The sequence below is a fragment of the Bacteroides reticulotermitis JCM 10512 genome, from assembly GCF_000517545.1.
Classification (GTDB): Bacteria; Bacteroidota; Bacteroidia; order Bacteroidales; family Bacteroidaceae; genus Bacteroides; species Bacteroides reticulotermitis.
Map to the genome: position 1 here is coordinate 57,672 of NZ_BAIV01000021.1, position 48,647 is coordinate 106,318.

Here is a 48,647-nt window from a genome sequence, read left to right on the forward strand (position 1 = left end):
TTTTTATTTCCTTTGGTGCGTCGACCTTCGAAATTACATTTCCATCAAAACTCTTTGTATGTTTCACTTTGACAATTCCATAAGGTGTTGGAAATGTACCTTCAACCCAATTCAAATCACCTAAATGTGGTTCTATGCGAATGACTTTACATCCTGGCTCTATAACTTTTATACCCAGTACATGTTCCGACATCCATGCCGTAGGTCCTGAAGCCCAACCATGACAAAGACTATGCCGAAACCCTAAATAACAATGTGCTCCAAAATCGCCATGTATATCCTTCATGCCGGGTGGAGTTATTTCATCCAAACGAGCAGCATTATCCATCCAATCTAAATTAAAATCTTCCCAAAAGGTAGTAGCACCCATATCAAGCATGCCACCCCAATACTGGCGAATGATATCCATTGCTTGTTGATATTGACCCGCTAAAGCCTGTGTTTGCAGCATATAATACCCATAAAAAGTGGAAAAACCTTTTGCACCATCAACAGAAACAACTTCATTACACGCCTTTAAAGGATCGAGTATCCCTGCAATAGACATCAGTGAGGCTGCCTGCTTCAGTTTATTGGGTTCCTTAATGTTCTGATTCAGTCGTTTAATACACAGTGCTGCTTTTTGTGCAGAGATTGGTTCATGCAATATATTACATATTTCTTCTGCATCTTTCATTGCCCATACAATAAGTGCCCGAAAACCTGCTTCAACTCCCTCTTTATTCCATGAAGAAGGCCAATCTAAGAAACGTTCTTTTGCAAGATTTTCATTCCCATTTTCATCTATCTTATTTACAATAAGATCAATTAGTCCTAAGATATATGTTTTATGCTTATTTAAAAAATCAATATCACCGCCATGAATATACCAATCATGATGAATGATTAAATACCATAAAGAATAGGCACTCATATTGTTCATCCAGCTTGGCAAAGGAAATTGCTCACATGCAAGATCAAGCGTCTTAGGAACAACTTCATTATCACCAAACACTCCCATTATTGTTGCAACTTCGGGATGCATATCACCCAACCAAATAAGCCGATCCCGTTTTATACCATCCCATAGATATTCTTGCATGTTTAAGTGAACAGTATAAGCTCCTGTTAACCAGATTTGATTCAAACGTTCGTCATTGCAGTTAAACGAGCCCAGATAAGGAATGTCTCTATAGCGTAATATAGCGCGCGCTTCTGCTAAATTTATGGTAGTTTTTTCTTGTAGAAGATCGATACGAACAAATCTAAATCCTGTATTACCTATTTCTATTGATCCATAATTGGGGATTTCCATTATAATATCACGCATGGCGTGATGATTCGTGGAATAACCAATTTTCCCACTACTATATGTCAGTTCGCTATTACATTCTCCAACCGACTCACCGAAACGAATACGTACCAAAGCTGGCTTTTGGCTTGTGCAATGTCCTAACACCAATTGTAAACCTCCATGAATTTCTCTACCAAAGTCAAGTAATACAGACGCTGTATCATTTTCCAAATTGGTCATAACACAGCATATTCTATTGGTTAAATCGGCTTGTCCATTCCCCGATTTCAATAATACATCTTCATTTTTAACCATTTTTCCGTTTCCGGAATTCACCCAAACAATGCGTTCTGCAGGAAAATACACCTTTGTTAATTCGTCTTTCTGCATCTTTTGCACAACCTTTGTACTAAACATAGGAGGGATTTCTGCTTTCAGTTGAGCATCCGCCAATAAAACCAGAGTTGTGCATATAAATATTTTTATTATTTCAATTCTATTCATATCATTTATTTTATGGATATTCCGAACACTCTAATTACAAGCTATTTGTAATTTCTTCAAGTATACTGTGATCCAATTTTACCTTAACCATTCCAATTGGATTAAAACGAGTTTTGATTCCCGATTTAGGCTTTTTCGGATCTTCCATCCAGGCTGTATAAACAATAGTATAAATGTCATCTTCTTCAGGGATCAGACAGAGAGGCGTACGCATTGTCATCCACCATTTATTTACTTTTGATTCAATATTAAGATAGCGTGCTTTTGTCCAGTTCAAGCCATCCTTAGATAATGTATATCCTATCTGATTAGGTAAGTTCAACGATTCCGGTCCACCATCAAAAACTGCGATATAAAGCCCGTTAGGTAATTGCGAGACAATCGGATTTTCTACAAAAGTTGGATGGATTGATACAATCGGATTGATATCTTCCCCCATCCGTGTCCATGGTCCTTCTATGGTATTTGATTGAGCAAGACCTACATACCATGCCTTCATCTTCTCACCCCCTTTTAAAGGATAGTCTTTTTTCGTTTCAAAAGGGAATGCGCCACCAATAAAAGCATACCAACCATTATCAACTTTAAAAGGATAGAATGAATCAACTCCTTGCCGTCCTTCCCATAGCTGAGAATCTAATCCTGGTTCAATTATAATGCCCAAGTCACGATAAGGGCCGCCTATTCCTTCCATTCCTTCAACTTCGGATTCACATCTCCATATCCGGCCAAATGAATGGTTAGGTGATATGTCTTTATCCGTAGTATAAGCTAGATAAAATCCATTCCATCTGTTGCTTTTTTCATTAAAAACAGCGTTAAAAGACCAAATAGCCGAACGACGATCATTCATCGGATTATCTTCATGAACTAAAGCATATACTCCGGTAGACTCTAAAATCGTTGACTGACGTGTCCATTTTTTGCATCGTTACTTGTCCAATGCCCAATTCTTGTTTTTACCCTGTCATGATGAACATGTGCACCAGGTTCTCCTACCCGCTCGGTTGGAAACATATGAAATATCCCATTTATTTTCACAACCGATCCTGCCTCAAATCCTCCCTGAATATTTTCCGCTCCTGGCGTTTTAGCTTCAACAACCGGATAATCGGGACCTCCTACAATAGTAAACAACGATTTATCAGAGGTAGAAACTTGTGCAAACACTTGCCATGGCAGAGTTATTAATAGTAAAAATAGTATTCTCATCTTTTTATTTATTATTTCTGTTTTTCAAAATAAGGTAATCGATACAACGGCACATCTATTGTTATTGTTTTCCCACCACGATGTATCTTTCCCTGATCATCCTTCCAACGACCATTAGGTAATTTTACATACCGTTTATTCTCACTTGTAACCACGGGTGCTATCATATATTTGTCGCCCAACATATACTGATCTTTGCATATTTCAAATCCTTCGTTAGGAAATGAGTACTCCATGTGCCTGACAATAGGTTCTCCTGATTTAGCCGACATTCGGACACATTCCATTATGTATTCACTCATTTGTTCATGCAGATGCGCCATACATTTAACAATGTCTAGATTCTCGTCATCTAAAATCCGCCATGGAGCTACAGAAAATTGCATCATCGGCATCAGTGCGTGTATTTGGGTAGAACGAACAATAAGCGATTGATCAAACTCATTTGATTTTATATTCAGGAATGATTTATATTGGCCACCACCTATCATATCGGGGCAGGTAAAAGCATAGCCTAATAATCCGGCAGCAATCATTTCGGGGATTAGAGATTGCACTGCACTCCAAGAGTAATTCTTGTCACCCAACCGCTGTATTAAGGGTTTTCCACCCATCTGCCAGCAAGCCCGGTATTCATTAAAAGGAAATTCCAGGCCAATCTGCGCCCAAGCCTTTGTATGGTCAGTAGCAATTGCATCCGGTTTATAGCTTATCAAATCTTTATCGGCATAAATACCATTGTCTCCGGCATCTAATTTGAAACCATCTATACCATATTTCTTTTGCACATCTTTCAATGTTGAAACAAAATAATCCACTGCATCCGGATGGGTAAAGTCGTAACAAGCGCTATAACCGTTCCACCAATTCAATATCGCGGGCTTATTCCGATGATCTTTTATCAAAAATCCTTTTCTATCCAGTTCCCTAAACTCCGGACTATCAGCAGAAACAAACGGGCATATCCATAACATGACTTTAAACCCTAATCTATGTAATTCATCAACCATCGCTTTAGGGTTAGGGAATTTTTTCGATTTAAATTCAAAATTGCCATAATAATTTTGCCAGTTATCGTCTATCATTAATATTCCCGGCGGGAAACCATGGGCAATAATGTTATGGGCATATTCTAAGACATCTTTCTGATTCTGATTATACATCAATTCAATCCATGTATTATATTGAGGAACTGTAAAAAACAGATTTTCAGGCAGTTTCCCTTCAGGAGGAAAGTATTTTTGACAAGCCGTGAGGTACGCCTCTCTTAATGTTGATCCACCCGTTTTTATATCTACTTTTTCAAAGTCGGAGTTAATTCTGAGACCATCCTTAGAAGCGGTAAACTTAAACGGATAGTCACTCCATATAAACCGGCCTTTATTGGAAAGCAACAACGAAACTACCTGATTGTTATTGTTTTCAGTTAACAAGTTATATTCTCTGATAGGTTCTACATACGGCATCTTCTGACCATAAGCAGTAACACCACCCCACCAATATTCATCTTTCAGAGATTGTACTTCAGTAATGTATTGGGCTTGTAAACTTCCGCTAATAAAAAACGCAATCAGCAAATTGATTAAACCTTTCATATGTATCTTATTTTTTAATAATAATATTAGTAGTTAAAGGGCCTCTTTTATTTAGACACAATTTATGTAGTAAAGTCATCTTTACATTTTCAAATGTTATATTCCGCGCATCTATAAAAGTCATAATACTATCCTGCGAAATTATTGATGAGTTTCTTATAGAAAAACTATCAACATCAGTAAATTCAGGAAGTTTATTGCATGACACAATTGCATTTTCCACCGTTACGTTTACCAGAGGTGATTCAGGAATTCCCGATGCACATATAAACTTACCGGCATTTTCAACGACTATGTCTTTTATATGAATATTGCTATAGCTCGGAGTGAGCGGTGTTTTTCTACGAATAGGAGAGCGTTCGGCCAATTCGCCCATGACATATGTACTTCCAAGCATATCCCAGTTCAAGGCCTTGGTGGCATTTCGTATACGGATACGCTCATAAAATAAAGAATCACCTCCCTCTCCACGTTCTCTTCCCGTCTTAGAACGTAGTCCACGAGTTGTACCGCTGAACACACAATCATGTACATAAACGTTCTTTATACCTCCTGCAGTTGTCACTCCACCATCTCCAGTCAATGCAAGGCAATAACGTATAACGATGTTCTCAGAAGATTTATTTACCCGTGCACCATCTTCACCGCTTCCGACCTTTATGGTAAAACAGTCATCTCCACTGGCTAATGTACTAAATTCTATCAATACATTCTTCGTTGATTCTATATTAATGCCACCCCCTGCTGGAACGCCAACTAAATAAATATTTACACCACGGATAATTACATTCGCACAATAAATCGGAGCTGTATTCCAAGCTAAAGAACCTTCTATTCTAATTCCTTCAACAAATACGCCTTCACAATTTATCGGTAAAAATATATTCAGTAATAACATGGTGGCATCTAAACTTGAGCCATCATAAATACGTTCTTCAACAGGAACTCCGGCATCTTTTTTCCGAATTGCTTTGTTATTGAACTGTTCCCGGAAAGTATTGAACAACTTACCACTCAATTCTGGTCCAATCAGTTTTCCACATCCAGTCAGTGCTACATTTTTCTGATTATTAGCATATATAAAAGCACCGGAAGATAAACACTCTTCATCTTCATAACGGGTGAACACAACAGGTAGATAATCTTCTGGCCGGTTGCTGAAATAGATTTCTATTTTTTCGGGAAAGTGCAGGTTTATATTGCTTTTCAATTCTATCCTACCTGTTTGCCATTTCCCCTCTTCTAAAGATATTGTACCTCCGCCGGCTTCACTCAGTGCAATGATCTGACTATTAATATAAATAGTTTGCAGGGAATCTTGAATCGAGGCTATTGATAAACATACAATAGTATCCGGAAAAACAGGTTTTCGAAATTCAGGCATAGGGAAAGGAACTTCTACAGGTAATATTGTTTCGGATAAACAACTATCACCCACTTCTTCGCCAGATAAAACAGACAGTGCCGGATTTCTTAATTCGCAAGCTGTTAAACACAACGAAAAAAACGCTATAAGGAATATGGGGGTAGACTTTCGCATACATCCTGACAAGTTACAATCGGTAACTGTGTTACCACAATTACCCGATTAATCAAACAAACATTTTACCTCAAAGGAATATTCGGGTCGGATACATTATCAGGATTCTGTTCCAATGCCGGATTTGAATCCAAATCTCCTTGCGGAATTTTCCATAAAAAACTTTTCTGCGGAACGAACATTAAATCCTGAAAGAGATACATTCCATCGGCCACACCACGATCCATAAATGCTTTTAGCCTCTTACCCAAACGATTTGTGCGAAGTGCATCATAATAAAATTTAGCTTCACCAATGAATTCCCATGCTCTCTCCTGAAAGATTGCTTCATCCAGATCCTCCTGGTTCATACTGCTTAAAGCAGTTAATCCGGAACGTTCGTGAACTAAATTTAATTTTTTCAAGGCTTCGCCTGTATCACCTAACTTATTCTTTGCTTCTGCATAATTTAATAAGATCTCAGAATAACGCAACATGTACATATTAGCTGCCGGACATTTAAGTTCTGCGCTGGTTTGATAGTCATAAAACTTAGCATTACCCGGTGTTGCCGACACCCAGTTTTTCACCCCGGGATAATAACCATTATCCGATGCCTGAAATTCATAATCGGTTCCGTTATACGTGAATTTTGTAACAAATACATCTAAGCGTTCATCTTGTGCGTCATAACTTTCCCATGTGTATATAGATGGGCCAAAGCGATGATAGTACATATATCCATATCCCGGAATAGTGAAACTATTGGCAAAGCCAAACATCTGATGACACCAGTTGGCTGATTGGCTTCTGCTGAGAATTGTAATTCAAAAATAGACTCTTTATTGTTCTTGGCATTAGCATTAAATGCATACCAAAGATCGGTATACTCTTCTACTAAATCATAGATATCAGATTTGATTACTTTTTCACTATAATCAATGCACTTCTGATAATAGCTATTATTATCTTCCATTGAAGCCAATGTCAGGTAAACCTCACTAAACAATGCCTGAACAGCACCCTTTGAAACCCTCCACACTTCATAACTGGATGTGCCTCTTGTTGGAAGAATACTTTCACAATATTCCAGATCGGTAATTATATAGTCATAAACAGTTTCTACAGATTCTCGGGGAATTTCCAACCCATCAAGGCTACTTGTAAATGTTTCAGGAATAGGCACTCCACCATACAAACGTACAAGTATAAAGTAAGTATATGCACGTAGAAAACGTGCCTGAGCAAAAATCGCCGCTTTACTATCATCATTCATGGTCACATTCTCACCGCGTGCCAATACGGTATTAGTACTGTTTATTGTAACATACGCCGCTTTCCATACATTCGAGAATGTAGATGAACTGGCATTGTTTATATCATACCAGCAATTAATATAATGCCCGTTTTCTTTCGTTTGACAAGGCTGGCCTAACTCAGTACATTCTTCAATGCGCATTGTATAGGTATAATCACTCATCATGCTTCGAAAATTCTTATAAACATTCGTTAGCCCGGCATTTAATTGTTCTTCATTTTTATAAAAACTACCCGGATCAATGAAAGTATAGGGAGTTTCAGTTAAGTCTGTACAACTATTAAATATAAAAAGTATACACAGAGCTAATCCGCTTAAAATATATTTTAATTGTTTCATAATGGATTTTTTTTAAGTTAGAACTTAGCATTAATTCCTAAAATAACAGACTTCGCCCATGGATTACTCGTATCACCGTTTATAGGATTATATCCACGGTGGTCGGCAAATGTCACAAAGTTCTGGAAGTTCAAGTTAACCTTCAATGACTTCACTGTTTTGATTTTCAATAATGGACCCAGGTCATAACTTAGCTGAATATTTTTCAGTATAAAATATTTCCAATTCGCATTTGTTCTATCGGATAGATAAACACCATGTGCTCCTGCAGCAGGGAAACTACCATTCGGGTTGCTCTCGCTCCACATGCGGTCATAAGCATATTGGGTAGGAGTATATACATTATTCACCAACTGGTTTTCTCCATAGAGTAAATAGCTTGTCAGGTTCGCATATCCCATAGACCAGGCCGAATTATTTGTATAGTAATCCTCGGCGCCTGAAATCGACGCATATTTGTGTCCTCCCTGTCCATAAATAGCAAGACCTATGCCTTTATATTCCATATTAATATTTAATCCATAAAAGTATTTAGGTTGAACCGAACCAATACACACATAATCTTCCGTACTGATTGAACCGTCACCATCCATATCCTCATACATTTCATCACCTAGCTTAGCCGTAGTTGCTGTGTTGGGCACCGCTTTTTTATAAGCTTCAAGTTGTCCCTGTGTCTTGATAATTCCTAATGAACGACGAGCATAAACACCATCTACGGGATTGCCGACTTTCAGAATACGAGCTAATCCACCAGAATCATACCGTACCGCTACCTGATCAACATCTCCATATAATTCTTTGATTTCGTTTTTATTATATGTAACATTTGCTGATGCATTTAATTTGAAGTCCTTGCTGTCAATGACAGTGCCACCAAGTGTTAGTTCCCAACCATGGTTGGATACCTTACCAATGTTACTTAGAATACTGGAATAACCTGATGTAGAAGGAATAGGAACATTATACAATAGATCATTGGTATTACGTGTATAATAGTCAAAAGTAACATCCAAGCGGTTCCACAAACTAAGATCAAAACCTACATCTACCTGAGTAGTCCTTTCCCACTTCAAATCATCATTACCTATAGACTCTTTAAAACCTTTGATAACTGAACTTCCATCCGTATAATTCGAAGCGGTCAACTGAGCCAATGAATTATAATTACCAATTTCCTGATTACCGGTAATGCCGAAGCTACTCCTAAGTTTCAGGTTCGTAATGGTTTTATTATCCTTCAGGAATGACTCCTGAGACACACGCCAACCAATACCTGCTGATGGAAAGTATCCCCATTTATTATTTGTTCCAAAACGTGATGAACCATCCCAACGACTGGTTACTGTTAACAGATATCTATCGTCATAGACATACGATGCTCTACCTGTAAATGAAATCAGGGTGTTACTATATTTATTCGTTGACCAGCTCACAGAACTTTTTTCGGCTAATCCCATAGACCATGCACCTGTTTGGTCATTTTCAAAGCCTGCTCCTGATAGGTTTATATCCTCATAAGTAAAGTCCTGCCATGAATACACAGCTGTTGCTGTTAAACGATGTTTTTTCCATGTATGATTATAAGTCAGGATATTCTCCATTACCTTACTCAAACCTTTTGTCCAATAATTATATCCATTTCCTTTGGATCCGGACGCAAAATTCTCTGCTGATTGAGAACTGGCGTATTTATATTTACGAGTATTTCTCAGGTCTACACCTAAACTTAACCGGTATTTCAGATCTTTGAATAATTGCATTTCAGTGAATAAAGTTCCTAGAAAGCGATTAGTGGTATTTTTAGTTGAGACCTCGTCCATATCCAATATCGGGTTCCAAGGGAAAACGATATGTGTATTATGCATGGATGCAATATTATAAGATCCATCATCATTTTTTACCGGCTCTGTAGGCCATCCGTATCTATAGACATCTAATAATGCACCATCAAAAATGTCTTGAATACTATGAGTGAATTGAGTATTTGCACCTACGGTTAACCATTTATTAAATTCATGTTGCAGGTTACCGTGATAGGTATATTTTTGATAGTTCTGAGCTTTTAGTAAACCTTCCTGATCATAGAAACCTACAGATAACATATAGGCTGTTTTATTATTGCTCCCGTCAAATGTAACACTATAATCTTGAAGTATGGATGCACTTTCAAGAATTTCTTTTTCCCAATTTGTATTTGCCGAATAAGAAGATGCCAGATTGGGAAAAGGCTTATTACTTCCTTGATTAACGTACCCGGCATTCATAAAGTTTATAAAATCTTCACCAGAAATCATGTTCGATAAACGTCCAGGTAACTGAACTCCTACCGAGGTATTTACCGAGAGATTTTTTGCTCCAGTTTTTCCTGTCTTAGTTGTAATCATCACCACACCATTTGCTCCACGAGAACCATAAATAGCAGTAGATGAAGCATCTTTAAGAATTTCCATTGACTCTATGTCACTCGGATTAATGTCATTAATGTTGCTATCCATCAGTGGAAACCCGTCAACAACATATAGAGGTTCATTGCTTGCACTAATGGAACCGCTACCACGCACACGAATATTAGGTGAAGCACCCGGTTTATTATCGTTGAAAACGGCTACCCCTGCTGCTTTTCCTTGCAAAGACTCTAATGCATTACCCACAACAGTGGCAGTCAGATGTTCCGCTTTAATTTGTGCAGTGGAACCCGTCAAATCCGATTTTCTGGCTGTACCATAACCGATAACGACCACTTCATCCAGCACTTCTTGATCTTCCTGAAGAACTACTCTTAATCGGTTTTTACCACTAACGGAAACACTCACTCCTTTATATCCTATATAAGAAACGGAAATCGTCCCATTCTCAGGTACGTTTTGAAGTTTAAAATTGCCATCGATGTCGGTAATCGAACCATTAGAAGTGCCTTTAACCAACACACTTGCACCAATAACCCCCTCTCCGTTCGGGTCGACAACTGTACCCGACACAGTTTTGTTCTGCGCTCTTGCAGCAAAAACTACTCCAATAAGTAAAAGGATTGAAAGGAATATTCTATTCCTAATTTTTTTTTGGTTTTTCATAAGTTACAATAATTAAATAATTAAGGTTGATACTTATTAATTGCTTTACGAGGAGCAAATGTAGAAGAAAACAATATCCGCAAATAGAAAAATCATCCAATTACTTAGCTATGAGCAACTTGGATGATTTTATATGTAACTGGATAATATTACAAGCGACGAGGCGTTAATAGCTAGGGCTTATTTCGTTCCATCGCCTCGTTGGTGAAATTGCGTAGGTGGTATACCATAATACGCTTTAAAACTTTTACTGAAATAAGACGGTTCTGTAAATCCGACTAGGAAGCAGACTTCGGAAACGCTAACTCTATCATCACCAAGCAATAGCTCTCCGGCTTTCTTTAAACGTGCATTACGCAAATATTCATTAGGTGTAATACCTGTTATATCTTTTACTTTTTGATAAAACATGGTACGTTTATATCCCATACTAGTTGCAAAAGTATCCATATCAAACGATGCATCTCCCATATTATGTTCAATGATAGAATTCATACGGTCTACAAATCTCTTATCCTTATTATTTGATAAAAGGAACTCTTTGGTCGGTCCCATGGTTTCTTTGGCAAACAGCTCTTTGAGTTCCATGCGTTGCTGAATTATATTCATAATACGAGTTAACAACATCTTTATACCAAATGGTTTAGTAATAAAATCATCTGCTCCAGATTCAAAACCCTTCATTTTATCTTCATCCTCCGTAAGCGATGTAAGCAGTATTACAGGAATATGACTGGTTGTTTTATCCTTCTTCAATTGCTTCACCACTTCATATCCAGTCATATTCGGCATGAGAACATCACACAGAATAATGTCCGGTTCAAATTCTTGTACCAAAGAGATACCCGACTTTCCATCAGTAGCCGTCTTCGTTATAAAGTAATTGCTCATTATATTCCGGATATATTCCCGAAAGTCTTCATCATCATCTATTATCAATAGCTTAATGCTGTTCAACGGAATACCGGGCATAACTTTTTTATAATCAAGTTTCATTCCCGATTCTTCTTTAATGATTGTGGTTGATGTGTCCGCAAAATCATCAGCCTGGTAGACATTTTTATCTATGGGCAGGATAACAGTGAATATAGAACCTTGTTCCTGATTGGGTTCGTACTTTATGTCTCCATGATGCGTCATAACAAGTTCATGAGTAAGGTGTAATCCTATACCAAAACTATTACCTGCAGAATTAATATGAGCAAAACGATGGAAGAGTTCTTTTCTTTTTTCTTCAGGGATACCTATTCCCGTATCGGCAACCTGAATAGCAAGCTGCTTTTTCTCTTCGTCCAATGATATCAAGAGTGTTATGCTGCCATCCAATGGAGTATATTTAAGCGCATTAGACAATAAATTATATAATATTTTATCTAAAAAACTTTTATCTAAAAACATTAAATAAGACTTTGCAAAAGGAATAAAGCGACATAGAATGCTCTTCGATTGAGCAACGTCATAAAACATCTGAAAGGTTTTTTCTGCAAAACTTATCACGTCAATTTCGGCAACCGCAAGTCTTAACTTATTGTGTTGCATCATACGAAACATCAAAAGTTGATCAATAAGGCGCAATAACCTTTTGGTACTATTGTAGATCGTATTCATTGACTGCATTACAGTCTCAGGCAAATCATTATTTTGTGATATTTTTTCAACGCCCCCCCGGATCAGTGTCAAAGGATTTCTGAACTCATGAGCAATATTTGTGAAAAAGACAAGTTTATATTCGGTCAATTGTTTTTCGAGCCGGATGCGATTACGCAACGTGCCGAAATTATTAATAAGTTTAAATGTCACATATAATACTAAACATGAAAACAGTATGTATAAAACAATAGCCCAAGATGTTTTCCAGAATGGTGGTGATATTATTATATCCAATACGCCTTCATTATCCGCCCACTCTCCCGATGTATTACAGGCTCTAACATGCAGTCGATAATGACCAGGAGGTATTTTTTTATAAGCCGCAAAGTTTAAAGTAGAAAGCATGCTCCAATCTTTATCAAAATTTTCCAACTTATAAGTGTACCTTGTTTTATTTACAAAAGAGAAGTCAAAAGTAGAAAACTCTATGATCAAAGAATTTTGGTTGTGTTTCAATTCAATGGCATCTGTATAACTCAGTGCTTTACTTAGTGGGGAGTTCTGATCGTTTGCGTCCATGGATACTCCGTCAATCTTCAATCCTGTGAAAACAATCTTAGAAATAGTATGCTGAGGCATAACCTTTTGTGGATTAATAACCACGAAACCATGATCTGTACCAAATAATAAATAGCCATCAGATGTTATAGCGGCACAATTCTCCGAGTAATAATTGCCTAGCGCGTTAGCCGAAAAGAAAAAGTTTTCAAAAACCTTTGTTTGTGTATTGAAACGGGAAATACCATATTCCGTACTAAACCACATTTTACCGTCCTTATCTTCTATAATTGCCTGAACTATATTATTAATTAAACCGTCACTTGTATCATAGTGCTTAAATGATAAGTCTTCATAATTCCCTGTAGGATGACAAACATAGACGCCCATACCAGCCGCTCCAATCCATATATTGCCTTTACAGTCACAGTACACTGAGTGAATTTCATTGCTACGTAGTTTTTTATTATTGGAATTATATAAATAATAATTGTCACTGTTTTGAATCAGGGAATCAGGATGAAAAACATAGACACCATTGTTTGTAGCCATCCATATCCAACCATTTCTATCATCTACCAATTTCCGAACCCGGCTTTCACCATAGTTCCTCTGAAAGAAGTGTTTAAAACTATATTTTTTCCCTTGAGGAGTAGCTAACGCTAACCCAGCGCCGAAAGTTCCTACCCATACACGTCCTTTTATGTCATTGAAAATATCAAAGATATTATTATTGCCTATAGGATTTGTACCAGATTCTTTCGTGTATAAGTCGTTGTTGACATACAGCCCTCCACCGCGGCTTCCAATCCAAATATTTTTATTCATATCTTCCATAGCCGCAAATATACTATAGGGGAAAAACTCTCTTTTTCTAATTAAGTTCAACACGTTGTCATATTGATACAAAGCACCATTGCGGTTGGTAATCCATATTTCACCATTTTTCATGCGAGTAATCATTCGAATTACATTTGAACGATCTACAAGTGTTTCAGATTCAGGGAATACTCGAGAAACACCTTCATTGAGAATAGACAGAACAGAAACACCTCCATGTTCCGCTGCAACCCAGATATTACCTAGCTGGTCTTCCATTACATGAGAAAGATAGTTTGAACTAATCTTATTAGTCCCTTTAGTTTGATAGGTAAAATGGGTAAGTTTCTCCGTTATAGGATCATAAGCATAGAGACCATTCCCATAAGTAGATATCCAAATAACTCCCCGTATGTCATGTATGATATGGTAGTATTCATAAGCAATTGATTTTACTAATTTCTGGGGTACCAATCGCAGTTCTTTAGCCTTACGAGTAACCGGATTAATATAATATATATTCCCCGAACCATTATACAACCAGCAGTTTCCCCGATTATCAAATTGGCATTGCCCATTCTTTATATCTATTATGGTATTTGCTTTCAATTGTGCCTGTTCTAAATCGAAAGTAAAGCTTCCCTGAGATGACAGAATAACCCAATCATTATCCTGTTTAAAGCTACCAGTAAAAGCAAAATCATTCTGATTTACTGGTAATTTTCTTATTAAACTGAATGTATTAAAATCAGAATTATAACTATAAACATCTCCTTGGTTTGTTAGAAAAAAGCATTGATTTTTATGAGATATAGCTGTTACAAAAGATAAACCTTTCATTATAACCTCTGATTTTTGTTTTGTGACTTTCACGATACCGGCTTGTGTACAAATCCAGATGATGCCCAAATTATCTTCAATAACAGACGTAACTTTATTAGAAGGAAGATTTCCTTTTTCAACCTTAAATATCATAGATGTGAATTGGGCACCATCGAATCTTATTCTTCTACACCCGTTCTGATGATGTGAGAGCCAGATATCTCCATTGGAAGCAGTCATTTTTTTACGATAGGTATCATGATATTCTCCACAACCTGTGTAATCAACAAAACAACCTTTTTTTAAATCATAACAACAGAAGACTTCAAGACTAGTGTATATCCAAAGGAAGCCATTCTTATCCTCCGAAATTTCTTCAATCCGATTATCTGCTAATGAGATTTTATCACCTGTTTCCGGCATAAAGGTTTTAAAAGAATATCCGTCATACAGGTTTAATCCATTCAGAGTGCCCAACCAGATAAACCCTTTACTATCCTGAAACAAGTATCTAACAGTGTTATTGCAAAGTCCATTATTCATTGTGATAAATGTAGCTGAAACATCTATAGAAGCAGCTGTCAAAGGTTTTTCTATAATACAAAATAGAAACAAGAAAATAAGATAGAAGATACGTGCTGTCATGGCGTTAAAAATTACGATTTATACAAATATAGCAAGAATCATCAGTAAATGATCTATAGAATTATCTAAATTATGCGAATCAGTAGTTGAAACCATTCGCTGATTAATTTAGTTACAATATTAATTATCAATAAAATAAGAGTGCCGAATATTTGCTCAATCAATTGAGAATCATTAAATCAAAGAAATATTACTACATGCTCCCTTAACAATGATTCAGGGAGCGATTAAACAAATAAGAATTTATATGTATATCTGTGATTTATACAATTCAGGGCTAAAATATTACTGTCAACGGTACAGTAACAACGATGCTCCATCTTCCTAGTCTCCTTCATTGCCTCGTATCAAACATTTAACTTAAGGTTAAACTGCTTGAATGAATGTTTTCAGGTAATATCCTAGAGATTGATAAATTGTTCATTCATACCAGATGATTGTGATTTTGACGCATCGCTGGTTGATTCTATGCCTGCGATCACTTGTGCAGGACAAAACAGAGTAGCAAAGGTTGCTAAAGAAATCATCTCTAAAGAATATTGTTCAACTGAGAATCAATATTACTATGGTTTAAAGTTTCATGCTTTGGCATTCAGACGAAAAAGGAGAATTCCTTTTCCAGAATCCATAACCTGCACTCCTGCTGATGATTATAATTTGACTATATTTAAACAGAACTGGGGTAATACGATAGCTAACCGAAAGCGAACGCAGAATATTCAAATGCTTATTCCTGTTAAAGCAATCAAAGGACAGCCTGAACAAGAAAAACAAATGAACAAAGTATATAATGTTTTATTTTCTACTGCTGTTTTTAAAGTCAGACAACCCATAGAAAATTCTTCAATTGGTTAAATGAACGTACAAAGATTCAAAGAGCGCATAAAGTCAGATCAATATTCGGACTTATAGTACACAAGATGGATAAAATTGCTATCGCTTTGTTTATCTAATTTTTCAAATACTGATTCTAGTAAATTAATAAATACACCACGGGTAGAAATATTTTCTATTAAAAGAAGTGAATGTATATACTACATATTGTTATCTTTCTTAACTTTAATCTCTATATCAGGCTGGATATTTCTTACTTTAATATTTTTCACTTTTTCACCTTGAACATTTATGTATAATTTGTTTTTAGGAATAATAAACCCAATATTGTCTAACAATAAGTTTTGTCCATCAATAATATTAATCACGTTGTGATCTGTCTTTATAGAGAGATTGCGCATAGTAAAATTAATAAAATCATTCATTACAGGAATGAGTTCTTTGGTATTTATAGTCCCTGATTCGATGACAACATGATTAAACGGCAGTTCGGGAATGCCATTAGCCATAATCAGCCGTTTTGCAGATTCAATAACAAAATCTTTAATATGAATATCCTTAACCTCTGGAGTTAATTCTGTAATAGGTCGTAATGGAAGTCGATCGGCCAGTTCTCCCATAAATTGTTTACTCCCCAATAGATCCCATGTAAAGGCATCCCGAACATTTGTCATTTTAAAATTTTCATAATATAATTTTTCAGTGACCCCGCTACGTGGCCTGCGTGTTTTGAAACGGATACCAATTTGTGTCCCATCAAACATACATCCATTAGAGTATACATTACGGATTCCTCCAGCTGTCTCACTTCCGGTAGTAATTCCGCCATGTCCATCCATTGCTAAGCAATGTCTGATAATCACGTTCTCGGTTGGCCTACCGACACGCATTCCATCTCCATTTCTTCCGCCTTTTAATGCATAGCAGTCATCTCCGCAATTCATTGTGCAATACTCAACTAGAACATTCTTGCAGCAGGTAATATCGATCCCATCACCGCTTGGTATACCTTTCGAATTTACGGTAACGCCACGAATGATTACATTTTCACAATACGTAGGGTTAATATTCCAGAATAAACATCGCTCTATCGTAATCCCTTCAATTAAAACATTATTACAATTTATGGGTGAAATAACTTTGGGGGCAAAAAAATGCCTGCCCTCCATTCCATCAAAAATTCTTTCTCCAATCTTTTTCGGAAAACGATTTTCTATCAAAGCTACACTATTCGATATTTTCCGCATAGGTGTATCCATCGCAGGGCCATAAATATGTCCTTTTCCGGTTATCGCAATATTATTTTCACCACAGGCGTAAATAAATGCACCAGCTCCCATTATTTCGATTCCTTCATGTGTTGTAAATACGCTTGGAAGATAATCAGTTGGATTATCGGAGAATTCAATTTCTGAACCAGCTTCTAAGTATAGATTAACATTGCTTTTCAGTACAATACGACCAGAGACCCATTTACCCTTAGGTATAATTAATTTCCCTCCTCCTTTTTTACTAATCACCGATATTAACTGATTGACGAGTACAGTAATAGGCTTGTTTTCCATCGCGCCTTTATCCCTGATATTTACTGAATTCTCAGGAAACACAGGATAATATAACTGCGGCATGTTAAAAGGATTTTTTTCGTAAGGGGTGATACAGGAAGGCATTGCCTTAGATCCCACCGTATTGATGGAAGGAATTGTTTTCTCTTGCGCCTTCAACAGCATTGCAGACGAGGATAATAAGCATATAAATAACATAAAAAATAGTATTCTATACTTAAGCTTCTCTTTTGATAAAAGTTTTCCATTGCTTGTCATAATAATAATAATAAATAGATTAGGCGAAAATTTATTTTCTAAAAAAACAAATATAGAGCAAAATAATGCCTGCCAATAGCAATATTATCCAAATGCTACGAGAATAAGCATTTGGATAATATTACAAGCAATCGAACTATTTTACAATTCAAAATCATTAGGCAGTATATCAGATTAGGAGATGGTGGTGATTTTAATTAATCCATTTACTGAGAAAACTACTATAAATTTTATTTCAAGTTGACTTTAAGATAAATGCACTTGAATACTGCTAATATTCATTTGCTTAGTAATCACAAGACTTTTTTCTTTTAGTACTAGCTTCATAGTTACGTTAATTTACACCCTAATCATGCTGCAACACGATCTTGAATTTCATTCAAAAATACTATCATTCTATCACAATGACCACAACTTATTCTTTACAAATTTGCGAATATAACGTATTATATATGGAAGCGCTGTATTCCTTGTCTAAGTTTAAGACTTCAGCTATTATAAATCAAGCAACTATATTTAGGGTATTGTCGCAAATAATCACATTGATTAACAAACCGCCTAAGTCGTCATTTCTTTGCCAGCCTGATTACGCTCGAAGCAGGTGTATTCATCAAAACTGTATCAAAATGCTCGGTCACAGCGATATGAAACAACACAAATCTATGTCCTTATGACTCCAAAGAAACCTTTGAGGATATGGATAAGTATATTGAGACAACACAAGATTTAGTATTCACCCTATAAGACGAAGTACATTTAAAATATTATTCTACATCAACCGCAGTAAAATAAAATCCGATGGCACAACTCCTATTCTGTGCCGTATCACGGTTGATAATAAATATACTGTTCTTAAAACAGGTATCTATTGTAAACCGAACGCTTGGGACAGCAAGAAAGGAAAAGTATGAGACGGAGCATTCAATCATTAATTGGATAAATTTCGGGAATGTATCGAACAAACATATGAAGAGGCACTTAAAGAATAAAGCGTTAGCAGTGCAGAACTATTCAAAAATATAGTTTTAGAAGTAAATTATGTTTTAGAACTTCGGTCGGTCAGTTAAACGACTGTCTAAACTTCAATGGTGTGACATTCGTTTTATTTTTAAAAAATTTATTGAACGATTGCGGAAATTCGAACCCCAACTGATAAGCGATTTCACTTACCGATAAATTTGTCGCAGATAAAAGCTCTTTGGCTTTTTCAATAAGTTGATTCTGGATATGTTGTTGAGTGGTCTGTCCTGTCAGCTTCTTCAGCATATCGTTCAAGTAGTGAGGCGAAACAATTAGTTTTTCGGCAAAGTATTGAACCGTTGGCAATCCCGATGTACTAAGATTGTCATTTTGGTAGTAAATAGTCAATAAATCCTCAAATTGTAGAAGTATATCGTTAGAGACTTTTTTTCGTGTAATAAATTGACGATTGTAAAAACGATTGCAATAATTCAACAGCAAATCAATATGTGCCACAGCAACATCCTGCGTGTAGTTGTCTATCATTGATTCAATCTCTTCTTGCATATTTTGTATTAATGCCGAAACAACGATTTCTTCTCTGTCAGAAAGGTGTAATGCTTCGTTGATGGCATAAGAAAAATATCCGTACTCCTTTATCCGCTTTGCTAAGGGGAAATTTTGAATAAAATCTGGATGGATAATCAACATCCACCCTTCAAGTTTTCTCGAACTACCCACTTCTATCGAGAACGTTTGTCTGGGCGCAAAGAATGTCATCAGTCCACTGTCAAAATCATAGTATCGCTGTCCATATTTTATTTTTCCATCAAAATTTTTCTTCAAGGCAATAACATAAAAATCACATGAGATTTTGAGCTCATTTTCTATCCCATCAAATGCTATCTCACTAAAATCAAACACACTCACCAATGGATGTTTTGGTTTTCTTAAACCCATATAGGAATGATATTCCGATATGGATTTGATGATGTATGTACCTTTATTTTTCATTTTTATATCTCTCTATACGGGGGATGGTGTTGATAATAATCCCATAACACTCGATTATTTATTTCTGTTGCAATCAAAGGGTTGATTTTATAAGCTTTTCAAAACCTTACATTCTTTGATTACAACTTGGTTTCGTTCTGTCCAAAATACACGAGGCTTGCCTTTAATAACCAATTGATCACCTTTCAAATATTTCCGCAATTTCAGATAATCAAGCATAGGAAGGACACAGAGAGCGAGAGTATTGGCTCCTTATTTATCCGAAATTTCTATTGATGGCAGAGCATATGCGTCCGGCCTCACATAGGTTACATACCCCTGTATTTCAACAATTTTCCCACCACCATAAAGTTCAAAAGCAGCATTCCCATCTTTTACAAATGTATCAAAAAGTTCCTTTACATTCATATTCTTATCTTCTTTATCCTTGGTGTCGTTGGTTTACGACAGAGCGGAAGTAGAAAGCAAACAACTCAATCCCAACACAACACCGATGAATATTCTATTCTTCATTTTTATAACCTTTTGCCATTATTCCCCTCCTATCAATCCTTTGTTTCTGTAATTACAATCATCGGTTGGTCGATGTACCACAACCAGCTTCCATCAGACTGTTTTCTCCCAACTTCGGCTGTTACAAATCCGTTCGGTAGCTTTGTCGAAGTCAATGCAATATCTCCATTTACAATCGGCAGACTATGCTTTACATTTTCAAACCTTGGACCATGTTCCATGAGGTGTTTAAAGTATGTTTTTATCTCCTCTTTTCCGCGGGCAAGAATGTTGTTTTCGCCTGTTACGACAACTGCATCTTCTTCGTAGATGGATGCAAGCCCCTCTATGTCTTTCGAGTTAAAATACTCCAAAAATAAATCCGCTACTTCATCCGGTTTATATGCTTTTTTCATCTTATTCAATTATTTATGGGGTCTTGCACTGAAGTAAAATAATGTATTTAATGTTTCATTCCAGAGTTGTAACCAACCGTGATCGCAACTTGGAAGTACAAATAAATAGCTTTGCGAACTTAATGATTCGTTATTGCTGATTATACAATTTCGCAAAATCCTTCGCAAAATCCTTAATTTTCACTTTTCCCAATACAGGACGATGCTGATAATAATCCTCATACAGTGTTCCGGCTTGCTTAGCAGCGTTCAAAGCTATGAGCCTTCTACCCCTTGCGGATTCATACCCAACTCTATAAATCTTTTCTGCAGAACTTCGGCAGGAACAGTTACCCACTTCAAGTCAGGCTTTCCGATGGCTTCACTCAGTGCTACAACAAGTTCGTCAGATGTTACTTCATCACTTGCTATATAACGAACCCTTCGACCTTCAAACGGTTTGACGATTTCTTCGGCAATCACATCGGCAATATCCAAAGGCGAGGCCCAAGGCTCTTTATGCAGCGATTTATAGTCCGTTATAATGGCATTCTGTGATTTAGCCATGGGGACGAATGCAAGGATGTTGCTGTAAAAGGATACGGGGCGTAAGGTGGTAATAGCAACCTCTGCAGGAAGTTCTTTTAGTATCTGCTCTACGTAATGGTGGAATTTAAGCATGCCATTTCCATTTTCGGTATGTCCTCCTATGCTGCTCAGGTGTACTATTCTTTTTACGCATGATTGCCGAATCGCTTGTACATAGACTCTTGCAAATTGGCGATAGTGCTCGTAGATATCTATAGTAGTATCGGAAAAATTCACCGTTGGCTCCATCAAATAGATAGCGTCGGATCCCGTAAAGATATTTGTGAGGAAAGCGACATCCTTGAGTGAACCGATGGCAGCATTGGCGCCTAAATCCTCAATTGCTTTTTGTTTACTGGCATTGCTACTTATTACTGTTACCGATTGGCCTTGCTGCACTAACAGTTGTGTCAGAGGTCTGCTGATTGGTCCTAATGAACCTGTTACTATAATCTTCATAAATTAATCTGTTTTCTATATCAAACGTTATTAACTCAATATTTATCTTTTAAACAACCCGTTTTTATCTATATTAACAGGAGGCATATAAGTAATCAATGCGTTTGCTTTGGGTATAATACTTTCGATTCTATCCAAATCATCCTTACTCAACCGGATGTCAGTCGCTTTCAAGGAATCCTTAAACTGACTTTCTGTTCTTGACCCTACCAATGCCATTATATCTTCGCCTTGAGCCAATACCCACGCAATAGCAAGTTGTGCTAAAGTGGCCTCTTTCTCGTCTGCTATTTGCTGTAACTTATCGGTAAGAGAAAAATTCTGATTCAGGTTCTCGAATGCTGAAGGCGGAACAAAGTGGCTAAGTACGGAAATTTTCTGTTCAGTGGCACTTCCACCCAAAACACCCGAAAGAAGCACACCGAACCCTACGATTCCAACACCCAACCCTCTTGCAGTCGGGATAAGTTCATCCTCTATATGCCTGTTCATTAAAGAATAAGCTACTTCTACCAAGCTGATGGGATGCGTGGCATTTGCTCTGCGCAAGGTGTCGGCATCCACTTCGGAAACACCGATGGTTCTTACATAGCCTTTTCAACAAGACGGGAAATGGCGCCAATGGTTTCCTCCACCGGAATATGCGGATTGATGCGGCAGGTTGGTACAAGTCTATATAATCAAGCCCTAATCTTTTCAGCGAATAAGCAAGGTAATTTTCCACCCCTTCAGGGCGGACATCAAAACCCGACATCCCGCTTTCTATTGTTTGCAGGGCACCAAATTTTACTGAGACAAAAGCATCTTCCCGCTTGCGCCCTTTCAATGCTTCGCCAACGATGGTTTCACTAATTCCGGAGGAATAGAAATCGCCTGTATTAAGAAAATTGACTCCGTTATCCAATGCGGCATGAATAGCGGATATGGCTCCTTCTCTATCCGGAGCCATCCGCATTGCTCCCAATCCCAATTGCGAAATACCAAGTTGAACATTACTTCCTGTTGTTTTTAACTGTTTCATTTTTTACATTTTTTATTATAAATTAATTCTTTTCATTCCATATTCCGTATACCTTGCCCACAGCTACCATTCCTAATGAAATGATACTCTCTAATCGGTTCAAATCATCTTCGGTAAGGACTATATCGCCCGCCGCACGATTTTGCTCATAAGTCTATATTATAAATGTCAATGTGCAAAATTCAGCATATTATTTCTAATAAAAGTATCTGAATCGGGGAATGTTGTATCCAAATGATAGGCATTGTTTTTTGCCGATATTCTTTTATATACTCATTTATTCGGCACAATACCAATGTTCCATTATTCACCATTATCAACACTGAAAAGGCAAACCATACAGTTGTATTTTTTTACACAGTCATCGGGAGGATAATTCTCTTACAATGCTGACCAGTACTGAATCACCCTCTACAAGGATTGTGACAACCGATGTAGTAATGATATCGTATATTGCTTTCGAAGTTAAAAATCAGGAATACACCTTCTGTTTAAATATCTAAGAATACTAACTCGTAAGCTATTATACTGAAACTACTAAGAGATTTTTTACAGCAAAATGAAGATATAGTACTTATGTTCTGGATTATTGGGTTATAATAATCTTAAATTAACATTACTCCGAGAAAACATTTTTCCGGCGTTATAACCAACATTCAATCATAACTTCCAGCACCTTATCTAGTGACTTCCCCGACTCAGTCAGCTCATATTCTATCATTACGTGAATAGTATCGTAGACTTTACGGGACACAACACCGTTAGCATCCAGGTCTCTCAGTTCCTTTGATAGCATGCTCGGGGGAATCTTCGGGATATCGCGTTCGAAAGTTTTGAATCGTTTCTTGCCGAAGTGTAACGAAACTATGATAGGCAGTTTCCATTTGCCATTGAGGACATTCAGTGTATCATTCACTGCCAGCACAAATGTTGCGGGACATTGTTTTATTTTTAGCAGTTCTGTCAATGCATTATTCATAATGAGTGTTTTAGCGCTATACTTTAGTATAGTAATATATCCGAGTATAGTAGTTACTATTGTATAGTAAAAGTATATATATTTGCATCAATAAACGGCACCCAGAGAAAGAATTAACATTTGGAGTATTACCCCTGCTTGCTGCTATCTGCCGGAAGCGACGACATCAAATATTCATTCAGAATATCTATTATAAATAATTAAATACAAAAAAAACAAAAGTATTACACCTCACAAGCAGCCTTTCTGGTAAAGAATAGTTCAGTACCCAACTAAGCAACGTGATTGTCGAAAAGATTCGTGTAAATCATCCAGACATATCCGTAAAGAAGTGCGATTTGGTTCAAGATCCCTTACCACATTTCGGTTTAAGGCATATCAAATCGTTTACCACGCCGCAAGGAGAGCATTCGGCTGAATTGGCAACAATATACCAACTTGCCGAAGAAACGCTTGACAAATTATTTGCGGCTGATATTATCGTTATCGGCGTACCTATGTACAATCTGGGTATTCCATCGACCTTGAAGACGTGGATCGACAATGTTACACGCGCTGGACGCACATTCCGCTACACAGAGAAAGGGCCCGAAGGTCTTGTCAAAGGAAAGAAAGCCTATCTGGCAATCGCAACGGGAAGTATATTTTCGGACGACCAACTGAGAAGTCCCCTTGATTTTACCGAACCGTATTTAAGAGCCGCGCTGGATTTGATAGGCATCACCGACGTCACAACTTTCAGGGTAGAAGATTTGTGTATATCAGGTATAAAAAAAAATGCTTTGAATAAAACGGTAGAAATAGCGAACGAACAGATTTAAATAAAAAGACAAGTACATATAAACATTATTAAGAAAAAAGAGTTATGAGTGAAATTTTGATTACAGGACCCACCGCGCATTTAGGTTCGATCGTGATAAACCATTTACTGCAACATAGTAAAAGCCGAGCAGATCGTTGCCTTGGCCAGAGACATCAACAAAGCTTGCGCATTGCAGGAAAAAGGAATTGAGGTAAGAATCGGTAGTTTCGACGACATCCCTTCTCTCGGTAAAGCAGTCGCAGGCATCGATAAGGTATTACTCATTTCAGGACTTGACCAGAACAGGTTGCAGCAACACAAAAATGTAGTAGATGCCGCCAAGGTTGCCGGAGTGAAACACATCGCATATACAGGCGTGGCTCTAAAGGATGCATCAGAATCTGCCATAAAATCTTTTATAGCAGACCAGTTCTCGACAGAAGAATATATCAGGCAGAATGGATTGACATATCCTTTCTTACGCAATACATTATATGCTGATACTTTGCCGTTCTTTACCGGTGACAAAATTTTCAAATCGGGCATACACCTTCCGGCGAGTAGTGGCAAAGCTCCTTTTGCGCTTCGCAAAGAGCTGGGAGAGGCTACAGCAAATGTGCTTTTGCAAAATGGGCATGAAAATAAGACCTATCATCTGACAGGAAGTGGGTTGTTTTCTTTTGGAAATATTGCAAATATTCTGTCGAAACTGTCCGGAAAAACGATTGGCTATAAGGACATTAATACCGAACGTTTTATCGATACGTTGAAACAACTCGGTGTCCCCGAAACAGGAGCCACCGTAACCGCAGGATTTATTGCCAACATAAAAAACAGACAATACGAAATTGCAACAAATGATCTGGAGAATTTATTAGGTAGAAAGTCTACTGCCTTAAGGAGTGTTTTAAAGAGCATATATAAAATATAACCACTATAACTTAATCTTATATTCAGCTATAAGAATTGAAGTATTGCGATTTTTATATATACCTTTTTATTGTGTTTTTTCACATAAAAAGGCAGAAGTTTCATCTCTTTCTGTTCTGCAAAGTTCAGTTTCTTTGTTTTATCTCCCTCCTGATATATTCTGTTACTTACATTTTTGCTTCTACCTATTTTGCCCATTTCTGCTCTTGCTTTCCTTTCGTATGGACATCTGATGACATCTAACGACACGTGACGTCAGCTTTTTGATAATCAGCACCTTATTCATCACAAGCTTCTACATTTGTAGGGTTAAAGGATCCATTAACCTCAAAAAAGTGATGAATTATGGCACAGGAACAACGCATTAATGAAAAAACCAAGCGGAAAAGGATACCGCAGAAAAAGCTGCAAAATCCTCCCGTGGAACAAATCAGTGAACTGCTTTTCATTCATAACAAGGAAGACCCGAAAGCCGGCGTACAAGCCATCAGCGGGATTGACGAAAAGGGAAAAGCAAAGACGGTTCCGGCAGATGAAAAGAATGAGAATTCCTTCCTGAAGTTCGACAAGAACTCCAGCATCCTCGAAAACTTCATCAAAAATTTCTGGAGCCAGTTCAAGGAGCCGACACATATCCGGCTGCTCCGCCTGACGATCCATGACTATAAGCGTAACAAGCAGGCGATCAAGGATCTGTCGGCAGGAAAAAAAACGGACGTAGTGAAAGAATTCCTCAAGCACTACGAAATCCGACCGAGGGAAAACAAGGAACAAAGCAAAAACGAAAAAGAAACGGAAACAATGGCAAAAAAACAAGAACAAGCGCAACCGCAAGAACAGCAGGCTCCGCGCTACCGCTACAATGAAAACATGGTGAACTGGGACGCTCTGGAAAAGATGGGAGTGTCAAAATCATCGCTCGAGCAGCAGGGATTATTGGATTCCATGCTAAAAGGGTACAAGACAAATAAACTGGTACCACTGCATCTCTCGCTGGGATGCGCCACCGTCAGGCTGGACGCAAGGCTGTCCTTCATCAACCAACCTGACGGGCAGATCGGTCTGGGCATACACGGCATACGCAAAGAACCGGAGCTGGAAAGGCCTTACTTCGGACATATCTTTACGGAAGAAGACAAGAAGAACCTGCGTGAAACAGGAAATATGGGACGCACGGCGGAACTGAACCTGGGTGGAGGGACCTACGTCCCCTGCCTGGTCTCCATTGACAAAAACACCAATGAACTGGTTGCCGTACGGCAGGAGAACGTATACATTCCCAATGAAGTGAAAGGCATCACGCTGACGCAGGACGAAATAAATGCACTTAAACAAGGACAATCCGTGTTCGTGGACGGCATGACCTCTGCCAAAGGAAAGGAATTCAATGCCACCCTGCAATACAGCGCGGAACGCCGCGGAGTGGAGTTTATTTTCCCAAAAGACCAGACTTTCAACCAGCAGACACTGGGAGGCGTGCCACTGTCACCCAACCAGATCAAAATGCTAAGCGAAGGGAAAACCATTCTTGTGGAGGACATGAAGCGCAATAACGGAGAACTATTCTCGGCTTTCGTCACATTGGACAGTGTGACCGGACGTCCGCAATATACGCGCCACAATCCGGAGAATGGCGAAATCTACATTCCTAAAGAAATCTGCAACGTGCAACTCACTCCCGAAGACAAGGAAGCCCTGCGCAAAGGGCAACCCGTATTCCTTGAAAATATGATCAGCCGTAAGGGGGAAGAGTTCTCCGCCTTTGTCAAGCTCGATATGGATACTGGCCGGCCGCAATACTCCCGTACACCGGACGGCTTCAACGAACGTCAGGCTCCGGTGGTTCCAGCAGAAGTGTACGGACACGTATTCTCGGCACAGGAACGTGCAAACCTGCAGGATGGAAAAACAATCCTCGTTTCAGATCTGAAAGGCGCGAACAACAAGGCATTCGGTTCCTATCTGAAAGTCAATGCCAATTCGGGACAATTGCAGTATTTCCAGGATAACCCGGACATACGCCGAGACACATCCCGGCGTGCGGCACAGGCGGACAACAACCAGACCTCGCAGCAAGAACAGAAGAGAAGCAGCAAGCAGGCTGTGTGAGAATAGAATCATTAACCATTCATTTGAAAGAAAAGATGAATCAGAAAACGAATCATGTATTCAGGGTGGGAGACCTTGACTGGAAAGGACTGGAAGCAACCGGTATCAGCAGGCAGATGCTGGAAGAAAGCGGAAACATGGAACTGCTCCTGCAAGGGGAAGAATCGGAAGCACTCCCTCTGAAGCTCCGTACTCCCCTGCTTTACATTACGATGGATGCCACGCTCAGAATAGTGGAAGGACCGGAGGGGAAACCTGTAATGGAAATCGACGGTATCGGTCACGAATTGGAAAATAAGGAAGATGAATGACTCTCCGGTTGAACGGTAGAAGAAAAGATGTATAACAGCGTTTCCCGCATCTTACTATGACATGGTATGGATGCGGGAAACACAAAAAGAAGAAATGATTATGATCGCAATAGTGACAGATAAACCGGACACGGGAAAAGAGATAGCAAGAATCCTGGGTGCACACAGAAGGGAGAACGGATACATGAGTGGAAACGGCTATATGGTAACATGGACTTTCGGCAACATGATTTCATTGGCCATGCCGAAGGATTACGGAGTCGGGCAGTTGAAACGGGAAGACTTCCCGCTGGCTCCCACTCCCTTCCGGCTGATGGTGAGGCACATAAAGACCGATACGGGATGGGTGCCGGACATCAACGCCGTACTCCAGCTAAAAGTCATAGAGAAGGTATTCGCCGCATGCGACCGCATCGTTTCGGCCACCGATGCCAATCGCGAAGGCGAAATGCTGTTCCGCTACCTGTACCAATATCTGGAATGCAAGCAGCCGTATTACCGTTTATGGATTTCATCGCTTACAGACAAAACCGTATTGAACGGTATGGACAATCTAAGGTCGGGCAGCCTTTTCGACCACCTCTACCTTGCCGGCGACAGCCTGGGAAAAGCCGATTGGCTCTTGGGACAGAATGCGAGCTACGCCCTCTGCCGGGCCACCGGCATGGGGAACAATTCCCTCGGACGGGTACAGACACCCGTGCTGGCAGCCATCAGCAGCCGCTATCGCGAGCGGGAGAACCACATCGCCACGGACACATGGCCTGTCTTTATCAGTTTGTACAAAGACAACATCCTGTTCAGGATGCGCTGCACAGAAGAGTTCACCGACCGCCGAAGAGCCGTACAACTCTATGAGGACTGCAAACTCACTGGACATGCACGCATCACCGCCACCGACAGGCAACCGCGTGAGATACAGCCCCCCGAACTTTACAACCTGACTGAACTTCAGAAAGACGCCAACACGTATCACGGTATGACTGCTGGACAGTCGTTCGACATCGCCCAACGACTCTATGAAAAGAAGCTGATTTCCTATCCGCGTACCTCCAGCCGTTTCCTGTCCAAAGACGTCTACCGCACCCTGCCCTCCATCATGGAAAAGCTACTGAACCGAAAAGAGTTCCACCCGTATGCAAAGGCAATGGGAATCAATGCAGCTAACCTTTCAAAGAGAGTAATCGACCCGGACCAGGCAGCGGAACATCACGCCATTATCGTGACCGATACTCAGCCTCAAGGACTCAGTCCCGATGAAATGATGCTTTACCTACTGATTGCCGGGCGGATGCTGGAGGCCCTCATGCCTGCCTGTAAAGTGGAATACACCACGGTGGATGCCATCTGCGCCGCCCGCAGGTTTCAATGCCGGGCTTACCGTATCATTGAAAAAGGATGGTTCAGCCTGTTCGGGCGAGAAAGCGTCATTGCCGGAAGCGAATACCAGTCCGCCCCGTTACCGGAACTCCCGGACGGAGAAACGGTAACGATGGCCGGATGCAACCTTGTCCACAAAAGAGACCTGCCCGTTTCGGCCTATACCGACGCGGAACTGATGGCGTACATGGACACCGCCGGACTGGGAACCGCAGCTACCCGCACGAACATCCTGCAAACCCTGATAAACCGCAAATACATCCGCTATTCAGGCAGGTACATCATCCCCACACGCAAGGGGCTTTTTGTATATGAGACGACACGCGGCATGAAAATAACCGATGCCACACTGACATCCGGTTGGGAAGCGCAGTTGGCTTTGATAGAGCAGGGAAAACTTTCGCAGGAAGTGTTCCTGGGTGGAGTACGGGAGCTTACCGGTGAAATAACGGATGAGATCTTTCAGAGATATGCAAAAGAATAGATGCCTCTATATTTACACCAATATGAGAAATGCAGGTCGGAAGGTCTGCATTTTTATTCCCCTAGAATCTGTTTTTCCACTTTTAAACGGCAAAGATATCGGATTGCCCCTTATTTGTGTCAAGGCGGCCCTACGGCTGGTTGGTTAAAAGAAAATCATCCTCGCTACGCTGCGGTATTTTCTTTTCCAAGCCTTGACACAAAAGGGCAATCCAAAAACCGGAGGCCTATAAAATCGGGAAAACAGATCCCGACGGGATAGTTATCCACCTATAAAAACAATAAGAATATGAAACTGCAATTCATCGCAAACATCTGCAAGTCAGCAGTCACACTGTTGATAACCACAGGAATATTCCTGCTATGCCTCAAGGGTATCGTTCCGGTCCATACCATCTTCCTCCTGTTTGTTGCAGGAGGTATCATCCGTTTCCTTATACAGATAATATCAACCTTCATGACAATTCTCTTCATTCTGATTGTCATCGGAATGTTAGTATAAACCTTCAAACAAAAAACATGAGAACAAGTACATTCACTCCATCGGCTCCGGCCATGCCAGCCGTATGGCCGCGAAAACACACCATCAAACCCGTCAGAAGACGGTTCCCCAATACGGTGGACGAGCCCAGAAACATCGGATACTATCTCGCACCGCTTCGTTATATCTCCCAACAACCGGACAGAAGCGAAATCATGAAAGCCTATCTCATGGAAACTTATGTATAACATTTAAAACTTAACCAGTATGTTTTTTCAATCAATTTATCAAATGTTGGCGACAGGCACAGACCTGAGCATCAATATCAGAAGAACGGACACCAAGCTGTCCGTAGTAGTCATGCCAAGACGTACCGGCGTGAAAGATGAAGCCGGACAGTTTATCGTGCCGCTGGTACTGAATGGTACCGCCGTGGAAATGGACGACCAATTCCTGCAGGCTATCACCACTCCGTTGCAGAAGGCACAGGGGATACTCATTAACCTTGAAACCTTTGAGAAGCAGGTGCAGCAAGCCACTGCACAGAGCAAGGCGGCCAAATCCGTAGAAGACAAGGAAGGAAAAGAAGCCCGTGAGAAACAGAAAAAGATGGAGAAACTGATTAAAAAATCGAATGAAACCGCTGCAGCGGGCCGATATCAGGAAGCGACCATGTGGCTGAAGCAGGCAAGGGCACTGGTAACACCGGACAAGCAGAAGGAAATAGACATCCTGATGCAGGAAGTTCAAAAGAAAGCAACGGAAGGCAGCCTATTTGCAGAAACAGTTCCACAAGCACGGCACACGCAACAACAGCCTCCCGTAAGCAATACTCCAAACGGACAACAGGCCGGAAGGCAAATGCAGATGTTCACCCCACAACCGGAACAACAGACGGCACTGCAACCGATGTATCAATCTACATCCCAACCGCTACCTCAACCGCAAATGGTACGAACCCAACCGGCTCCACAAATATATCAATCCGGTGCAGTACAACCGCAACCAACATATGGAGGGTATTATCAGCAACCGGCAGGGCAGCAAGTGTATATCACTCAACCCGGAGGACAGCCCCAACCAATGCAGCAATGGCAGCACCCCCAACCTATACCGCAACAACCGCATACGCCTGCCATGCCAGCTGCACCCGGAAGTACAGCAAGAGAATATCATTCCCAACCGCAATCCCCCGATCCGCTCTGTTTTGACAAAGACGATGAAAGCGACAGGGAACGCCTCCGTGAAGACCCGTATTCAGAATACATCGACTTCCCCGAAGAATACCGAAGGAAAGATGAAGCGCAAACGAAACCCGCATATTGCTAAACCTCAAAAACAAGAAATAATATGGCACTCGAAATCAAAGGACTCAAAAGAGTCTTCAAAATGAAGAAAGGCAACGCCACCCTGACATTGGACGACCCGGACAGCAACCTGTCGCTGACGGAAGTGATGGACCTCTATTCCATAACCTACCCGGAGCTGACCACAGCCACCCTGCAAGGACCGGAATGTGAAGAAGACCGGGTGGTATACTGGTTCAAGACCACCATCGGAACGAAAGGATAGACACGTATGGCAAAGCATATTAATCGTAAAAAGAAGGAAAAAGAAACATGCAGACAGCTCTCAGAATCACAAATGGAGAATCTGGCACGTCTTATTATCGGCGAAGCCGAATGTACGGATGTCAGCCGGGGGATCAGCCGCAGAAGAAAAAGAAGACTGACGCCCGCAGGAGTAACAATGATTTTCTGATGAGGAGGATTCTCCCCGTCGCTCCCGACTATTATACGGAAAATGACCAGGACGGAAAAATCAACCTCACCACGAAAGAGAACTTTGAATACCTGTACCGCTCAGCCCGGAAATATGCCGGGCTGGCAGGTGTTGAACTGCCTTTCCATAAAACAAAAGAGAATCCGCGGATAAACATCATCAATCTGTACAAGGCAGTGGATGCCATTTTTCCGGAACATGTCAACATGGAAACAAGGGGAGGAAGACTTTATTTCTGCATATACCGCTTCCACGACTGGCCGGACTATAAGTTATTCTGGATACCGCTGGATTTCACGGAGAAACTTCCGGAAAAGCTCAAACGAATTGCACTGGAATTTGTCCGCCGTTTCGCCCTCCATCATGGCATACAGGATGTCACTGAAACGGCTTATTATGAAATGGCCGTCGATTATATGGAGGGTTATGGAAGCTATAATGAAGAAGCCACCGCCGGAGAAATAAGGCGGAATGCAAATCTTGCCAAAACGTATGAGAAGGGCCGGGTATATCATATACTGAAGAGGATGGGCAAAAGGAAATTCTGTATTGACCTAGAAGGGGAAATACAAAAGTACCATACCAAGAAGAACAGGGAGCTGGAATTGTTGAAACTGATTGCGGAAGGCATGGAGTTCATCTCTTCCGACAGTCCGGGCATCATGCAGTATTATTACGACTGGGCGTACGAGGAATCACCGGACTACAATCCGTTAGGACTGGACGTGCAAATCATGCTGACCTATTCCATCAACGATGAAATGACAAGTGAAATGGAAAGTTACTTCAATTCGGATTGCCAGGAATCATATGCCATCACACCCGTCACGGCTCTCTATCTGACACCGGAGACAGACCGGCTTTTCACGATGGATGATTTTCCGGAACGCTTATGCAAATGGCTCGACCGTTTTATCCGGCTTGTTTCCAACAACCTTTAATACCACCAGGAAATGAATGAACTGACCAATCATCTACAGCAGATTATGCTTCCCAAGGCGGCCCTTATTGCCTATGAATGCCAAAGTAACGATTATTCACAGCCGCGGAACTATCTCGAACTCCGCCCGGTCAACGGGAAAGGACGGATGGGGGCAGGGATACCCGTAACTTATGAGTTCATGAATTCCCTTGTGGAATCCTATACGGAAAGCATGAACGGCATACCGCACGGCCGTATCCCTTCCGGCATGCTCTGGTGTGATACCAGAAAAGGGCATGAAAGATATATCTGGTACAATCCGCCGCAGGCAAGAAAGATGTATTTCAGGGCGGATCTGAACATTCCCGACGGGACTTTCAACCTGCCGGGAATCATCTACGTGGCGACGCAGGACAGCTTGGACGTCCACTCCTTCAAAGGGAAACGGCCCGAAGACAAGACGGAACTTTATCTTGCACCGTTCTTCAATGTAACGGGTGCCGGTGTCTGCCTGGGAAGCTCCTCTCTGGAAAAGCCGCAGGACATGGATTTTTCCGCACTTCAGGAATACTGGGAAAAGCGTTTCTGGCTCAGCGAATTCTCCCACCTGGGAGGCAGCAATAATCCTACCCGCAGCAATCTGGTATCCGTAACGGAACAAGCACGCAACTATCCGTTCGATTATTCCGAACTTCGGTCCTCAAACAAACAACTAAAAGACTTATTATCATGAGAAAGATTCATTATACCGACAGCTATCTGCTCAGTCCGTACCATCCGTCACCATTTTCGTTATCGGCGCGGGAGGAACAGGTTCGCAAGTCATCACCAACCTGGCACGCATGGACCTAGCATTGCAGGCACTCGGGCATCCGGGACTGCACGTGACCGTATTTGACCCGGACATCATCACGGAAGCCAATATCGGGCGCAACTCTTCAGTGAAGCGGAGTTGGGACAGAACAAAGCCATGGCAATCGCCACACGCATTAACAGTTTCTTCGGTTCTATCTGGATGGCGGAAAGTTGCCATTATCCGCTGGGCGGAGCTAATAATAAGAAGGAGCCAATGCTGGCAAATATCATCATCACCTGTACGGACAATATCCGTTCACGATTAGACTTATGGAAATTTCTGAAAGAATACAGGAATATGAACGTATCCAATGAAAAGACGCCCATCTACTGGATGGATTTCGGCAACGCGCAGATCACAGGCCAGGTTCTTATCGGCAATATCCGTAATAAAATTCCCCAACCGGCATCGGGTGAATACATACCCATGCCCAAAATGAATGTCATCACTGAGGAGGTAAGCTATTCTACCGTAAAGGAGATGGATTCCGGCCCGAGTTGCTCGCTGGCGGAAGCATTGGAGAAGCAGGACCTGTTCATCAATTCCATATTGGCACAAGTGGGCTGCGATATCCTTTGGAAAATGTTCAAGGAGGGAAGAACCTTATACCGGGGAGCTTATGTCAATCTGGACACGCTACGGGTGAATCCGATTCCGGTATGAATGATATAAGACAAATATCTTCCTTTCGTCTTTACAGATTATAACGGAAGATATTGCATGATTTACCTCCAAGTTATTTCGGATACCCCGTTTGGTACAAAATTCCATTCAGAATTATAATTTTCGACGCAAAACAAAGAGGACATTCTAATCGCAATAATACACATTATCTGTATATAATCGCAGCTGAAATGATTTTTTTAGAGATAGAATATAAACCCTCTTTCTGGTGGAGCTTACAAGTTTCCTCTATAAATTAAGGAGCATGTGTTTCCCTATTATTCCATTCTCTTAAAGAATGATTATAATAACTTCTCCTTCGAGCTAAAACTCAAACACATTTCCGTGCATAAGACATAGTAATATTCATATAGTTCTGCATAATAAGCATCCTTTCTGTATCTTGCTGATCATTAATTATATGTTATTCTTCAGTTTTATAAAAGCCCCCAAGTATTCTCAATTGGATAGAAAACGGACTTTTGAGTCTATTTGCATTCACTTTTCGCATCGTTGCATGTATGGCAACACTTCATTCGTTTCCTGTCAACCAATCTAAAGCATACATTTGCCTGATTCCGTTGTGCATGACGACAGGGTCATTATCCAAAGTCAGCAAGTTCCCGTTTCAGCGTATTGGCATCACGGACGCTTAGCGATACCTGGTAGTATGTTTTCATATTTCCGCTTATGATAATGAAATCTATCTCGGTGCTGTCCGCCTTACCGACATAGACTTCCCCACCACGGCGTAACAGCTCCATAAAGATGACGTTCTCGAGTATATGCCCCAAGTCGCCGGTACGTGTCCCGATGATGATATTCCTCAGCCCCATATCGGCCAAATAATACTTCTGTCCGCTTTTTAGGTATTGCATGCCTTTTACGTCATATCGGGAGGCCGAATAGAATATATAGGAGGCTAACAGTGCGGATACGTAACTTTCCACCGTGTGCGAAGATATTCTCCTGCCTGCCGAAGTCATTGTATCGCTGATGCGCTTGATGGCGGAGATGTTCCCAATATTATCCGAAAGAAACTTCACAACACTTTCGAGCATCATGACATCCCCAATCTTTTTGCGTGTAACCACATCTTTCAAGACAATCGTGCTATATAATCCCGAAAGGTAATCACTGATCAGCGCCCTGTCGGCGTTCAGTTGCGTGACGTATGGAAATGCTCCGTATTCGATATAGCTTCTGTATGCTGCATCAAGGCTCACCGTTGCAGGCAGTGACGATACATATTCGCTGAAAGACAACGGGAACATCTTTATTTCCACATACCTTCCGGAGAGAAGCGTGGCAATCTCACCGGAAAGTAGGTAGGCGTTAGACCCTGTGACGTAGATATCCACATTATCCATAAGGAGCAAGCTGTCTATTGCTTTCTGGAAGTTATCTACCATTTGAATTTCGTCGAAAAACAGGTAATTCATCTTTCCCTTTTGCAGCCCCTTTTTCACATGGCCGTATAAAACCCTGTAATCCAGATAAGGTTCATTGTCAATATCTTCAAGGTTCAAGCAAAGGATTTGTTTTTCGTTGATCCCTTGCTGCAACAGCCTGTCGCGGAACATCTTCAGCAATGTCGATTTTCCGCAACGACGAATGCCTGTCACCACCTTGACTACTCTCTTATCTTTCCACTTCTCCAGAAGTGACATGTAACCGTTACGCTCTATCATAATAAATAGAAAAAATGAAGTCCATTGCAAATATATGGGTAATTTTCCGGAAAAACGAAATTGGATTCATTTTTTCTCGGTTCTTTACCAAAGTTATTCCGATCTAAATTACATATTTATGGTAACGGAGCAAATCAGGCTCACCAACTCGCTCCGTATAATACAAATCAAACCATTATCAAAATTTTGATCAAAGCTTTGGATGCCTCGAAAATTCTTAATTTTAAGATTATGAAGTGTGGCCATATTCTTTAAATCTATTTTTATTATTCAATCAACCTGTCAATGATTTTCTCCTTTACAATTTCGTATGCTTTTTGTATATCGTAAATTTCATCGGAATGCAATAGATTCTCCATATCACCCATGAAATCCGGGTCAATCATCTTACTTTCCATATTTTGCATAAATTGTTTGTAAGTCGGAGGTTTAGAAACAGAAAAATCCATGTAACGTTTGTAGCAACGAACAATTATTTCAGGATCAACTTCCGTTGTGCTTAGTGCTTTGTATAAATCGAATAAATCTCGTCCTTTTTTTCGTTGATATAGCGCACGGAGTTTTGTTCCTAGTAATTCATCCAAAACATAAGTGGTTAGTACACTATTTCCCGAAAACCAACTGTTTTCCATAGAAAAAGGAACTTTCACCAATCCCAATTCATTAAAATGTTCAAAACAATTTATCTCAACCTTCAAACGAATTGGCACGACAGGCGGAATCTCGGATTCCATACGAAACAACATGGTATTATTGTATCGCTTTTGTTTGACAACTTTTCCGGGCAGAAAATCCAAAACCTCTCCCAAACGTGAAAGGATTGGCTTTATCGGTCCTGAACTAATTTGTACAAGGTCAATGTCCTCCGGTCTATCCCTTTTACCAAACGCAGATTTGTTCCACCGATAAAAGTCATCTTTTGGATGCTTGGCGTAGAAGAAAGGTAATCCAGAATCATCAACTGCAAATACTCTTTCAGTATGTGCTTATCGAAACCCGAATTTCCACGAATTTGAGCCGGAAAATAATTCCTTATCTGTTCAATCTGTATCATAAATCGTAAGTTTTAAGAAGTAGCTTTACCCGATGGTCAAGTGCCTTACTTTGAAACTTAGCAGAGTACTCCATCAGTAAATCCACATTCAAATCATCTTGCAAGTAATCTTCATCCAAACGTAATTCCTCCAATTCCTGTTCACTATCGTAGAATGGATAAAGATACAGCAAATCAAGTAATGCTTTTTCGGGTGTGGCAAACTGTATGGTGCGGTTGTCTGCTATTGGCTTCAATTCGTACCCGAACATTAGACTCTCTTTGACATTCTTATAAGAGTATTCGCCAAAGTCATTATTAAATGAGGCCGTTTTTAGCGATGTTACACTAGTAATCTGTACCACTGCCTCCGGTATCATTCCATAGAACGATAATGCCGTATGTAAGCTGATATAGGATGGGCGATAAATCCGATTCGCAAAATAAAAAGAATAATCGAGCTTGCTCTTATATTCCGAAAAAGCAAAATATCCTTGCCGTAAACCGGATAAGATAGCCTTTCTTAACCCAGCGGGTAAGGTTATTTCTGTCAAAATCGGGCTGCCATGCATATACCTGATAGATATTGAAGCATGCCAAATCGAACATTTTATCCTTAAATTCCAGAAAGGTCATTTTTTATTTTGTTTCTATTATGCTGTAAATATAGTGCATTTTGGAAACAAAACAAAATATTGAGATGAATTGAGAGGCTGTTTCATAGATAAGACAGAAATGACTTTACTTCAGAATCAATATAGGACTTTATTTATGTTACCGCCGTAATGGTTACGGCGGTAACATAAATAAAGTGATTACACACCAACAAGTCATATTCTAAATGAGATTAATCCCCTTTTAGATTTCTGGCTTTAATGCCGTTCATTTTTTCTTCTATATCGTTTTCGGATTCTTCTTTTAGTAATAATACCTTTCCCTCTTTTTATACTTTTTATTATTCGTTTTTTCTTCTTAGAATGAGTACTATTAGTAGTCAGTTTAAAGATTTCTCTACTATAAGACGATATCTTTCCATTTTTGACAACAAAGGTATATAAAGAATATTCCTCACATTCCATGCAAGTATCAACAGTCTCTGGCTTGATGGCAACACATAAAGTATCATTCAACTTCTCGTCAACAGCCACAGAGCTTTGCCATATTACACCATCAATTCTTTTTATGATTTCCAAAGTGAATAATGCCGATATTTTATACAGGTTGTCGTTGTTGACAGACCGTGTGAATTGATTACACATAAATTTTTGAAAAGCAATAGCGTCTTCTTCGCTAAACTTATCTGCATTTTTCTTGATGTATGCCAATAAACCCTGAACCATCTCATTTAACCTCCTCGATTTGTTCGTAGTATCAGGATTCATAAGTGTTAACAAAGAGATTGTATCCAGAACACGCCATTTACTTACTACCACTCTGTAAATTCCATCAACAATAGGCGAATCTCTAAAGAGGGAACAAGATTCTTGCATTGCTAGCATCTCACAATTGATTGGATGAGAATTTTCCAGAATGTTTCCAACGACTCCATAAAACATCGTTTGTTTTGGAGTGCTGGCTCTTTGAAATGTTTTATTCTTTTCTGCAGGGCAGTATGATAATCGCCTTACATTGTTAATTTCTTCATCTATCCCTAAATTACTTGCTCGATAAATTAAAGAGCCCTTATGAATATCTCTTATCGGAGCAGGAATTGCCCCGAACTTGGATAATACTGCTTGTATAGACTCTGTGGTACAACTATCCAGTTTTAATTGGTTTAATTCATCTATTGCGTCTTTCAACAATCCCATATTTACAGTTTTTTATGTTTTTAATAATAATTTGGGAGAGTTCTAACTGTTCCAGACTTTGTTCTTTAATCCAGTTTAAACTTTTCCTAAATATCAGATTTAGATGGTTTCTTTGTCGTTGGAGGATATGTAAAATCTAAAATTGACATTAAAAAGTACTTAAAAAACACTTTGAAAATAAAAGATAGAATATGTTTTTATCATTATCAAGTTTTTTAATGCTTAATCGGTTTTTTATTCTCGAATTCTAGTCATCACCTCCACTACAGGAGCTATATCCTTCTTGTCTTCAGGGATGAATGGTTCGTCATCAGGTTCCATAGCTATTATTGCTGTATCATTTAGTCCTATTTCCCAAGCATTTTTGAACTCGACATTAGTGAACTTGAATACATCATTAAAATCCTCAGGCATTATGATATTCCTGTTGCTATCAAGTTGAAATGCAGAAAGCCAGCAACCACCAAATCGTTTGAAAAGCTGCTCAAAGGTGTCAATATTCCAATTATTGTTGGGTGTCATAGTGTGCTTGCGGCACATAGAGGTTAAGTAACGACCTTCTTTAAGTTCGTCTATTTTTACATCTGGTGCTACACATACTCGATACCATGTTGGATGCTGTTTATCTATACCCCGAATAAGGTAAATAATCACGGAAGGTTCTCCCCTTTCTAGTTTAACACCCCACTCAGTAATAATCTGCTTTCCCCGATTCAAATGTTCAAAGGCGAGCCCAAATATCGGAGGCGTAGTTCTTTGTTGATCAAACACAAATCCACAGCCGTTCCAACCTGCACCTTCCCATATACTCATATCAGTATTGGTACTATGAAAAGACATGTTTTGTTGTTTTTCATTACGGTAATCCTGCGATTTGTGTTCAAATGATTCTCTATTCAATGTGTACATTTTATCCGACTCCTTTTGCCAATCCTCTATCTTATTCTTGAACGTATTACCAAGAACATTAGATATTGACTGCTTTACTTGAAGCAAGTCACTTACTCTGTCCATAAGTCTTTCACCATCCTGTTTGCTCTGGAGCATCTTCTGCAAATCTTCTTTTGACATAGAGTTCCTACTGAAAAAAAATGCTATAAACATAGAAATGCATTCCCACAAATCCTTCTCACTATAATTTGTATTGATACAGAGTTGATACTCGTTTGACCTCGTTAGTTGTCTTAATTCAGACTTACCTTCTGTGCCTATGATTCCAATATACACTTCAGGAGTAATCGTCAACACTTCAAAGATTTCCATCGTTGCCAGCATTGACTCAATCGCTCCCAAGAATATTTCTGCAACAATTTGGTTCTGACAATTATTCTCGTAGGCAATGTGTAGTGTGCAATTGTTTACCGTTGTTTGTAGTTCTGCCTGTCCGCTGGTGGAAATATTCAAATCAGAAAGGAACTGTTTGAAAACAGGTTGGTTGAGCATTTTGTCTTGCCATCCATCTTTTGCAAAGATATCTCTCGCATTTTCATCCAGTTCATTTGCATACCCCAGAGCAAACTTCAAATAGTCTGAAGATTGAAACATACCTGCTCTTTCTAATATCTCTGGCAGAGAACTAATCAATGGATTCTTCAAATCTGATGCTGCAAATCGACATGCCCAAGCTCCATCATGAAGTATATTTGTTTCATTAAAATGCTCGTCTTCTGCAAACTCTCCATTATGCGAAACTATCATCATTAGCTCATACCAATTCAGATACATAACAAATCTTCCAAGCATCAGCTCTATTTCACAAAGTTTCTGCAAGACAGTTAGTAAAAGATGAGGAACATCACCGGAGATGTAAAATGTCTTAAGCAACATAGAAGCTGCTTTGACCAAATAAGCCTCCGCACTATAAGGTAGACCTATTTCATATAATGCAACACCCATTATACCAGAAGTTTTGACCAACTCTTCCATGCACTCCTCTCTTTCAAAAGGACGTATACAGAAACTAAAGTGGCGGATGGCTTGCTTCAATTTCCCCTTATCCATCAAAACAAGAGCACGATCCATTTCTATCCGTGCAGCCGCTTGCTCTGAGTGTGATTTTCTTAGGGCTAACGTAAGTTCATCTACAAGATCCTCATACTTTGAGTTATCATCAATCACTTTGTTCAAATTGGCTATTATTTGGTATTGTGCTTCAAAACTGATTTCTAAATGATATAGAGCTTCCAACAATAATGGCTTGATAGTGTCAATATCTTCATCTATTGGCTCTTTGGATAATAGGTGGCTGATTAACCTTTGTTCGGCAATATAAATACGTACATACAAAAGACAGGAAGGCTTATCATTTCGCTGTTCCAAAGCGTCGCATAGCTCTTTTATATAAGTAGTTTCTACTTGTACCTTATCTGATTCAATCAAGCCAGCACGATCCGCATTAATCAAATTGGTCAATATATTTGTTAATTTCTCTATACGGATAACAGTGCAGTTTTCATTTGCGATTTTTTTGAGTTTCAAAAAGTCCTTGTGCATCGCATCAATATCCTCAAACCAGAAGAAACTTGTCCAAGCATGATCATAGATGATATTGAACTGTTGTTGAGTGGAACCATGATGCTCACATTCACGCAAAGCTCTATTGAAGCGTCCTTCTGTTTCAGTACGAGAACGTTCTAAACCTCTACTAAGAATACAAGTCTCTTGCAATTCATCTATATAACCTGTGTCAACTCCATCTATTGTACGCAATATACCCTTTTCAATTTCATCAAGCCGTTCTTGTCTCTTCTTGTCTAATTCTCCAACTATCTCTTGTTTCTTTCTGTATTCTTCTGAAAAATTCAAACATGCTAAAGCTGCATCTATGCAACCATGATTAAAGACGGCATTTGTACACCAGAGAGCATCGAAAATAGAAACTTCAACACCATACTTCTCCGACAAATCCTTTTCCACTTCAGCCCGTGTACTTGACTTGATGAATTGATTGGAAAAGAATAAAGCTCGTGTATATTCGCGGTTGGTGTTAGTAATCTTTTCAATATCGCTTGTTACTTTCGGTTTCCATTGCTTTTTACAACTGATAGCAAATGCCCATTTTTCTTTTCCCGATGCACCACCATTAGCCACATACCATTTGTCAGAAATGTCAGATGATACTTCGTAGGTTTCAGCATCCACCTTACCATCACCACCACCATCGGGTCCTGTCTGAGGTTTGATATTGGGTGTAATCAGTCGTTCGGCACATTTCACGATAAAGTTTTCGAATTCACTCTGCATCTTTTTGGTGGAAAGTATTTCGAGCTGTTTGTCAAATAATTCTCTTGTCAGAGGGATCTCATAAACGATCTTCGAGTCCGAGAATTTTTGAGGTCTTAACTCGCGATAATATGCCACAAAATCGTGAACAGTTACAGATGTTTTAATTTCTTGCTCCATTGTATTGCATTTTAACTTCGATTGGTGGTAAGATCTCCTTATTTCCCATCTTTGGTGTCGATTAAATCTTTTGGATTGATTTGTAAAATCTCCGCAATCTGAAAAAGCGTCTCCAAACTTGGTTGCTTGCGGTTACAGGCATAAGCATTTACCATTTTGAAGCTTTTGCCTAATTTTTCAGCAAGCCACGTTTGTTTGATCCCTTTTTCGTTAAGAACATCTTTGATTCTATTCATACTGGGTATGATTTGATTTTTCGTTAAAGATAGGAATTTTTTGGGGATACTTTTAAGAACTATTTGTGTTTTGTTTTAATAACTTAGGAAAACAGTGATGAAATGTATTTTGAGTTGAAGTTTACACCCTATCCAAATTATATTTTTTTCTTTCTTTACTTCGTCCCACAACTTCACGATGGTAGAAGTTATTCTCGTGCCGTTGGTTATTCCAGCGGGCTTCCGCCCTCCAATCGGCAGGGAAGCCATGAGCGGGAAATAACCAACATAGACGCGGGAAATAACTTTGGAAACAATCGCACTACCGTCTGAGACCTCGCTTCGGCTTCTTCTTTTTTCTTTTCATCGGGATTTGCTGTTCTTCGTTGCTGTTGTCGGGTTCGGGAGTAAGCAAGCCTAATGCAGAGGATAACCCCAAATCCGGCAGATTGAAAGATTGTTTATCTTCTTTCATATTTTCCTGATTTACAGTTTGCATACTTGAATGCTTGTCATCTTGTTTATATGCAAACATGTTGTCAGTCAATTCTTCCTGCTCATTTACATTCCTACCTATCTGCATATCTGTACTTTTTCTTTCATCGGAGATTTGCCGTTCTTGTATACTGAGCTGATCAGAAATATTACCGTTCTTCATTGTATTGTAATATTCAAAGGATTCAGTTAACTGTCTATTATAACCAAATAGCTTATCAAATCCGTGCTCTGCCTGTTGGAACAGATTATTTCTATCAAAACCACCCTTAACCGTTCCTTTTTGGGTGTTCTTGTGGTTGGTTAGCGGAGATAGTTTTTTCTTATTGGATTGGTCTTTCCGGCTCACAATCAAATGACAGTGCATATTCAGTTCTTTATTTGACCTGTCTCGACTGAAATGTATCTTCCCATAAAACTTTATATCCTCTGCTGATAATCCTTTGTTGAAATTATTGGCGTATTCGGGAATAACCACTTCCCGGATATACCACTTCATGCCTTCAGCTTGTTCCTGTTCGGTGTTACCCATAGCTTTAAGTTCTTTTTCTGACGTATGGTCCGCTGCGTCACTCCCGACAGTTGGGCAAGATCATAATTATCCAACAAAGTATCACCGTCCAAACATTCTTTCAAACGGTTCATACGACCCAATTCATTTCCTGCGCTCTGCCTCTCTGCCGCAGGCAAAGATACAGAGAAGCAGCTAAAGATATGAATAAACAGTTTCGTTTCACAATTGGTACATTAAAGATTATACAGGCTTTTCAAGATAGCCTTTAGAGCCGTTGTCCTTCTGCCTAATAAATCTTCCAAATCACTTATTTTTTAATTGTATAATAATATGGCTCTTTTGGCTCAAGCATTTAAAAAGAAAACAAATATGCGTGAGTATCCCTTGAAATTTCCTATCTTTGAGGGAAAAAATTGTAATTCGATGAAAATGAATCGCATTAAGGAAGCCTTGCAGGAGAAAAGGTTAACGCAGGTATGGTTGTCTGGAGAACTTGGAAAAAGCTTCAAAATGGTAAATGCTTATGCCTGTAACCGCAAGCAACCAAGTCTGGAAACATTGTTTCAGATTGCAGATTTACTGCAAATAAATGCGACGGATTTAATCGTAGATAAAAAAGAAAAATAGATATGACTTCATTTCAAGATACATTGACTCAATTTCGTAGAGAGTCTGCGACAGAAAGAGAAAAAGGAACTCGCTTTGAGAGATTAATGCAAGCATACGGATATGTTGTTAATGGACGTAGTGCCATTGAATGGATTATGGAATGTTATCAAATCAAGACGCATAAAGAAAACGGCATTGTAAACAACCCCAACGACTGGGCAAGAGAGCACAACAAGCCAAGATATATTCTTGATTTATTGCTGAGCATAATTACGGTAAGCGTGAGGACGGTGAAGATTGTTAAAGGGTTGCCGAAAGTGGACTTGTAATTTGAACAAAAAGTGCATAATTCAATAAATAGAGTAATGTTATGTATACATATAAAGAACTAAGAAACGGCAATTATTATGAGCAGGATATTTCTTACTCAACTCTCATGAAGAAACATATAAAAAAACACTCTTCATACTTGCAGCCTATTTTTGAAGCAATTAGCAATTCGTTAGAAGCGACTAATGGCTTAGGCGACCGTATAACTATAAGATTGAACTTCTCAAAAACCACATACAAAGGAGTATTTGACTTTTCATCTATTGATATCATTGACACAGGAACAGGCTTTAATGATAAAAATTTATCTCGTTTGAAATGCTTATACGATGAATCAAAAGGGCAAAATAATTTAGGAACAGGCAGAGTGCAATATCTTCATTTTTTTCATAATACGGATATATATAGCGTTTTTGAAGAAGATGGTAAGACAATGAAGCGTCGTATTGTTCTCTCAAAAAAATTTCTTGCGTCTTCTCAGAATAGAGCTGTTATTTGGCTAGGGGATAAAATTGAAGAGAAAGATGCCTCTATTGGTACTGTGCTTTCATTTTATGGACCTATAGATGAAAATGATAAAACTAAATATACAGGATTAAGGGCACAGCAATTAAAAGAATATATTTTAGTTCATTACTTAAGTCGTTTTTGTTTAAAAAAGGGAAATTTGCAAGAAATCAAAATCGAACAATACATGAATGGGGTACATGATACAGTCAATGATTGTTATATAAAAGATGAGGATATTCCTAACGCAGATTACACAGATATTGTTAAGGTTCCCTACTCAAAAATATCGATGGATGGTAAAAGTCTAATAAAGTCTTCTAAAACAGAAAGTTTTGAAATAAAATCTTTTCGATTGCCTGCTAGCATTCAGAAAAAAAACGAAGTTAAATTAACAAGCAAATATGAAACAGTCGATGTTTCATCAGGAATAGATTTTTCATTTATTTACGACTCACCTAAAATAGGAAATGGATATTTATTATTTCTTATTTCAAGTTCTTACTTGACTAATAGAGATACTGATTTAAGAGGAAACTTACAAATATATTCAAGAAAAGACTATTTGAAAAACAGAGGCTTATTTACAAGCGATGAAGAAATATTAGTTGATGATATTCAAGAAAAGACAACGAATTCAATTACAAAGCAGTATGAACCCATAAAAAAAACAAAAGAAAATTTTGACAATAAAATAGACGAATTAGCTGAAATCTTTTCTCTTGACAGAGATGTGCTAAATAATGTTGGATATAAAGTTGGAGATACAGATCAAGAAATATTAAAAAGAGTATATCAATATGATGCAGAAGTGTCTGCAAAGCAGGATGCAAATATAAAAGCCATAATAGACTCTATAGATGAACTAATTCCCGGAACCAAAGATTTTAATCGGAAATTAAATACCAAAATTAAAAAAGTCACTGAATTGGTGCCTCAATTCAATAGAGCTGAATTAACCAAGTATGTGACTAAAAGAAAGGTCGTTTTAGAGTTAATGCAGAAGACTATAGATAAAAAGTTAACATGTCAACAAAAAACAAAGAAGCAGAAAAAAATAAACAATGAACAATTTCTTCATAATATTTTGTTTAATCAACACTCAGAAAATCCATTAGACAGTAATCTGTGGATGATAAATGATGACTTTATTCATTTTCAAGGAACATCAGAATCCGAACTTAGGAATTTAAAAATTGGCGAAGAATCTTTTTTAGAGAAGACTTGACGACGGAAGAGTTAGAAGAGCTTAAAGCATTTAATAGAGATCGCTTGGGCAATAGACCTGATATATTGTTATTCCCCAAAGAGCATAAATGTATTATAATTGAACTAAAAAGTATAGATGCTGATGTGTCTAAATTCGTATCCCAAGTTTCTGGGTATGCAGGATTGATCAGGCAGTATTCAAAAGAAAAATTTGAAATAACAACCTTCTATTCTTATTTAATAGGAGAGAGTTTTACTTTAAACGAAGTCAAAAGGGCAAATCCATTTTTGCAAAAGGCATATTATTTTGATTATCTATTTTGTCCAAGTTACCCTGTAGATGGAGGAGATAATAGAAGAAATGGAGAAATGTATGTTGAAGTCATAAAATACTCTACATTACTAGAAAGAGCTAAATCTCGCAATAAAATATTTACAGATAAAATTTAATACACACGGAGGTACCCACATATCAGTCAGATAAAGGAATGAATAATATAGTCAAGCAATGAAAAAACGTTTTCGTAAAAAATTACATAGAGGAGAATTCCAACAATACGGGATTTCCACCATGATTCCGGTTACCACAGAATCAGTTGAAGCAGTATTAAATACAATTACTGATATTGCCAATGCACATAAATTATTGTTCTGTGGCGGTGGTTTAGGTCAATTTATCCTTCCTTCCGAAGAATATGGAGAGTTGAAGATACCATCCAAAGTAGAATTTTTAATAACGAGTATAGCCTTAGGGTTAGAAATGCCATCGGATTGTATCATTGGTTACTTCATAAACCCAACAGAGCAGGAAATTTCAGTTGATACAGCAGGAAAAGTAAAATCCGAACTTGAAAACGCTTTGAAAGCAGATCTTAAAATCAATTGTCGAATTCCTTTATGGACTTAAAATGACCTAAATATGTCCAACGATAAAATTCAACCGACCAACAGTCTATTCATCCTCTATCAAGACGATAATGGAGTAACCAATGTCAATGTTCGTTTTGACGGCAAAGATGTTTGGCTTTCGCAACAACAAATCGCCATGCTGTTTGATACTACACAACAGAATATTAGTTTGCACATTAACAGCATTATAGAAGAGGAGGAGTTGTCTAAGGAAGCAACTCACAAGTATTTCTTGTTAGTTCGTCAAGAGGGTAACCGGTCGGTAAAAAGACAGATTGAGCATTATAATTTGGACATGATAATAGCGGTCGGTTATCGGGTAAAATCACAAGTGGCAACCCGATTTAGGCAATGGGCAACACAACGGCTACACGAATATATTCAAAAAGGATTTACTATTGATGATGAGCGTCTGAAAGGAAACGGCAATCGCTATTTTCGCGAGTTACTACAACGAATCAGGGATATTCGTTCGAGCGAACGTAACTTGTACCAACAAGTTACCGATATTTATTCCACAGCAATAGACTATGATCCGCGAAACGATATAACTCATCGGTTCTTTGCTACAGTACAAAATAAAATGCACTATGCTGCTCATCAACATACAGCCGCAGAAGTAATCTACCACAGGGTTGATTCCGAAAAGCCAATGGTAGGTATGACCAATTTCAAAGGAGATTATATAACCCGTGATGATGTCAAAATTGCAAAGAACTATCTTTCCGAGAAAGAATTACAAGTCTTGAACTTATTGGTTTCCCAATATCTTGATTTTGCCGAATTACAAGCTATCGAACAACATACTATGACCATGCAACAATGGATAGAGAAGCTGGACGATGTGCTATCGGTTGGCAATCGCCCATTGCTTAGCAATGCAGGGACAGTCTCTCATAAACAGGCTATCGAAAAAGCGGCACAGGAGTTTGAGGAATATCGTCGTAAAGAAATGCTACAATATGAAAGTGATTTTGATAGGGCAATTAGAGAACTAAAATCTCAAACTGATAGTGATGTTCCCAAATCGCAAGAAAATTCGGATGAATGATATAGCCATGAAAAGCTGGAGGATATTAAGAATCAAACTCAGCATCACCAAACGAGACATTGAATTATCCACTTAAAGGTTTGATAAAACTACTATAAGCTTAACTTTGGAGTCATCTTAAGGTTGTAAAATGTTTCATTCTTATAGACTATACAAATATATTTTCATAAGAGTTAAATAACACCAGATACAATTAGCTTAAAAATAGTATGTTTCATATCGTTGTCTTCACTTGTCTTCACACACGATAAAAATACAATTTCCACCTACAATTCAGTAATTCGGCAGAATATTTTTCAGTAATTTGGATTATATATAC

At 39.0% G+C, this 48,647-nt stretch carries 41 protein-coding genes and 7 pseudogenes (1 of these 48 only partly in view); 22 read left to right on the forward strand and 26 right to left on the reverse strand.

The features are described from left to right. The 9 genes from JCM10512_RS13170 to JCM10512_RS13200 all read right to left on the reverse strand — a co-directional run. A protein-coding gene (locus JCM10512_RS13170; protein WP_044163718.1) for an alpha-L-rhamnosidase-related protein crosses the window boundary here: on the reverse strand, positions 1-1,777 show its 5' portion. The gene continues 11 nt to the left of window position 1, outside the view; the window shows 1,777 of its 1,788 coding nt (coding positions 1-1,777); it begins with the start codon at positions 1,775-1,777; its stop codon lies beyond the left edge, outside the window. Positions 1,778-1,811: 34 nt separating this feature from the next. Then, a complete protein-coding gene (locus tag JCM10512_RS13175; protein ID WP_052517204.1) occupies positions 1,812-2,630 on the reverse strand; it encodes a glycoside hydrolase family protein in 819 nt (272 codons plus the stop codon). A gap of 41 nt (positions 2,631-2,671) precedes the next feature. Beyond that, a complete protein-coding gene (locus JCM10512_RS24045) occupies positions 2,672-2,989 on the reverse strand; it encodes a glycoside hydrolase family protein (RefSeq protein ID WP_052517205.1) in 318 nt (105 codons plus the stop codon). Between the two features lie 11 nt (positions 2,990-3,000). Continuing rightward, entirely contained in the window at positions 3,001-4,584 is a 1,584-nt protein-coding gene (locus JCM10512_RS13180) for a glycoside hydrolase family 31 protein (protein ID WP_044163720.1), read from the reverse strand. A 7-nt stretch (positions 4,585-4,591) separates the two neighbouring features. Beyond that, positions 4,592-6,082 (reverse strand): glycoside hydrolase family 28 protein, encoded by a 1,491-nt coding sequence (locus JCM10512_RS13185; protein ID WP_158332220.1) that lies wholly within the window; start codon positions 6,080-6,082, stop codon positions 4,592-4,594. A gap of 107 nt (positions 6,083-6,189) precedes the next feature. Next, on the reverse strand, positions 6,190-6,840 hold the full coding sequence (locus tag JCM10512_RS24050) for a RagB/SusD family nutrient uptake outer membrane protein (RefSeq protein ID WP_244437195.1): 651 nt from the start codon (positions 6,838-6,840) through the stop codon (positions 6,190-6,192). Continuing rightward, positions 6,771-7,760 carry a RagB/SusD family nutrient uptake outer membrane protein gene (locus tag JCM10512_RS24055; RefSeq protein WP_244437196.1) on the reverse strand — a complete coding sequence of 330 codons (990 nt, stop codon included), beginning with the start codon at positions 7,758-7,760 and terminating at the stop codon, positions 6,771-6,773. The genes JCM10512_RS24050 and JCM10512_RS24055 overlap by 70 nt, the downstream gene beginning before the upstream one ends. A 17-nt stretch (positions 7,761-7,777) precedes the next feature. After that, positions 7,778-10,834 carry a SusC/RagA family TonB-linked outer membrane protein gene (locus tag JCM10512_RS13195; RefSeq protein ID WP_044163724.1) on the reverse strand — a complete coding sequence of 1,019 codons (3,057 nt, stop codon included), beginning with the start codon at positions 10,832-10,834 and terminating at the stop codon, positions 7,778-7,780. Positions 10,835-11,014: 180 nt separating this feature from the next. After that, the gene (locus JCM10512_RS13200; RefSeq protein WP_044163726.1) at positions 11,015-15,268 is read right to left on the reverse strand and encodes a hybrid sensor histidine kinase/response regulator transcription factor; all 4,254 of its coding nucleotides are present in this window, start codon (positions 15,266-15,268) and stop codon (positions 11,015-11,017) included. Positions 15,269-15,676: 408 nt separating this feature from the next. Between JCM10512_RS13200 and JCM10512_RS24060 the strand changes: the two genes are divergently transcribed. Further along, positions 15,677-16,123, forward strand: coding sequence for a hypothetical protein (locus tag JCM10512_RS24060; protein WP_052517208.1), 447 nt, complete (start codon positions 15,677-15,679; stop codon positions 16,121-16,123). 179 nt (positions 16,124-16,302) lie between these two features. On the opposite strand, the gene JCM10512_RS13210 is transcribed toward JCM10512_RS24060, so the two are convergent. Beyond that, positions 16,303-17,925: a glycoside hydrolase family 28 protein gene (locus tag JCM10512_RS13210; RefSeq protein ID WP_244437198.1), complete on the reverse strand. Its 1,623-nt coding sequence runs from the start codon at positions 17,923-17,925 to the stop codon at positions 16,303-16,305. A 546-nt stretch (positions 17,926-18,471) separates the two neighbouring features. Here JCM10512_RS13210 and JCM10512_RS25110 point away from each other — a divergent pair. Beyond that, a pseudogene (locus JCM10512_RS25110) lies at positions 18,472-18,669 on the forward strand (site-specific integrase); the annotation flags it as partial. After that, positions 18,666-18,833: pseudogene (locus JCM10512_RS24630) on the forward strand (Arm DNA-binding domain-containing protein); the annotation flags it as partial. The pseudogenes JCM10512_RS25110 and JCM10512_RS24630, both read left to right, overlap by 4 nt. Before the next feature lie 151 nt (positions 18,834-18,984). Here JCM10512_RS24630 and JCM10512_RS13215 read toward each other — a convergent pair. From JCM10512_RS13215 to JCM10512_RS13235, 7 genes and pseudogenes are all read right to left on the reverse strand, one after another. Then, the gene (locus JCM10512_RS13215) at positions 18,985-19,899 is read right to left on the reverse strand and encodes a helix-turn-helix domain-containing protein (RefSeq protein ID WP_044163728.1); all 915 of its coding nucleotides are present in this window, start codon (positions 19,897-19,899) and stop codon (positions 18,985-18,987) included. Between the two features lie 252 nt (positions 19,900-20,151). Continuing rightward, positions 20,152-20,319, reverse strand: a pseudogene (locus JCM10512_RS22785) (hypothetical protein); the annotation flags it as partial. 125 nt (positions 20,320-20,444) lie between these two features. Further along, positions 20,445-20,807, reverse strand: a complete 363-nt coding sequence (locus JCM10512_RS13220) for a YybH family protein (protein ID WP_044163730.1) — start codon at positions 20,805-20,807, stop codon at positions 20,445-20,447. A 255-nt stretch (positions 20,808-21,062) separates the two neighbouring features. Then, positions 21,063-21,833, reverse strand: coding sequence for an NmrA family NAD(P)-binding protein (locus JCM10512_RS13225; RefSeq protein WP_200869103.1), 771 nt, complete (start codon positions 21,831-21,833; stop codon positions 21,063-21,065). Positions 21,834-21,875: 42 nt separating this feature from the next. Then, positions 21,876-22,397, reverse strand: coding sequence for an aldo/keto reductase (locus JCM10512_RS24635; protein ID WP_162832129.1), 522 nt, complete (start codon positions 22,395-22,397; stop codon positions 21,876-21,878). Beyond that, complete coding sequence (locus tag JCM10512_RS24640; RefSeq protein ID WP_262482609.1) at positions 22,303-22,854, reverse strand: aldo/keto reductase; 552 nt, start codon at positions 22,852-22,854, stop codon at positions 22,303-22,305. The genes JCM10512_RS24635 and JCM10512_RS24640 overlap by 95 nt, the downstream gene beginning before the upstream one ends. A gap of 643 nt (positions 22,855-23,497) precedes the next feature. Continuing rightward, the gene (locus tag JCM10512_RS13235; protein WP_044163732.1) at positions 23,498-23,833 is read right to left on the reverse strand and encodes a winged helix-turn-helix transcriptional regulator; all 336 of its coding nucleotides are present in this window, start codon (positions 23,831-23,833) and stop codon (positions 23,498-23,500) included. Positions 23,834-24,108: 275 nt separating this feature from the next. Here JCM10512_RS13235 and JCM10512_RS13240 point away from each other — a divergent pair. The 13 genes and pseudogenes from JCM10512_RS13240 to JCM10512_RS13290 form a co-directional block, all read left to right on the forward strand. Beyond that, positions 24,109-24,654: pseudogene (locus JCM10512_RS13240) on the forward strand (FMN-dependent NADH-azoreductase); the annotation flags it as partial. 141 nt (positions 24,655-24,795) lie between these two features. Continuing rightward, positions 24,796-25,566, forward strand: coding sequence for an NmrA family NAD(P)-binding protein (locus JCM10512_RS13245; protein ID WP_052517210.1), 771 nt, complete (start codon positions 24,796-24,798; stop codon positions 25,564-25,566). Positions 25,567-25,910: 344 nt separating this feature from the next. Continuing rightward, positions 25,911-27,674, forward strand: a complete 1,764-nt coding sequence (locus JCM10512_RS13250) for a DUF3945 domain-containing protein (RefSeq protein WP_044163734.1) — start codon at positions 25,911-25,913, stop codon at positions 27,672-27,674. 35 nt (positions 27,675-27,709) lie between these two features. Next, complete coding sequence (locus JCM10512_RS13255; protein ID WP_044163736.1) at positions 27,710-27,985, forward strand: DUF4099 domain-containing protein; 276 nt, start codon at positions 27,710-27,712, stop codon at positions 27,983-27,985. Between the two features lie 100 nt (positions 27,986-28,085). Beyond that, a complete protein-coding gene (locus JCM10512_RS13260; RefSeq protein ID WP_044163783.1) occupies positions 28,086-29,849 on the forward strand; it encodes a DNA topoisomerase in 1,764 nt (587 codons plus the stop codon). Between the two features lie 288 nt (positions 29,850-30,137). Beyond that, complete coding sequence (locus JCM10512_RS13265) at positions 30,138-30,350, forward strand: hypothetical protein (RefSeq protein ID WP_044163738.1); 213 nt, start codon at positions 30,138-30,140, stop codon at positions 30,348-30,350. Positions 30,351-30,367: 17 nt separating this feature from the next. Beyond that, positions 30,368-30,577, forward strand: coding sequence for a hypothetical protein (locus tag JCM10512_RS22045; RefSeq protein WP_081741307.1), 210 nt, complete (start codon positions 30,368-30,370; stop codon positions 30,575-30,577). A gap of 19 nt (positions 30,578-30,596) precedes the next feature. Further along, positions 30,597-31,658, forward strand: a complete 1,062-nt coding sequence (locus JCM10512_RS13270) for a PRTRC system protein E (RefSeq protein WP_044163739.1) — start codon at positions 30,597-30,599, stop codon at positions 31,656-31,658. A 21-nt stretch (positions 31,659-31,679) separates the two neighbouring features. Then, on the forward strand, positions 31,680-31,901 hold the full coding sequence (locus JCM10512_RS13275) for a PRTRC system protein C (protein ID WP_044163741.1): 222 nt from the start codon (positions 31,680-31,682) through the stop codon (positions 31,899-31,901). 6 nt (positions 31,902-31,907) lie between these two features. Next, complete coding sequence (locus tag JCM10512_RS24070) at positions 31,908-32,090, forward strand: hypothetical protein (RefSeq protein ID WP_244437199.1); 183 nt, start codon at positions 31,908-31,910, stop codon at positions 32,088-32,090. After that, complete coding sequence (locus JCM10512_RS13280) at positions 32,090-33,052, forward strand: hypothetical protein (RefSeq protein WP_244437200.1); 963 nt, start codon at positions 32,090-32,092, stop codon at positions 33,050-33,052. Before JCM10512_RS24070 ends, JCM10512_RS13280 begins: the two co-directional genes overlap by 1 nt. A gap of 12 nt (positions 33,053-33,064) precedes the next feature. Beyond that, positions 33,065-33,766 carry a prokaryotic E2 ligase family D protein gene (locus JCM10512_RS13285; protein WP_044163746.1) on the forward strand — a complete coding sequence of 234 codons (702 nt, stop codon included), beginning with the start codon at positions 33,065-33,067 and terminating at the stop codon, positions 33,764-33,766. Beyond that, positions 33,763-34,552: pseudogene (locus JCM10512_RS13290) on the forward strand (PRTRC system ThiF family protein). The gene JCM10512_RS13285 and the pseudogene JCM10512_RS13290 overlap by 4 nt, the downstream one beginning before the upstream one ends. A 602-nt stretch (positions 34,553-35,154) precedes the next feature. Here JCM10512_RS13290 and JCM10512_RS13295 read toward each other — a convergent pair. The 9 genes and pseudogenes from JCM10512_RS13295 to JCM10512_RS22050 form a co-directional block, all read right to left on the reverse strand. Further along, a complete protein-coding gene (locus JCM10512_RS13295) occupies positions 35,155-36,243 on the reverse strand; it encodes an ATP-binding protein (RefSeq protein WP_244437201.1) in 1,089 nt (362 codons plus the stop codon). Between the two features lie 266 nt (positions 36,244-36,509). After that, positions 36,510-37,109, reverse strand: a pseudogene (locus JCM10512_RS13305) (nucleotidyl transferase AbiEii/AbiGii toxin family protein); the annotation flags it as partial. After that, complete coding sequence (locus tag JCM10512_RS22525) at positions 37,070-37,297, reverse strand: nucleotidyl transferase AbiEii/AbiGii toxin family protein (protein ID WP_052517212.1); 228 nt, start codon at positions 37,295-37,297, stop codon at positions 37,070-37,072. The gene JCM10512_RS22525 and the pseudogene JCM10512_RS13305, both read right to left, overlap by 40 nt. After that, positions 37,294-37,830: a type IV toxin-antitoxin system AbiEi family antitoxin domain-containing protein gene (locus tag JCM10512_RS13310; protein ID WP_244437202.1), complete on the reverse strand. Its 537-nt coding sequence runs from the start codon at positions 37,828-37,830 to the stop codon at positions 37,294-37,296. Before JCM10512_RS13310 ends, JCM10512_RS22525 begins: the two co-directional genes overlap by 4 nt. A gap of 318 nt (positions 37,831-38,148) precedes the next feature. Continuing rightward, entirely contained in the window at positions 38,149-39,087 is a 939-nt protein-coding gene (locus JCM10512_RS13315) for a hypothetical protein (protein WP_044163750.1), read from the reverse strand. Between the two features lie 234 nt (positions 39,088-39,321). Then, a complete protein-coding gene (locus JCM10512_RS13320) occupies positions 39,322-42,489 on the reverse strand; it encodes a hypothetical protein (protein WP_044163753.1) in 3,168 nt (1,055 codons plus the stop codon). A gap of 38 nt (positions 42,490-42,527) precedes the next feature. Then, positions 42,528-42,725 carry a helix-turn-helix domain-containing protein gene (locus tag JCM10512_RS13325; protein WP_044163755.1) on the reverse strand — a complete coding sequence of 66 codons (198 nt, stop codon included), beginning with the start codon at positions 42,723-42,725 and terminating at the stop codon, positions 42,528-42,530. A 301-nt stretch (positions 42,726-43,026) separates the two neighbouring features. Beyond that, positions 43,027-43,752: pseudogene (locus JCM10512_RS13330) on the reverse strand (DUF5712 family protein); the annotation flags it as partial. Then, positions 43,695-43,844 (reverse strand): hypothetical protein, encoded by a 150-nt coding sequence (locus JCM10512_RS22050; RefSeq protein ID WP_394354209.1) that lies wholly within the window; start codon positions 43,842-43,844, stop codon positions 43,695-43,697. The pseudogene JCM10512_RS13330 and the gene JCM10512_RS22050, both read right to left, overlap by 58 nt. Before the next feature lie 292 nt (positions 43,845-44,136). Between JCM10512_RS22050 and JCM10512_RS13335 the strand changes: the two genes are divergently transcribed. From JCM10512_RS13335 to JCM10512_RS13360, 6 genes are read left to right on the forward strand one after another with little or no spacing between them, the layout of a single operon-like run. Next, positions 44,137-44,340 (forward strand): helix-turn-helix domain-containing protein, encoded by a 204-nt coding sequence (locus JCM10512_RS13335; RefSeq protein WP_044163785.1) that lies wholly within the window; start codon positions 44,137-44,139, stop codon positions 44,338-44,340. Positions 44,341-44,342: 2 nt separating this feature from the next. Further along, on the forward strand, positions 44,343-44,651 hold the full coding sequence (locus JCM10512_RS13340; RefSeq protein WP_044163759.1) for a type ISP restriction/modification enzyme: 309 nt from the start codon (positions 44,343-44,345) through the stop codon (positions 44,649-44,651). 41 nt (positions 44,652-44,692) lie between these two features. After that, positions 44,693-46,387, forward strand: coding sequence for an ATP-binding protein (locus JCM10512_RS13345; protein WP_044163760.1), 1,695 nt, complete (start codon positions 44,693-44,695; stop codon positions 46,385-46,387). Continuing rightward, complete coding sequence (locus JCM10512_RS13350) at positions 46,384-46,818, forward strand: hypothetical protein (protein WP_044163763.1); 435 nt, start codon at positions 46,384-46,386, stop codon at positions 46,816-46,818. The genes JCM10512_RS13345 and JCM10512_RS13350 overlap by 4 nt, the downstream gene beginning before the upstream one ends. Positions 46,819-46,876: 58 nt before the next feature. Next, positions 46,877-47,275 carry a YggL 50S ribosome-binding family protein gene (locus JCM10512_RS13355; RefSeq protein WP_044163764.1) on the forward strand — a complete coding sequence of 133 codons (399 nt, stop codon included), beginning with the start codon at positions 46,877-46,879 and terminating at the stop codon, positions 47,273-47,275. A 12-nt stretch (positions 47,276-47,287) separates the two neighbouring features. After that, on the forward strand, positions 47,288-48,328 hold the full coding sequence (locus JCM10512_RS13360) for a virulence RhuM family protein (protein WP_044163767.1): 1,041 nt from the start codon (positions 47,288-47,290) through the stop codon (positions 48,326-48,328). The last annotated feature ends 319 nt before the right edge of the window (positions 48,329-48,647 follow it).

What these genes read in the sequence shown, in the direction of transcription:
- JCM10512_RS13175 (WP_052517204.1), bottom strand. Translation starts at nt 2,630, where the DNA reads ATGAATGATCGTCGTTCGGCTATTTGGTCTTTTAACGCTGTTTTTAAT.
- JCM10512_RS24045 (WP_052517205.1), bottom strand. Translation starts at nt 2,989, where the DNA reads ATGAGAATACTATTTTTACTATTAATAACTCTGCCATGGCAAGTGTTT.
- JCM10512_RS13180 (WP_044163720.1), bottom strand. Translation starts at nt 4,584, where the DNA reads ATGAAAGGTTTAATCAATTTGCTGATTGCGTTTTTTATTAGCGGAAGT.
- JCM10512_RS24050 (WP_244437195.1), bottom strand. Translation starts at nt 6,840, where the DNA reads ATGTACTATCATCGCTTTGGCCCATCTATATACACATGGGAAAGTTAT.
- JCM10512_RS24055 (WP_244437196.1), bottom strand. Translation starts at nt 7,760, where the DNA reads ATGAAACAATTAAAATATATTTTAAGCGGATTAGCTCTGTGTATACTT.
- JCM10512_RS13195 (WP_044163724.1), bottom strand. Translation starts at nt 10,834, where the DNA reads ATGAAAAACCAAAAAAAAATTAGGAATAGAATATTCCTTTCAATCCTT.
- JCM10512_RS13200 (WP_044163726.1), bottom strand. Translation starts at nt 15,268, where the DNA reads ATGACAGCACGTATCTTCTATCTTATTTTCTTGTTTCTATTTTGTATT.
- JCM10512_RS13210 (WP_244437198.1), bottom strand. Translation starts at nt 17,925, where the DNA reads ATGACAAGCAATGGAAAACTTTTATCAAAAGAGAAGCTTAAGTATAGA.
- JCM10512_RS13215 (WP_044163728.1), bottom strand. Translation starts at nt 19,899, where the DNA reads ATGAAAAATAAAGGTACATACATCATCAAATCCATATCGGAATATCAT.
- JCM10512_RS13220 (WP_044163730.1), bottom strand. Translation starts at nt 20,807, where the DNA reads ATGAAAAAAGCATATAAACCGGATGAAGTAGCGGATTTATTTTTGGAG.
- JCM10512_RS13225 (WP_200869103.1), bottom strand. Translation starts at nt 21,833, where the DNA reads ATGAAGATTATAGTAACAGGTTCATTAGGACCAATCAGCAGACCTCTG.
- JCM10512_RS24640 (WP_262482609.1), bottom strand. Translation starts at nt 22,854, where the DNA reads ATGAAACAGTTAAAAACAACAGGAAGTAATGTTCAACTTGGTATTTCG.
- JCM10512_RS13235 (WP_044163732.1), bottom strand. Translation starts at nt 23,833, where the DNA reads ATGAATAATGCATTGACAGAACTGCTAAAAATAAAACAATGTCCCGCA.
- JCM10512_RS13250 (WP_044163734.1), top strand. Translation starts at nt 25,911, where the DNA reads ATGGCACAGGAACAACGCATTAATGAAAAAACCAAGCGGAAAAGGATA.
- JCM10512_RS13255 (WP_044163736.1), top strand. Translation starts at nt 27,710, where the DNA reads ATGAATCAGAAAACGAATCATGTATTCAGGGTGGGAGACCTTGACTGG.
- JCM10512_RS13260 (WP_044163783.1), top strand. Translation starts at nt 28,086, where the DNA reads ATGATCGCAATAGTGACAGATAAACCGGACACGGGAAAAGAGATAGCA.
- JCM10512_RS13265 (WP_044163738.1), top strand. Translation starts at nt 30,138, where the DNA reads ATGAAACTGCAATTCATCGCAAACATCTGCAAGTCAGCAGTCACACTG.
- JCM10512_RS22045 (WP_081741307.1), top strand. Translation starts at nt 30,368, where the DNA reads ATGAGAACAAGTACATTCACTCCATCGGCTCCGGCCATGCCAGCCGTA.
- JCM10512_RS13270 (WP_044163739.1), top strand. Translation starts at nt 30,597, where the DNA reads ATGTTTTTTCAATCAATTTATCAAATGTTGGCGACAGGCACAGACCTG.
- JCM10512_RS13275 (WP_044163741.1), top strand. Translation starts at nt 31,680, where the DNA reads ATGGCACTCGAAATCAAAGGACTCAAAAGAGTCTTCAAAATGAAGAAA.
- JCM10512_RS24070 (WP_244437199.1), top strand. Translation starts at nt 31,908, where the DNA reads ATGGCAAAGCATATTAATCGTAAAAAGAAGGAAAAAGAAACATGCAGA.
- JCM10512_RS13280 (WP_244437200.1), top strand. Translation starts at nt 32,090, where the DNA reads ATGAGGAGGATTCTCCCCGTCGCTCCCGACTATTATACGGAAAATGAC.
- JCM10512_RS13285 (WP_044163746.1), top strand. Translation starts at nt 33,065, where the DNA reads ATGAATGAACTGACCAATCATCTACAGCAGATTATGCTTCCCAAGGCG.
- JCM10512_RS13295 (WP_244437201.1), bottom strand. Translation starts at nt 36,243, where the DNA reads ATGATAGAGCGTAACGGTTACATGTCACTTCTGGAGAAGTGGAAAGAT.
- JCM10512_RS22525 (WP_052517212.1), bottom strand. Translation starts at nt 37,297, where the DNA reads ATGATACAGATTGAACAGATAAGGAATTATTTTCCGGCTCAAATTCGT.
- JCM10512_RS13315 (WP_044163750.1), bottom strand. Translation starts at nt 39,087, where the DNA reads ATGGGATTGTTGAAAGACGCAATAGATGAATTAAACCAATTAAAACTG.
- JCM10512_RS13320 (WP_044163753.1), bottom strand. Translation starts at nt 42,489, where the DNA reads ATGGAGCAAGAAATTAAAACATCTGTAACTGTTCACGATTTTGTGGCA.
- JCM10512_RS13325 (WP_044163755.1), bottom strand. Translation starts at nt 42,725, where the DNA reads ATGAATAGAATCAAAGATGTTCTTAACGAAAAAGGGATCAAACAAACG.
- JCM10512_RS22050 (WP_394354209.1), bottom strand. Translation starts at nt 43,844, where the DNA reads ATGAACCGTTTGAAAGAATGTTTGGACGGTGATACTTTGTTGGATAAT.
- JCM10512_RS13335 (WP_044163785.1), top strand. Translation starts at nt 44,137, where the DNA reads ATGAAAATGAATCGCATTAAGGAAGCCTTGCAGGAGAAAAGGTTAACG.
- JCM10512_RS13340 (WP_044163759.1), top strand. Translation starts at nt 44,343, where the DNA reads ATGACTTCATTTCAAGATACATTGACTCAATTTCGTAGAGAGTCTGCG.
- JCM10512_RS13345 (WP_044163760.1), top strand. Translation starts at nt 44,693, where the DNA reads ATGTATACATATAAAGAACTAAGAAACGGCAATTATTATGAGCAGGAT.
- JCM10512_RS13355 (WP_044163764.1), top strand. Translation starts at nt 46,877, where the DNA reads ATGAAAAAACGTTTTCGTAAAAAATTACATAGAGGAGAATTCCAACAA.
- JCM10512_RS13360 (WP_044163767.1), top strand. Translation starts at nt 47,288, where the DNA reads ATGTCCAACGATAAAATTCAACCGACCAACAGTCTATTCATCCTCTAT.